This window comes from Mangrovibacillus sp. Mu-81 (genome assembly GCF_036867415.1).
Lineage (GTDB): Bacteria > Bacillota > Bacilli > Bacillales > Bacillaceae_B > Rossellomorea.
Genome location: NZ_JBAJHU010000010.1, coordinates 1 through 57,406 on the forward strand (window position 1 = coordinate 1; position 57,406 = coordinate 57,406).

Below are 57,406 nucleotides of genomic sequence, written 5' to 3' on the forward strand. Positions count from 1 at the left end.
AGTCTCACTTGTCTAGCTGCAGGAGTCTTCGTCTTGCACTCCAATCAACCGCTGGAAAAAGTTAAAAATTAAATTGGACATTTAAATTAAAATAAAAAACGAACTAATTTGAATCCTGGAATTCAAATTAGTTCGGGTTTACTTAGACTAGAACCTTTTGTCCCAGCCTCATATAATCTATACAGATTTATACATTCAAAAATTTCACACAAACCGGCTCTGGAACCTCTACGCCTGATTGCAGCAGTTCAAGCTTTCCGGTATTCTTATTCCTGCCGAACAAAGTTAACGTGTTCGATTTTTGGTTGGAGGCAACAAGGAATTCACCTGTCGGATCCAATACAAAGTCACGCGGCCAGTTGCCTTCTGTCGACGTCCATTCAATAAAGGTCAACAAACCGGAATCCTGATTCACCTTATAGACCGCAATGCTGTTATGACCGCGATTCCCGGCGTAAACAAATTGTCCATCTCCAGAAATGTGAATGGCACTTCCATCATTCACTTCCTTAAAGTCTTCTGGAAGAGTGGAAATGTATTGCTGCTCTGAAAAACGCCCATCCTTCTCATCATAATGCAGTACAAGGACTTCCGAGCTTAGTTCCGTCATCACATAGGCGAATTTACCGTTCGGATGAAACGTCAGATGCCTGGGACCGCTCCCCGGCTTCGTCTCCATTTTTCTCTCCTCACTTAACTCTCCATTCTCTGCTGAGTACGTATAAATCCGGTCACTTCCCAGATCGATGGCGATGACATACTTCCCGTCCGGTGTGAATCCTGCATAATGCATATGCGGCTTCTCCTGTCTCTCATGTGGCCCGGAGCCGGTGTGTTCAATATTGGAAACCAACGAGTGAAGCGATCCATCCCCTTCCGTTACGTAAGATTGAATCTCCGTCGTATGATAATTGGCCGTCACCACCGTCCGATTGTCAGGACCCACACTTACATGACATGGATTCGCGCCGGCAGTGCTGTGACTGTTCAGCTTGGTAAGCCCGCCGGTTTGTTCATCGAGTGAAAACGCAGTGATCCCGCCATTTTCTCCCTCTTTTGACACGGCGTACAGTTTCCTATTGTCCCCGCTCACTGCCACATATGTAGGATTGCCTACTTCAGCGGCCAGCTTCACATCCGTCAATTCTCTTTTCTCCGTATCAAGCGTGAACTGATAAACGCCTTTGCTGTCTTGTTTCGTATACGTTCCTACATATCCGATAAATTTCGTCATCATGAAACACTCCCTTATGTATTTATTAATAAATACCGTGATTACTCTTATACCACTATAACAAAAAAACCAGGCAGCATAAAAACAGCACCACCTGGTTTTTTTGTCTTTTATGAACATCCTGAGAGAATCAGCAATCCTTATTCTTATAGGACGTCCCTACTTCGGAATGACATCGATGTATAAGAACCGGTCATGTTCTGTCTGATAATCCGGTGTCACCCTTTCTTCCCCTAATTCATATTGGATCGGAAACTTGAAGTTCGGACCGTCGAATACAAACGAATGAAACTCCCCATTTTCCCCGCAGATATCACGGTTTTCTACTGGATAATCATCTACAAACGCCTCATCGTAGACTCTTCCGGCAAAAGAGCGGTCGATTTGATCAAGGTCCACACACGTAATCACGGTTTTAAACGATAGACCGATGAACGTCCGGCTCACCTCATCCACTGACCGGTTCCAAAGGGGAAAGAACGGGGTGATCCCCGTCCCCGACATCATCGTTTCCCTGTATTCCCGTACATCCTGCAGATGGATATCCCCGAAAACGATACGCTTGACGCCGTCATCCTTCATATCGGAGACCGCTTTCTGCATCCGCTCCTGATACACCTCATTCGTACATCCTTCAGGAATCCACACCTCCCGCAGCGGAATGCCCAGCGACTCTGACTGCTGCTGAAGCAGTTCATACCGGACTCCGTGAATCGATACCCGGCCGAACCCCTCGGTCAGTGTCACCAGCAATGAATCCACTTCGTATTCAGCATTTTGCTGTATTTCATATAATGCAAGCGTCGAATCCTTACCGCCGCTGAATCCAATCACTGTCTTCATAAAGACCTCCTGTGTGTTTACTAGATTGATAAGTAATCAAGGGGGACATAATTACTCCCCGCCAGAAAGATCAAGATCCCACCGTTCCTCGATCAATGTTGTTCCGGTCCATTCATCATTAGGTTTTTCTTCCGTCAGGGTGAAATGATACTTTTGATAAAGGTGACGCGCTGCATTCAGCGTGCTTACCGTCCATAGGAACAGATGCCCGTAGTTTTTTTCTTTACAAAAGTGAATCGCCTTCTCCATCAGACTTTTGCCAATCCCCAGCCCTTGAACCTTGTCGTTTAAAACAAACCATCTCAGTTGAGCAACGGTATCCGTCGATTTTGTGATCGCAATCGAACCTGCGATTTCACCGTTCACTTCGGCAACCCACAGCTCGCCTCCGTCGGTATTGATCATGAATTCCGTCAGACCTTTCATGACGTAGTATTCAAACATACTTCCAAACTGATAGGTTTGATCATATAGCTTCCCATGAAGGTGCGCGACAAAACCAAGGTCCCCCGGTTGAAATGGCCGGATGAGTACGTCCGGTCTGGAAGAATGATCTTCAGAATAAATGGATTCGATCGTCTCCATGGAGGCTACCAGCTTAGCGAGTTCATCCTTTGATAGATGTTGAATCATTTTTTCCACTCCGCGGGTTGCGTCCTCCACCAGCTCGTTGTAAATTCCTCTGCCGTATTCCGTGAGATACAGCGAATACTGGCGTTTATCTTCCGCTGACTGTTTCTTCATGATGATCTTCTCATTTTCAAAACGCTGCACAATCCGGCTCATATAGCCCCGGTCAATCCCCAGCTTTTCCCTGACCTCCGTTGCCGTACAGCCATTTCTTAAATGAATCTCGGTAATGACACGCGCCTCCGTTAATGGAAATGGATGATGATAGATTTCTTGATCGATTTTCCCCAGCACATTCGCGTAATACCGATTGAACTTCCGGATTTTTTCAACAGATTGATTCGTTTCCATCGTTAGCCCCCTACTTTTCTGAACATTTAGACTAACTGAAGCATACCTTAGTTAGTTGATTAAGTCAACTAACTACCGAACCCTGTGGAGTACACTACACCAGAATCCTTTGCTGCAACAGATGGAACCGCAGATAAGCCCGTCTCCCGCCACGCTGTAATGAGTACAGGCAATCCGAAGTAATGTAAATATATTAAACGCTGTAAACGCGACACTGAAACTTTATGAAATCCTATCTTCCCGGCGATGACGATAGGATCGAATGGCCGCCTCAATACCGGTAACCAGCCAAAAGAGCCCCAAGATCAACCAGGGTTCACGATCGTAATGATTAACGGCGAGAAAGAGGCCGATGACAATCAGCAAGATTTTCAATCCAAGAAATAATCTTTTTATCACGTTAAAACTCCTGACATCATTTCCGATTCTATCCAATTCTTATAAAAGTGCCTCCGCAATCAACGTATCAAACTTCCTCACATCGATCCCCTTCTTCAGCTTTACTTTAATGTGACCGGATTTGGTCCACAGCTCCACCTCTGCATTCACATCAAGGAAGCTCCCCGCATTCTCGGTCGACCACATTATAATAGAAGAATACGGAAGTGAATACATCTCCACCTTTTTCCCCGTCAGCCCCTGCGAATCCCTCACGATCAATCTTTTATTTGTAAAGATGGCACTATCGCGAAACGTCTTATACGCCGCCACCGCCTCTTCCCCATTGACCAACAGGGCATTCACATCATCCGGTATCGGACATTCCGATAACAGTGTCCATTCCAAAATACCTGCCGTTGCAGCCATTTCTCATCCCCCCTAAAAAAGTTCGTTCACTATATGCAGTTCTATATCGATGCTTTTAAACCCTTTTTTATTTAAGAAAGGGGAGCTCATCGATTCCGAGATGATATAATGAAACTATCAAAAACGAGCGAAACCATTCTTTATATTGAAAGGAGCTCCAACCCATGATCATACGAGAAACCCGTCATTCCTTCATCATGATCAAGCAGCACGACCATGCCTTCCTATCCGGGGAAATCACTAAGCATTTCGATCCTGCACTTCTGAACTCCGACCACCATTTCGGAGATGCGATCTATGCCGCCTATCAGCACGACCGCAGCTGGATCGGCTTGGATGAAACCCCGATTTGGAACGATGAATCCGGGATTCCCTTCACCTTCTCAGACTATCCCCTGCTGGTCAAAATCGCCTTTTACAAGATTGGACTGGATGAAATCGAGCAAGTGAATCCCTACTCGGCTCTCCTTTGCAGTCTGCACTTCTGTTCATTCTTCACTCAATCGAAAAACAAGAACTGTCTGGCTTTTTTAAAAGAAGAAGCTAACAGGCAAGAGAAGCTGAAGCAGCTCCTGCCTGACATAGACGAAGAACTCCTTCACCAGCATTTCCGTCTGCTTCAATTCTCCGATGATCTATCGTTATTTGTTTGCTTGAATGAACCGGGTGCGAGTAAAGAAGACGAACACCCCTGGTTTAAGAGCGGATTCAAAAATACGGAGATCTTTCATGAGGGAGATCAGTGGCTTGATGCCTGCTGGCTAACCGAAGAAGAAATTAAAATAGATTCGTTCACTTTCACTAGTGATTTCCCCCTGCCCCTAAAGTTTAAAGAGGTGCTGAAACGTTCTGTACAAGAAATGGGGATTGCACAGGCTTATGAAACAAGTGTATGGGAGGAGAAAGTGGTATTGGTTCGCCGATAAGAGCCCAGTGGCACCGCGGCTCTTAACCGGGCTATGTTCCCTTGGCTCACACGATTTAGTTCACATAAAAAGGAGTCTTCCACTTGAAGAAAATCATGATTGCTGCGTTTGTTGTAATATTGATCGGTGTTGTCACCGGCACTTTCTATTTTGAATCAGCGTCCACTCCGCCTGGCACGAACCGGCCAACGGAATACTCGGGCACACAAGAATCCGGCCAGTCACAGCCTGACCCGCTTCAGCCGATTTATGTACAGGAGATGATTGGGTACTCGCTTCAGCGCAATCAGCTGCAGATCACGTATTCCAATGGCAATGAGTGGACTGAGGTCCCGATAGAAAAAGGGACCTTATTCGAGGGTGAATATTCCGGGAATGAGCAGGAGCTGATTCAGAACAGCTTTATCCTCACACCAGAACGAGCTGCGTTCTTATATGCAGATGACAGCAGTACAGATTCCGGGTACGGTGCATACGGGAAAAGCATCAAGCTGATCTACTCACTGGATAAAGGGAAGACCTGGGAAGATGCGGTCATTACGGAGCAATATCCGCCCCTCCGCTTTCGGAAAGTTGAATTTACCAATAAGACATTTGGCTATGTCATTGTTTCAGGCGACCGCACCATGTCACAGGAATGGACGACCGTCTACCTGACAGATGACGGCGGAAGAACCTGGCGGGAAACCGCTCACCCCGGTGTCACCCGGTTACTTTATAATGGAGGATTTGTTGATGAACAAACTGGCTTCCTGTCTTTCGGAATCCTCAATCCTGAAGAACCCGATCTGCACGTCACGCTTGATCGTGGAAATTCTTGGAGCAAGGCCAAGATAGAAATTCCTGAAACCTATCATAAAATATTCGTCACAGCCGAAGTCCCTTTTAAAGAAGAAGATCATTTAGCTGTTTATCTCAACCAAGGTCCAAATGGTGACTATAAAGGCGGAGGTATAAAGGGGAAATTCCTTTCATCCGATAGTGGCCTGACATGGACATTTTCCGAGGAGGTACAGCCAGATGAAACCAATTGACACACGCTTCAAGAAATCAGGCGGCTGGCTGCTATTCCTTGCTGCGATTGGGCTTTTTTGCCTGCAGATGGGGTACCTGTTTCTGCATTCTCGATATGACATCGAATACACGGACACTCGTCTCTTTTATATACTAAATCTATTGATCATTGCTTGCATGACCGCTTCCATTCTACTTCTTTATTCGTTCTCAAAGAAGGTGAAATGGATCATCGCCAGTATCACCACGGTGCTCGTCCTTCTTCATGCAGGACTGCTGGTCCATCACATCGATCAAACTAATCAGGTCACCAGCCTTTCACCAGACTGGAAACATCTATTCGTCATCAAGGAAAATAGGGAAACAGGTGAGGCCGTGCATTATCGGACTTCTTATTGGCTGTTCGCCCGTCCAAAGGAAAGCCTGCCTTACATGACAAGTGGTGAGTTCAAAGTAAAGTGGCTCGAGAAAGACATCGCAGCCCTGACCTATAAAGCAGATGACGGAACGATCCATCAATACATCGGTACGTATGGCGACCGAGAAGGCGGGATCTCTTATTCTTATGTCGGTCCATCCATTCAAGGAACATGGGAAGGGAAAAATTCACGTGTGATCAGTACGACTGAAGGAATCACGATCGACAACAACGGCGAAATGAAACGATATGACTGGGATTCTGTTATTCAATTCGGCACACTTGCGGTTGTATTGCTGAGAAACAACCAGGCTCACTGGACCATCGCCTTGAATGAAGATTTCAAGAGCAACTCGAATGAACCAGCACCGCCATCCGGTACCATTACCCTGTATAAAGCAACCATGGATCACGTTGAATCCGTGACGCTGAAGTATGTTTCTTCCAATTAAATCAGCAGCCGGCATCCCGAGTTGGAGCCCGCTGCTGATTAATATGCGATTTCCCTGCTCTTCCGGCACGAAAATCGACCAATTATCACTTTTTCTTCTGACGATACAAATCCACCGATTTATACCCCTGAGATAAGATATCTACCATTTGTTCGCGGCGCTTCTCACGCGTTTTCTCCTGCTTGACCGAGAAGAGAAAGCGAGCCCAATCCCGTCGGTACCCTGGTGTCAGCTCTTTGAAAAAAGAGAGCTCCTCCGGGTGACCTTCAAGCAGTCCCTCGACATCCCCTACATTATCTTCATAATCTGCGACACATTGGCTGGCAGCAGATGACTTCTTCGTCTTCTTCTTTTCCCGCTTCAACCCCACGACCGTGAAGACGTCATCCATACTGACCATCCGCGAGAATTTCACATCGCTTCCTTCCACATAACCGCCTTCCCCGACCTTCATCGCCGGGAAGATCTCGTCCCTGTGAACATACGTCTCATACCGCTTGTTCCCCTTTTTCGGATAAGCAAAAAAGAGATATCCTTTCTCAAGCAGCTGTCCTCCCTCAATGATCATCCGGGTATAACCTGCCATCTCCTCAACCGTTTCCACAAAGATGAAAATGGCATCATGCTCTCCAGTCACCTCATTTTGGCAGCCGTCAAACACATCATAATCATCCGGTTGATTCATCACGGCAAGATTTTTATATTGATCAAGCTTCAATTTTGTAATGATCGTCATGGAATCCTCCTTTGATGTTTGTCATCTTTTAATCATCAATGCTTCACTCTCCAAATACGCTTTCAGCGCATCCAGATCCTTCGCACACGCTTTCTTGAACATCCCGGCCATCATCTTCGCAAACCATTTCGCGAGACCGGTCATTCCCCTGATTTCCCCGTTCAGCGTCACTTCCGTCTGCTCACCCGCTGAGGTGAGGACGTATGTAAAAATGAATTCCCCTTTGCCCGTCGTCCCTTTTGTACCGTCACATCGCAGCACGATCCTTTGGGGTTCAACGAGCTCCACCACTTCAAAATGTTCAGAAGCCTCTTTCCCAAACATCTTTCTCGTCTCTCTCCACTCGCTTCCCTCACGCAGCGGACCGTCATCCAACCGCTCCATCCTCACCAGCCCTTTCATCCAATGCCTCGCAGCATCAAGATCCAGCAGACCTTCGTACACTCTTTCTTTGGATGCCCCAATCGTTCTTTTCATCTCGAAATGAACACTCAAATGAAATCCCCCTTCTTTATTCCCTGTCTATCATTATGTTCCCTATGGGATTTTGATAGTCCTGCCCTTTAAGGTGGCTTTTTGCTAGAATTTGAATTCTTTCTGGATCATGTCAGCCACTTCCGCTGGACTCAGCTTCGAATTATTAATTCTAATATAATTCTTTTCTTTAATTTCCCCGTTAACTGAATTCATTCTATTATTCTCCATCGTGCTTACTAAATGCTGTTCCGATTGCTCAATATTCCGTTTCGTTGGTTTATGTTCAAGCCTGTGAGGCGTCTTATTCCTCACCAGTCTTTCTTCCACATCTGCTTCCAATTCTACAAAATACAGATCGACTCCTTTGGAACGGAAAATATCACACATCCCTTCAATCTGCTCCCAGTCCTCTTTACGATCAAAATACCATATTTTCGTGAAAATCAATCCATACTCATCACTCTCTGAAAATGAATGAAATATTTCGTTCCTGAATAGGTGCGCCAACCGCCACATTTCCTTGCTGAACCCATACAATGGTTGGAGTAAATCTATCGTCATATGGTTATGAAACAACTTCAAATCTGTTCTGCTGGCCAATTCCTGCCCAACAGTCATCTTCCCAACCGCCTGGGGGCCGAATAAAAACACAAACTTTTTCATGCTGCCTTCCTCCGCATCATTGATCGTGTAAATCCTCTTTAATAACTCACGAAAATCCAATAAAAATTGTAATATTATGCTAATATTAACACAGAAACTGCGATCCGGGCACAAGAATAAACTGCATGAAAAGGTGATTTTATTGAAGAAAATAATCCTAATTATGTTAGTACTGGCAGGATGTAACCACATCGAGGTTCAGCATAACAAAAATTTAGAGAAAGCCATCTATTCGATTGTGGAAGATAAAGATAATAGCGGCATTTCCATTGAGTCTGTAGCAGATTTCAGATGGGATCATGCCTTCTTGTTCGAGCCGTATACTCCACAAGAGCAAATGGAAGAAGCAATGGGTGCTGAATTCGAAGACCCAAGCAATATGAGGAGCCGGGATGATATCTATTTATTGGTTTTTCTTCATGAAGAGAACGTTGTTCAATATGCGGAAATAGACCGTCAAAAATCAGATTTCTCCATTGGGGAAAACGACCACCTTACCCCTTCCGATGATCTAATTGAGATTGAGAGATAATGATCGTTAAATTTTTCAGTCACTGTTAAATACCGCTTTTGATTTCCGTGCAAGACTTCGCTTTCCGCGGGCGGCCGGTGAGCCTCCTCGTCGCAACATGCTCCTGCGGGTTAGAAAAGCGGAGGGGCTTTGCTCAGAGGCGACAAGCATAAGACAAGCAAGCCGGAAAGGCGCTTTTTGCCTTTTTGGCTTGCTTGCCTTATGACCTCGAGCCTCTAGCCGCCGGAGCTGGACAGGTCTCACATAAGCTATTTTTCCGCAGGAGTCTACGTCTTGCACTCCAATAAAACGCTGGAACAAGCTATAATGAAAAAACAACCTTTAACAGTACCTTAAAAAATCCGAACTAATTCGAATTAAAGAATTCGATTTAAAGTTCGGATTTTCATTCGGCTAAAAAACATTTGTCCCAGCCTCTTATTTATTTTAGCTTTTATCCGATAAGAGCAGGATGCATCCCCTACAACTTCCCATCAACCTCAGAAGTATCTACATCATCCCCGAACCAATCGGTCAATTTCGCCTTGGCCTTTGCTTTTACGTCGTCATCGATATACATCGCCACCTGCAAGAGTGCCACTCCAAGCGCACCAAGATCATCGGTAAATCCGATCCCGACTGCTATATCCGGTATGAGATCCGTCGGAAGAATGAAATACCCGAGAGCCCCGATGATCACCATCTTCGCTTTTTTCGGAACATCCGGTTTCTGTAAAACAAAATATAGAAGCAAAGCGGTGTACACGACAGATTGCCCTGCCTTCGCCCCGAACTTTTTCAACTTGTCCCAAAACTTATCCTCTGAAAAGTGTTTTTCTGTGTTACTCATCTACTGGCACCTCCACTGTGAGCGGTGACCCGGCTCAACTCTAGTTACTTTTAATTGTAAAAGCATTTGTGGAAATACACAAACTTTGCGCGCAGTCGAAGGATGCATCCAGATTTCAGATTAAATGTCAGGCCAGCAATCATAACTGGTTGTTCGGTTGATTGAGTCTCACCCCTTGCTTGAGACTGCTCAATCTTTTTCAAATTCATGAATTATTTTATGGTAAAATAAGGATGGATCTTGAATCTATGCAGACAAAGGATAAATCAAAGGTAAGAATGGCTGTTGTCGATCAGCTCATTGATGAATATATCCTTCTTCGCCATATAAGTTTGGAAGAAACTACCAAAAAGGAGAAAAGATATGGGTATTGGTTTAATGCTTTTGGCAATTATTCTATTTATCATTGGGTTCTTAACCCCCATCAGTAACGTGCTCACCTTTCCGCTCTCACTATTAGTATTCGTCATAGGTATTGCACGAATTCTGCAAAAGAAAGAGAGATGATAAAGGCATTATTGCTTTTAGCGCCGATCTATAATAGTAGATACTCGTTCATATTAACGAGTAAAAAGCTGAAGTGATCTTCAGCTTTTTCTTCATTTCTATCTCATCAGCCATCGCTAAATCAAATAAAACCCCATCTGCCGCATCGCCATATATTCAACTTTACCATCGATCAACGCAACGGGTTCTTCCAAATAAATCGGCACTTCCTGCCCCCACTCAGGCACAAACTGCCGGATATTGAATTCCATTGCGTAGCACGTGTTGGCAGTCAGGGGAAGATCTCCTTTCACCGGAACGTCGCCCTGCTGATCATAAAGACCGATCAAGGCACCCGCTTCGTGACAATGCGGTCCGACCGGATGGGAATAGATCATCGCATCGATCTGTTCCTTTTTTGCAGCAGCCATGGCAGCATGGAATACGTTATTCCCCGTTCTCCCTTCCTTCATCTCAGCACTCAAAATATCCTCTAGTCTGAGGGCGGTGAAGAAAGCAGATTGAAGTCCTTCCGGTGCATCGGCTTCCCCGGGTTTCAACACATAGGCAAGCTGCTGCGTATCCGTCGCAAGCCCGAGATACCTGATGCCAAAGTCCAGATGGACAATATCACCCGGCCGGATGATTTCCCCTTCGATCCGGTCCATCCCGGATCCTTTCCGCTGAAGATCGACCGTCGGATAAAAGGACGTCTCGATCCCGAGATCCAACACCCGCTGGCGGATCCAATCCGCCACATCCTCCGTCGTCGTGATACCGGGGTGAATCACCTTCGCCGACAACGCCTCTTCCGCAATCTCCCTCGCCAGCTCAGCAATAGCAGGATACGACATCATTTCCTTCTCACTTCTGATGGAAAGCCAGTCAACCACGAGCTGCTGCGCACTCACAAACCGATCACTAAACTCATTCAACACCATATCCAAACGCTCGAAATAACAACGGCTGAGCCCGTCCCCGGCACCAAATGTATGGGAATAATTCAACCCGATCGTCTCCGGGCTGCACCTCTCCACAATCTTTCTCAAGCACTCCCACTGATCCCCCTCTTCCCGCTGCCAAACCCGCTCATAAAATGGCTCGAAACTCGGATTCGGGTGGATCACCCAGCGCTTCAACTGCTGTTCCTCATCCATCCAGAACACCAGAATCGTCAACCTCCTCGAACTGTCGATAGCGGACGGATACAGGGCTTTCAATACAGGGTCCTCATTATACTCCCTGCCGATCACCACCCACATCTCCAGCTCATGCTTCTCCATCAATGCCGGCAGCAACGTATTCAGCCGATGGAAGAGCCAGCGGTTTTGAATTTCTTCTCGTTTTTTGAGGGGCAGGATCAGGGAATCATTGTTTTTGGGCATCGTTTTTTCCTCCAGATTAAGACTTCCTATTATCTTTTATCCTTCGACATTTTTTTGAAAATTCCTTCCTTGTTATCAGGTCAGCTAAACAAAAATTTGGCGGTTTTCCAAGTATGCAAGGGACTTTGCACATATGGAAAACCGCCGCTATTACAAGTAAAAGCTTTGAATAGAGGTTGCTCTATTTATATTTCCAAGACGACTGAGGAATGGGTGTCACTTATGTTCCCTCAACCGCCAATGTTTTTCACCCAGAGCATAAATCAGCATCATGATGATCCCTGCCACAGCCGCGATTAGAAAGCCAATGAACCCCATCAACCCAACCCATCCGGCGGTTGTGACTTGAAAAAGAAAGGCATAGCAAATACCGCCCATAATCACTGTGAGCGGGACATTATGGGGAAATAACCACTTCCATCGCACAATCATCAGTGTGATCAAGACACCTAACATGCATGCGAAAATCGTATCCCCCTCTTCCCAATGAATGCTCAGACTCGATTGCCCTTCTCTTTCTTGTTCAGGCGTCAGACTCCTCAAGCTGCTAAAAGTACTCCCCGCGGAAACCAATGCAGCCAATGAAAACAACGTAAAAATCACCCAATTGATCGTTTGGACTTCTCGTTTTGCACCCACCCGATTCACCCCTTTACTCTTGACTTTCTATTCAGAGCATCTGTCTTCATTACTGGCGGCTGTCATGATCTTCTGCTCTCCATTCATAAAGGATATCCGGTAAATTCTCTTCATTTTCATTGCCTCTGCCAATGATATTAAATCCATGCTTCTCATAGAATCGCCGGGCTTTTGTATTAATCTCAAAAGTATATAATGTTAATCGGCCAGATGATTGGTCTTTTGCTTTATTAAGCAATCTTATTCCGATTCCATTACCTTGATAACCAATATGAATATATAGCTGGCTAATTTCCGATTCATTGTATGCAATCAGACCAACCACTTCTTCATCCATCAGAGCTACTTCAATATGAAATTCTTTAGGTAAAATATGATTTAAGTAGTATACTTGGTTTTGAAAACTATGGATTTCTTCTTGCCCAATAGCATCGTACTTACTATCTCGCCACATCTTCACTGTTTGTTCAGTATACGTTGGATCATAAGGTATAATCATTATGTTATTCCGTTCCATCCCATTAGCCCTTTCCTATCAACTTTTTTAGGAAATCAATTTTTTGGATATCTTTATTATTATTTTGATCTGCTCGGTAACTATCTTTAGATGAAGACTCATAAACAGCTAAGTATTGCTCGGGATTTAGTAAGTAATACATTACACCCCTCTTTTGATGTAACTCTAAATCCTCTAACTGTATTCCTGCGAAAGTCGGCAATGTGTCGATAATTCCAAATTCAACCGATACCCTCTCTTTTGAAAACTCATGTTCATGCAAATCAATCAGACTATACTCCATTGAAGTCATGATCTTTACGATATCCAGCCAATTATGTATAGACAATTCCGGAGGTACCTCCCACCCTCTTTTATCACCAGGTACGTGTACATCTAAGTCTTGAGCCTCCCAATTCTTTCCTGTAATGATCTCTAAACCAACTGAACCCATTAACAATGGGATAATTTCTATATCATTTAGTTTTTTTGCAATTTTAATAAACTCCTCAGACTTATGATTAACCATTTTCCCCTCCACTTTTTCTATTTTATATATCAGAACTCCGTACATTAACCTAATTCCAATTATTTCAATATCAAGCAGCATAATCAAGAATAATTTACTGAAAAAAGAACAGCCAATGGCTGCTCCCCTTTAGTAACATATCCTATACACTCCATGTTTAACTGGCCCTGCACCTAGCCAAACTCTCACTACCACTAAAATACCTGATCAAGCTCCATTTCCATAACACATATCGGGCAAAGACATCAAATGCCTATTTTAATAGAGTCACGGTACCTGTTAAGGTCTATCCCCACCAGACATACTACTCCAACTGCACCTGAGCTTCCTCTCTAGTAATCGTTCCCTGTCTCCCTGCTCCATGATATTCTGGACTTTCTCCAATGTTTCTTCATCCAGATCACCGAACATGTCTCCCGGGAATCCATTTTCCGGTCTCTCGCCGCCTGGCTGTCCCGTCGTGCCAGTACCGCCTCCCGTGTCCGGACCTTCTACCATTCCAGGTCCTCCACCACTTTTAGCTTCAGTGACCCCAGATTCATCCAGCCAAGTAACGGATTGAGATAATTCAAAATCGACCAAAGCAAGATCGAGGGAATCCGGTGGAGTCGGCTTGGGATTATCAATCGCCCGCTGGATCGCATCCACACACAATGGGTCCATCACAGCCACGAACAACCCTCAAAATGGAGCCACCAATAAGGTAAAACTGCCGAAATAAGAAATTACTGAAGTGTGGTCAACGGACTCTGTTTTGAAGTACATCACTCGAAAAGTTAAATCAATATAATCACAAAAAAACGGTCAGCTGCTAATGCCTCTGACCGTTCATATTAGAAGGGTTCTTACAGCTTCTCTCCATTTGTTGCAATGACATCTTTATACCAGAAGAAAGACTTCTTCTTTTTCCTTTCTAAGGTTCCACTACCGTCATCATGTTTATCGACATATATAAATCCATACCTTTTAGAAAATTCTCCTGAAGAGGCGCTTACTAAGTCAATGCAGCCCCAGCTTGTATACCCCATTAACTCTACACCATCTGCCACCGCTTCTCCCATGGCTTTGATGTGGTTGCGGAGAAAATCAATTCTATAGTCATCCTGAATGGAACCGTCTTTTTCAATTGTATCTTTGGCCCCCAGACCATTTTCCACGACAAAAAGAGGTTTTTGGTAACGATCATACAGCTGATTTAAACTGATCCGCAGTCCTGTTGGGTCGATTTCCCATCCCCAATCACTCGCCTTCAGGAAAGGATTCTTGACACCGCCAATCAGATTTTCGTCCATACCTTCTAATTCCGATTTCTCTTTCTTTTCTGTTCTGGACATATAATAACTAAATCCAATATAGTCTACTGTTCCTTCTTTTAATAACTCAAAGTCACCATCTTCAATGTCCAGCTTAATATTATGTTCCTTGAAATATCGGTGAATAAAAGAAGGATACTCTCCTCTCACTTGAACATCTGCACAGAAGTTATTAAATAAACGCTCTTCTTGAAGTGCATACATCACATTTTCCGGATTGGAATCATACGGGTAAACAGGGGCATAGAGAATCATACAGCCAATTTGAGAATTTGGAATGATTTCGTGACAAGCTTTTACTGCAATGCTGCTGGCGACAAATTGATGATGAAAGGCTTGAAACGTAGCTTGGTACTTGTCTTCTTCTTTTTGAATCGAGAACCCCAGCCCTTGAATCGGCATAATAAAACCACTATTGATCTCATTGAAAGTCATCCAGTACCTGACTTTGTTCTTGAACCGATTGAAGATTGCATGTACATACCGCTCAAAGAAAGCAACCACTTTCCGGTTTCTCCACCCACCATACTCTTTAACGAGATTCAACGGCATTTCATAATGTGAAATGGTCACAACCGGCTCTATTCCGAAGGAGCGCAGTTCATCAAACACACGGTCATAGAAAGCCAAACCCTCTTCGTTGGGTTCCAGCTCATCCCCATTGGGGAAAATTCGTGTCCAGGCAATAGACATGCGGAACACTTTGAAACCCATTTCAGCGAACAGTGCAATATCCTCTTTATACCGGTGATAGAAGTCAATCGCTTCATGATTAGGGTAGCTGTATGTTTCTTCATCGATTTCAAAATTAAAACCAGGTGACTGTAAAATATTCAGTCTCCCCTTCCCACCAGGAAGAACATCCGCAATATTTAATCCTTTATTCCCCTCATGAAATCCACCTTCAATTTGATTTGCCGCTGTAGCTCCTCCCCATAAAAAACCTTTCTGGAATTGATATTTTTCCATTTTATGGCCTCCTGCTTTTTACTTTCTTACATGTAACATTAACGACTTTCCCCAAGATTATAAATAGAGGCAGTAAATCTAGTTTGGTATTACACAGAAGGTCAACCGTTACACAAATGTAACATTATGTTTCATCCCGGCTGCTGTGTTACTATAAGTTAAAATCTAACTAACCCGTAGAAGATAGTAAGGAGCGTTCGACACTCATGTTTTCATATCACGTCATCACCTCTTTTAATGAATTGGAAACATCCCTGTATAACTACATCACTCAGAATATTGAAAAGGTTGTATATATGCGAATCCGCGAATTAGCTGATGAAACACACGTATCCACGGCTACGATCCTGCGTTTTTGCAGAAAAGTTGATTGCGAGGGTTTCTCTGAATTCAAAGTAAAGCTGAAGATGCACCTTGATGAAAAGAAACAAAGCACTATTAAAAGCCCTCTGCGATCAATGGAAGAGTTTTTTGAAAGAACGTTAAAAGGAAATCTTGAAGAAAAAATAAGAGAAGCTGCCCGTGCAGTCACTTATGCCGATCATGTTATTTTTACTGGAATAGGAAGCTCAGGTATCCTTGCTGAATATGGAGCAAGACATTTTTCCAGTCTTGGCAAATTTTCAATGTACATCAAAGATCCCCACTATCCCATTCACTCCAGTTTTATGGTTAACAGTGTCACCATCGCTTTATCAGTATCAGGTGAAAATCACTATACAGTCACTCACTTGAACAAACTTAAACAAGAGGGAAGTAAAATCATCAGCATCACAAACACGAAATCCTCTACTATTGCAAAAATTTCCGATATTAATATACCTTATTATGTAACCGAAGAATTTATCGAGGAATCAAATATCACCACTCAAGTCCCCGTGATCTATATTCTTGAATTAATGGCTCGTGAGATTTTCAAATTGAATCATAATTAGGTTTATACATTTGCCAAGACGGTTTGCTGAAAGATTTCCACGGTCCTTTCACTCCTTGAGATGAATGGTTAATCGTTTATGCTCCGTATAATCATTCTGCATTAGAAAAAGATGCCTGTCCCCGCTGCGTAAGTGGATGACAGGCATTTTTTTCTTATTTATATGAAAACTTCGCCAAGAACACCAACCATCCTACTTAGATTGGCCATTCGTAAACAACTCCTCCATCCGCTTCCGCAGCACAAACTTCTGGATCTTCCCGCTCGCATTGCGCGGCAGCTCCTCCACAAACACATACTTCCGCGGCCGTTTATAATTGGCCAGGCTATCACTATCCTTACACCACTCATCAAGCTCCTCTTCCGTCACTTGAGAATCTTTCTTCACCACAAACGCCGTCACACTCTCTCCCCAACGGTCATCCGGCTGCCCGACAATCGCGACGTCGAGTACTCTTTCATGCGCATGCAGCACATCCTCCACCTCGCGCGGATAAATATTTTCCCCGCCCGAAATAATCATATCGTCGACGCGGTCCTTCACCCACAGGTAGCCGTCTTCGTCGAGGTAGCCGATATCCCCGGAATGGTACCAGCCTTTGTACATCGCTTTTTCCGAAGCTTCTTCGCGGTTGAAGTAGCCTGTCATCATGCACGGCCCCTGGACGATGATTTCCCCGCTTTCGCCCGGCGGCATGATATCCTCAGGATCACTCGCGCCGTCTTCATTCGGTCTGACAATCCTGATTTCATGATTCAAGCATGCCTGTCCGGCTGCTCCTGCTTTCGAAAGCTGATCTTCTTCAGACAGGAAGGTGATGGCCGGACCCATTTCAGTCATGCCATATGCCTGGACAAGCTTGATTCCAAGTCTGTCATGACAGGCATGAACGAGTGACGGAGCCATCGGGGCTGCACCGTATAGTCCAAGCTTCAGGCTTTCAATGTTATAGTCTGATAGATTCTCCTGCAGGATCATATTCCACATCGTCGGAGCCGCGAAGAACTTCGTAATCTTTTCAGACCCGATCAGCTCGAGCACCTTTTTAGGATGGAATTGGTGAAGAATGACATTGCTCCCTCCTGCATGGATCCTCGGGAGGAAGGCACAGTGAAGCTCCGCACAATGGAACATCGGTGCGGTCACAAGCCCGATATCATCCGCTCCGAGCTTCGTCGCCCCGATCACGATGAGGCTCTGTTCGACCATATTCCGATGCTTATGCACCACTCCCTTTGGACGTCCGGTCGTCCCGCTTGTATACATGATTGCATAGTCATCATTCTCATCCACTTTTGACTCAATTGCTTTCGGAACTGCCGCTTTCACTTTTTCATGATAGCTTGCGGCATATTCTGGTGTTTCCTTGTCGATGAACCAGAAGGACGTATGCGGGAAACGGTTCTGGATTGCAGCAATAACAGGCTCGACAGCTTTTTCGAACAGGACGACTTTCGGATCGGCATCACTCAGGATATACGCCACTTCTTCCCCCTGCAGCCTGAAATTGATCGGATTGAACACAGCCCCGATTTTTGCGCACGCAAAGAAAGCCGTGCCGAGCTCCTCGGTATTGAACATGAAAGTCGAGACCCGGTCTCCCTTCTTGACGCCCTCCCCGGTCAAGGCATTCGCCAGCCGGTTCACCTCATCATTCCACTCACTGTAAGTGAGGCGGACATCTTTTCGCACATCATAAACCGCTTCCTTATTCGGGAATTTCTTCACAGTCAAGTCAAAAATCTTGCCAATTGTTGTGGTCATTTTCATTCCTCCTGCTATTCGTATTTCCAGTGATCATTTGGAAAAGGGTGTCTTCTGTCATCTGCCATTCCTTACTATTAGAACATTCTGCAAATTAAGCGCAAACCCTTTTTACACGAGTAAAAAATAAGGCGTGGATGGCTCAACATTCAGCCACAGTGAGCAGAAGAAAATGCCTGTGTACATTGATTGATATTGTTGATATTTTGAGGCGGGGAAAAAGGCGTGACCTCCCCAAAAGAAGTCACGCCCTCATTCTCTCCTCTTCAACCAGTACTTCCTCGTCCCCGTTCGTCCGCTTCTCCAGCTTATACACCAGCACCCCGCCAATCAGCAGCAGAATCCCAAGTATCTTCTCCCATGAGAGCGCCGATGCTTCAAATCCGAACCAGCCGCCGGTATTGATGACAAACGCAATGACGATCTGCGAGATGAGTGCGATCGAGATTGCATATGCGGGGCCAATCAGGGTGACGCCCCTCATCAGGAAGAACACGATCCCGACGCCGAATACGCCGCTGAATAAAAAGATTGGATTCACATTCCCCATATCAAACAAACTTCTCTGCTCGATCCCGTAAAAGACCGGCAAAGAACAGACAAGACCGAGTCCGAGGACAAGGGTCGTCGTTGCCCAAGGGCCCGTTTTTTCACTTACCCTTGCATTGAATACATTTTGCAGGCTGATCAGGATACCTGCGATCACTGCTAAAATCACACCAATCATCCGAGCACCTCCTCATTCATAGATGTTCCCTTTCGCCAAGATGCTGAGTGTTTTCAGATCCTTTATTTTAATTGATCCATTTTCCCGCTCGATGACGCCGTCCGCTGCCATCTTCTTCAGCACCCGGTTCAAGTGGCGGTAGCTGGTCCCGATCCATTACGCCAGCTCCATCAGGTTTGAGGTGCGCATCTCCTCGTGAAAGACCGTCCCTTCCCGGATTTCCGAAATGGATAACAGATAGCTCGCCAGCCGCACCTCGACCGGGTACAGCATGTGCATGCTCGTCGCATGCATCTCTGTGTAGAATTTATGGGCCATCGTCTCGAGCAGAAACCGGATGATGGCCGGATGATTTGTTTCAAGCTGCGCCAAATCGGTGAAGGGCACCGCCAGGAACATCCCGTCGGTTACGGCCTCGACCGAGTTGATGACCGCACTGCCTTTGATGTATTCCACATCACCGATCAGAGCGGGCGGCCGTTTGAAGCGGTTGATCAACAGCTTCCCTTCAGGCGTATGTGTGAAGATTTTGATTTTCCCTTCCACCAGGAAGTAGAGGTTACGAAGCGTTTCCCCCGTCGTGAACAACACGTCCCCTTTTTTAAAATGAAAGATGTGTACCTTCTTTCTGAACTCCGCCGGAAACAAATCATCCAGTTCAAATTTATTGATAAGAGCTTCTGATTCAACACCCTTTAATTCTTTCACAGCATAAACTCCTTCACTATAGTTGGAAAAGGACGACCCCGGCAAGCATCATCATGAGTCCGACACCCTGCCGCAGAGTGACGGGAATTTTCCTTTCCCCGAACCACCCCCGTGATTCAATGAGGAAGGCCGTTCCGATCTGTGCCACGAGCAGGATTGCAATCGCCGACGCCGGCCCGATCATATGAATCGCCGTCAGCTCTGAAAATACAACCACGACCCCGAACGACCCGCCGATCAAATAAAGGAACGACACCTGCCTGAAGCTCTTCCCTCTCCCATCTCTTACTTTCAAATAAATCGTCACCGCGATACTGAAGGCAACGATATGCACCATCGAAGTCGTATGCCAGCCGCCGATCGCATCACTCATCCTTGCGTTGAAAATGCCCTGCATGGTAATGCACAATCCGCCAAGCAGTGCAAACACAGCACCTCTCATCGTTCACCCTCCTATTCTGAATCTATTAAATAGCAGGGCGGGATTTTCCGAAAGGACATATGTCCTAACGGTTCTATCGTACGGTATTGAATCGCTTTTTTCCAGCCGTGCTGGTGCGATTTGAAAGGGTTCAATGGATACAGGTCCCTTCAGGTACGATTTTTTATCATAACTGCCCACTTTAATTAAAATTAGAGCATGGATCGGACCGATTGCACATACCGGACCCCATTCTTATCGTCCGTATCCAATGGAACAGGTGGCATGAAAGATAATTGCTCCTCATATTAGATAATTGCGCTGGATTCCGGATAATTGCTCTGCTTTTTAAATAATTGCGCCGGATTCAAATTCATTGCGCTTCAATCAACTTCATTGCGCCAGCTTTCAAATAATTGCGCTACTTGTCGAATTTTCTCCACGTACTTTCCCAACCCATTTCTTAATAAAGAATTTAACACCATATGATCCGTTTGCCCACTCATTCCGTATTCTATATGTCTAATAATCCCGCCCCTAATACCGATAAAAAATTCATCAACGCAAATGTTAAATGACAACACTTATTCACATTTTTCATCAGAAACCATATTGTACAAACCATCTTTCTTTTCTATGATGAAAATATAAATCGTTCACGGAGAAAGGATGATGAGAATGCTGCCCGTCGAGAGACAGCAACAAATTTTAACATGGATTGAAGAGGAAGGGACGCTCCGTGTGTCGGAGATCAGCTCCAGGCTGGGTGTATCGGAGATGACGGTGTATCGTGATTTGAAGCCTCTTCTTGAGAACAACAAAATCACAAAAACTTCCAACGGCATATCCTTCCCCACCCGTGAAGAGACGACATGGAACGATCGCTGCGTTTATTGCCTGAAACCAGCAACGAACAGGAAATCGGTCCAATTGATCAAGACTGACCACACGATCGAGCAGACTTGCTGTCCCCATTGCGGATTGCTGCGCTATCAGGATATCAGGGAAGATGTCGCGCAGATCATGTGCCGGGATTTCCTGACGGACGTGACGATCAGCGGGAAGACGGCCACTTACCTGATTGAAGCCGATTTGAATCTTAACTGCTGCCAGCCGCAGGTGATCTCATTTGATTCACGCAGGCAGGCAAGTCAGTTCCAGAAGGGCTTTGGAGGCACACTTCATACTTTCCAAGAAGCCATTGTGTTCATCTCGAAAGAAATGCAGGGGCCGGACTGCTGTAGACATTAAGAAAAGAGGTAACATTCGATGCGAAAAAAATCCACTGTTTCTCCCTATCAGACGATTTGGAGATGGCACTTCTATGCGGGTCTGATTTTTGCCCCGTTTCTGCTCATCCTGGCCGTAACGGGCTCGATCTACTTGTTCGCCCCACAGATCGAACAGCAGCTTTACACTAAATATTATGAAGTGGAAGCACAGGGTGAAAAGATCCCCGCTTCCGAACAAATCTCTGAAGTGAAACGGCTGCATCCGGATGCTGTCATCACCAAGTTCACGCCCGGTGACAGCCCTGAACGCTCAAGCGAAATCGGAATCAGCACCAATGCCGGCACATCTTCTGTCTTCATCGATCCGTATACGGGCAAATCACTTGGCGAGCTGAACAGCGAAGACCGGATCATGGACAAGGTCGAGGAATTTCATGGTGAATTGATGGCAGGGACAGTCGGCGACCGGATCGTGGAACTTGCCGCAAGCTGGGCGGTCGTGCTGATCGTGACCGGCCTGTTCCTCTGGTTCCCTCGCAAGAAGGACAAACTGTCTGGCGTTCTCTTTCCCCGTTTCGGAAAAGGAAAGAATACTCTTCGCCGCGACCTTCACGCAGTGCCAGCCTTCTGGATTACTGCAGGGATGCTGTTCCTGGTCATGACCGGCCTGCCATGGTCCGGCCTCTGGGGTACGAACTTCCAGAATATCTTTACCAATTCACGTGCCGGCTATCCTCCTTCCATCTGGACAGGAGAGGCACCTCAATCGGTACTCAAGACGAAAGAAATCGCCGAGGTCCCATGGGCAGCAGAGAACCTTGTCGTTCCCGAATCTGCACTGGAAGGATACACTCCCGTCTCCATCAATGATGTCGTGAACATCGCGGAAAGGGAAGGAATCGACCCGGGCTATACAGTCTATATCCCTCAGGACAAACAAGGGGTCTACACACTGTCGGCCTTTCCTGCCAAGGCACAGGATGAAGTGACGATGCATCTCGATCAATACTCCGGCGCAGTCCTGGCCGACTACCGATTTGACAACTACGGACCTGTCGGGAAAATGGTCGCACTCGGAATCACGCTCCATACAGGCACCCAATTTGGACTGATCAATCAATTGGTCTGCCTGTTCATCTGCCTCGGCATCATCCTGGTCGTCATGAGCGGATTCTATCTATGGCTCAAACGCAAGCCGAAAAAGGAAATGGGGGCACCAAAAGCGCCAAGCATCCTGAAGATGAAATTCTTCCTGCTGCTTATGATTGCACTCGGCATCCTCTTCCCGCTCGTCGGCTTATCCCTGATTGTTGTCGGACTCCTTGACCTGCTCGTCATCAAGCGCATTCCGTCAGCAAAAAAATTTCTTAGCGCGGAATAAGAAAGGATCTTGCCCCATGAAAAAAAAGTGGAACTATATAAATCTCATCATCCTCTCCCTGATGCTGGGAGCCTGTTCACCCAATGAGGATGCCGCAGAACTTTACCAGCAGGAATCGCCCCTTCAGGCCGATATCACCATGCCCCAAGCATTTTCCGGGGATGAACCTTTCAGGATTTCACTTACCCAGGAGGGTCAGAAAGTGGACGATGCGAACTTCGTCCATTTCGAAATCTGGAAAGCCGACGGCACCTTCCGCCTGCCAATGGAAGAAGCCGAACCTGCCGGGGACGGAACCTATACATTCAACCAGAAGTTAAACGAAGATGGTCTCTATTACGTCAAGATCCATGCCGGCAGTAACGGATCCATCATCATGCCGACCAAGCCATTCGCAGTCGGGGAACTGTCCAAGTCCGATGTCGAAGCACTGAACGGCATGGCGCCTGATGAGAGCAGTCATCACGAAGGCCATCATTGATTTTATTTGGAGGAGCAGATGAAAGTGTCTGTTCCTTTTTTTGGTGTCGGCGGTTACTTTAGAGAGACGTTTTCAAGGTGATTTGCATGCGTGGCTGAATGCTTGTCCAATGGTTCAAGTTCCTTTCTTCGTTCATCAGGTGATTAATTTTCATCCATTACGCCCCTGTTTTGACCATTTTTTTCAAAAAACATGGATTGTTATACTGAATCGAGAATTTGGCATCTGTGCCTATTGATTTTGACACCCCGCCACTGAATAATTGTGCCACTTTATAAATAATTGCGCCGGAATTCATATTATTGCGCTGCTTTAAGGATAATTGCGCCGGTTTCCAGATTATTGCTCCACTTTTCAAATAATTGCTCCGGATTCCTCATAATTGCGCTTCTTGTCGAATTTTCTTTACCTACTGATAAAAAAGAAGAACCCCTGCCGCTCCCGGCAAAGGTCCTCCCGCAACAATTCTATCGATCCAATTTCACCAAATCCTCATAACTCTCCCGCTCGATCACCATGCGGGACTCTCCGTTCTTTACAAACACGACGGCAGGACGCGGGATCCGGTTATAGTTATTCGCCATGGAATATCCATATGCGCCTGTACTGAACACGGCGAGAGTATCACCAAAGTTCACCGGCGGCAGTTTCAAATCCCAGATGAGCATATCGCCGGATTCGCAGCATTTTCCCGCAACGCTGACAAGTTCGGTGCATTCTTCATTCGGGCGGTTCGCCAGCACTGCATGATATTTCGCCCCGTATAATGCAGGACGCAGATTATCAGTCATGCCGCCGTCCACCGACACGTATGTGCGCACGTCCGGGATTATTTTCTTCGATCCTACTTTATACAGCGTTGTACCAGCTTCCGCCACGATGCTGCGGCCCGGTTCGATCCACACTTCAGGAAGCGGATACCCGTTCTCCCCGAAACTTTCCTTGACGCTTGCCGCGATCGCTTTCACATATTCAGAAACCGGCAGCGGCTTATCTTCTTCGGTGTAGCGGACCCCGAAGCCCCCGCCGATGTTCAGGACCGGCAGTGTCACGTCGCAATCGAGCCTCACACTTTGAAGGAAATCGGAAAGCACCTTGATTGCCTGCTGGAAGCCATCCAGTTCAAAGATCTGAGACCCGATATGGGAATGGATCCCGAGTACTGTATAATTCGGCTTGCATAAGGCGATCTGCATCGCACGGTCTGCCTGTCCGTTCGAAATGCCGAAACCGAACTTCGAATCATCCTGCCCGGTCATGATGTAGTCATGCGTATGCGCCTCCACACCAGGTGTCACTCTCAGCAGGATGTTGACTTGCTGCTCCCGCTCTTTTGCCAAATCATGCAAGAGCTCAAGCTCAAGGAAGCTGTCAACCACAAAGCAGCCGATTTCCGCATCTAATGCTTCAACGAGCTCCGCCTCCGACTTGTTGTTCCCGTGAAAATGGATCCGGTCTGCCGGGAATCCGGCTTGAAGCGCCGTATACAGCTCCCCGCCCGACACGACATCCAGCGACAGATTCTCCTCTTCAGCAAGTCGGACCATTTCCTTGCACATGAATGCCTTGCTCGCATACGCCACCTGGAACTCAAGGCCGCTCTCGATGAACGCCTCCCGGAACGAGCGCGCCTTCTCCCGGACCATCGCCTCATCATACACCATCAGCGGAGTACCATACGCAGCGGTAAGCTTATCCGTACTCATTCCCCCGATTTCCAAGTGTCCCTGTACATTCGTTTCCATCGTTTCCATATCACATTCTCCTCCTGAAACCCCTCCGAAAAAATACACAAAAAAACCGTATGAAGCGATGCTCATACGGTTTCCTGATCAAAACGAAGAACGTCCTGAAGAATTCTGTATTAACATCTCTTCAATAGTTCTCCACAACGTGACCATTGTGACAGTCTGACACTTGTTCAATGTCAGCCCAACAAGAAACCGAATGGCTGCTTCTCGTTTCGGCGATCTGCCTTTCACTTTCCATCCCCGGATCCTTCATCCTCAGGAAAGTTACTCCTCATTCTCGCGCCTCTATTATCAGAGAGTAAGTTTATCAATTTGTAAAATCACTATACATCGAGTTGGAAAAGTTGTCAATCAATTCTATGCAGAATTTAATTTGAATAGGGCGGGCAGGGGGCAGGTTCCTTGGTTCAGGTATGGGGAATGAGGCGTAACGGAAAATTATAGAACCTAAAACTTTAGTAGATTGGTGAATATAAAATTATTAAAAAGACACTTTAGTAGGGTCATTCTGTTATTTTTTTCTCTATTTTCGTGTAAAAATTATGGAAGGGGCTTGAAACACAGCCTCTTTCACACACTAGCCCTCCCTCTGTAAGTGGATTTGGACCCCTATTAAATAATTGCGCCGGTTTCAGAATTATTGAGCCCGATCTCAGATAATTGCGCCAGATCTCCAATTATTGCGCCTCTTTCACGATAATTGAGCTTCTTTTTAATTAATTGCGCGGCTTGTCGAATTTTCTTCAGAACCTACGCAGCAGAACCCTTAATGAAATTTTTGAAAATTCACTTTTCAACTCCCGGATTAAATCATACAATAAACATAACCAACAAAAAGGAGGCAGTTTACATGAGAAACATGAACGAGTTAACCGTACCAACATATAAGGGTGGAACGCCTTTTTAACGTTACGGTCTTCCCCCTTATATGTGTTTAGTGAAAAAACACAATAAAGGGGTACTTTATGCATTTTCCAGTTAAGAAATTTCTTTCGTATTATAAACCTTATTTCAGAGTGTTCATGGTGGTATTGGCCTGTGCGCTGATCACTTCTTCACTGACCCTTGTCTTTCCTTTGCTCGTCCGTTATGTGACGAAGGATGTGCTGGAAGGAGGTCTGGCGACAGCGATTGTTGACGTGTTATGGGTCGGGGGCTTGATGATCGTTCTGGTGATTGTGCAGAACATCGGAAATTATGTGGTCGATTATAAAGGGCACGAGATCGGGGCCCGCATGGAAAGCGATTTGCGCAGTGAGTTGTTTTCCCATATGCAGAAGCTTTCTTTCAGCTTTTATGATAAACAAAAGACGGGCCAGCTGATGACGCGGGTGACAAATGATCTATTATTGGTTTCCGAGCTTTATCATCACGGGCCGGAGGATTACGTAAAGTATCTTGTCCGGTTTCTTGGAGCGTTTGTGATCCTGCTTTTCATCAATGCGCCTCTTACGATACTCGTATTTTGCTTTTTTCCGATTCTCGGTTTCTTTTCACTGTATTTCAATAAGAGACTGAACCGGGCACTCACCGATAACAAAGAACGGATCGGGGACATCAATGCACAGGTAGAGGATACGTTGTCCGGGATCCGCGTCGTTCAATCGTTCGCCAATGAGCCGCTCGAAATCAACAAATTCAACAGGGAGAATGATCGTTTTCTCGAAAGCCGGAAAGACACGTATAAGGCAGAGGCCTATTTCTATAACGGCACGGAAGCCTTCATACAGATGATTACCATCACCGTCGTCATTGCCGGGGCTATTCAAATCGTGAATGCGTCGCTTGATTTGCCTGACCTTATCACATTCCTGCTCTATATCGGTTTCATGGTAGAGCCGATCCAGCGGCTCACTCACATGAGCACCCAATTCCAGGAAGGAATCACAGGTTTTCAACGGTTCATCGAAATCATGAATACAGAACCCGACATCGGGAATGCTCCTGATCCGAAAGCAATACCGCTGGTCAAGGGCCGCATTGAGTTCAGGAACGTCTCCTTTCATTACGACACGTCAACAAAGCCTGTATTTGAACATCTGTCACTTGACATCCAACCGGGAGAATACACAGCCATCGTCGGACCGTCCGGGGGTGGCAAGACTACCTTGAGCTCTTTGATCCCGCGTTTTTACGACACAACAACTGGCGGCATCTTTGTAGATGGGGAGAATGTGAAAGACCTGGATCTGAAATTCCTCAGAAACAACATAGGAATCGTTCATCAGGATGTCTACCTTTTTTCAGGAACCGTCATGGAAAACATCCGGTACGGGGATCCCGACGCAACCGATGAAGAAGTGATGACAGCAGCAAAACGGGCCAACGCCCACGAGTTCATCACCCGCCTGCCAAACGGGTACCATTCCGATATCGGCCAGCGCGGCGTCCGGCTGTCCGGCGGCCAGAAACAGCGGCTCAGCATCGCCCGCGTATTTCTGAAGAACCCGCCGATCCTCATTCTCGATGAAGCTACCAGTGCGCTGGACAATGAGAGTGAAAGCATCGTGAAGGAGTCACTCGATTCCCTGGCAAATGGAAGAACGACACTTGTGATCGCGCACCGCCTTTCCACCATACGGAATGCCGGCCGAATCGTCGTCATATCTGACGGAAGAATTGTAGAAGAGGGTACACATGAAGCACTGCTTGAAAGGGATGGTCCTTATTCACAATTATATTCCAGGCAGTTTGAGGTTTTGGGATAAAGAAGGGGCTCTCCGACTTTACTAGTTGGAGAGCCCTTCTTTTGGATTCCTAACGCCGTGACGGCCACGATCCCTGCATTTTTCTAACCTGAATGATCTGACCCGTGTGATAGGCGTCGTGAAGGAAGATATCCAGCAATTCAGCTTCAAGTGACTGTTGATCAAGTTCTTCGACGGTCATTTCACTCAACTTCTTCCTTAACCTCAGATGAACGGTTACGGCACGTTCAACGACTTTCCTCCACTCTTCATCCTCACCGGATTGTTCAGTCAACTGGAAATTTTCATCCCCGCTGAGATGCTGTGTCCATTCACGGCCATCCAGCTTCGCCACTAGCCTCTCTTTATAATATATGAGATGATTCACGTTTTCCCAGACTGATTTTACGTCTTCACCCGGAGGTTTCCATCTTGCCTGCTCCGCAGTGATTCCTTCCATGCCATCTTTCAAGGGAGCATACCAGCTCTCCTTATCAAACGTCGAATCCAGCACACTGGTCAGCAATTGTATCCGATCCACAGCAAACGCCTCCTTGATTTTAATAAAACATACCGATTACGATTATTCGTATAACCATTTCGCCAATCTGCATTGAAAATCCTGCACGTACATCTAAATGCCACTCCTGCACTACGGTTAAGCTTCACCGTAATGGTGACGGGATTCGATTATTGTAATTGGGTACTTCATCCTTCCGGCGGATCACAGCACCTCCCCTTCGAAGATCTATGCACTAACTAAACAGCGCCAATCGAATCTATCAAAATAATAAAATCTTCTTCCTTGACAAATTTTGCGCCTTATATAATAATAAATATCGAATTAGAATTATTATAAACTATTAATAATTCTCAATCACATTCTACTATCTACTAGGAGGAATTTACATTATGTCTTTAATCGGATCAGAAGTAAAACCATTCACAGCACAAGCATACAAGGACGGAGAGTTTATCACTGTCACGGACGAAAGCCTGAAAGGTCAATGGAGCATTTTCTGCTTCTACCCTGCAGATTTCACTTTCGTATGCCCAACTGAACTTGAAGACCTTCAAAATAACTACGAAGCTCTTAAAGCTCTTGGAGTTGAAGTATATTCTGTATCAACAGATACTCACTTTACACATAAAGGCTGGCACGACAGCTCTGAAAAAATCGGTAAAATTAAATATGGGATGATCGGTGATCCGTCTCAAACCATCTCACGCAACTTCGATGTGTTGAACGAAGAAGAAGGTCTTGCTGACCGCGGTACGTTCATCATCGATCCGGATGGTGTCATCCAAACAGTTGAAATCAATGCTGGCGGCATCGGCCGTGACGCAGATATCCTGATCAGCAAAATCAAGGCTGCACAATATGTGCGTAATAATCCAGGTGAAGTTTGCCCGGCTAAATGGCAGGAAGGTTCTGAAACACTTAAGCCAAGCCTTGATCTAGTTGGTAAATTATAAGGAGTGCAGTACATGATGCTGGAAGCAGATATTAAGGCACAATTAGAACAGTACCTGCAGATGATGGAAGGCGATATTGTCCTGAAAGTCTCGGCAGGTGAAGATGGCACTTCAAAGGACATGCTGGCTCTCGTCGAGGAGCTTTCATCCATGTCCTCCAACATCCGTGTCGAGAAAGCTGATTTACCCAGAACACCAAGCTTCAGCGTGAATCGTGCCGGAGAGGAAGATACCGGTGTCACGTTTGCCGGTATCCCGCTCGGACACGAGTTCACTTCATTGGTGCTTGCTCTTCTTCAAGTCAGCGGCAGAGCGCCAAAGGTGGATCAGAGCGTCATCGATCAAATCAAGAGCGTTAAAGGTGAACATCACTTTGAAACGTATGTCAGCCTGAGCTGCCATAACTGTCCTGATGTCGTCCAGGCCCTGAACATCATGAGTGTGCTCAATCCGAACATCACTCACACGATGATTGACGGTGCTGCATACAAAGAAGAGGCGGAATACAAGAACATCATGGCCGTGCCATCCGTTTACTTGAATGCTGAATTCTTCAGCGGCGGTCGTACGACACTGGAAGAAATCCTTGCGAAAATCGTTGAGGGACCGGATGCAGATGAACTTTCCAACAAGGATCCATACGACGTCCTTGTTGTCGGAGGCGGCCCGGCAGGTTCCAGTGCGGCGATTTATGCTGCACGTAAAGGAATCCGTACGGGTATCGTAGCCGAACGCTTCGGCGGACAGGTCCTTGACACGATGAGCATCGAGAACTTCATCAGTGTCAAGCAGACAGAAGGCCCTAAGCTTGTCGCTAGCCTTGAAGAACACGTGAAGGACTACGGCATCGATGTCATGAACCTTCAGCGTGCCAAGCGCCTTGAAAAGAAAGACATGATCGAACTTGAACTCGAAAACGGCGCCGTCCTTAAGAGTAAGAGCCTGATCATCTCGACAGGCGCCCGCTGGAGAAACATCGGCGTCCCCGGCGAGCAGGAATTCAAGAACAAGGGTGTGGCATACTGCCCTCACTGTGACGGACCATTATTCGAAGGAAAAGACGTGGCCGTTATCGGCGGCGGAAACTCCGGTGTCGAAGCAGCGATCGACCTTGCCGGTATCGTCAACCGTGTAACGGTTCTCGAGTTCAACTCTGAACTGAAAGCCGACGACGTCCTGCAAAAACGTCTTCACAGTCTTCCGAATGTGACGGTCATCACCAATGCACAGACACAGGAAATCACCGGAACCGACAAAGTGAATGGGATCACTTATACGGATCGCGATTCACATGAGGAACACCACATCGAACTGCAAGGTGTCTTTGTCCAGATCGGTCTTGTACCGAATACAGACTGGCTTGACGAATCAATCGAACGCACACGCTTCGGTGAAATTGTGGTCGATAAACATGGTGCTACAAGCCTTCCTGGTGTATTTGCAGCCGGAGACTGTACAGATAGTGCATACAACCAGATCATCATCTCAATGGGATCAGGAGCGACAGCCTCATTAGGCGCGTTTGACTACCTCATCCGCAATTAATATAAGCCGCTTTTCTACTAGTATTTTGTAGAAAAGCGGCTTTCTTTTTGCCATGAAGACAGGTCCCGCGGCTCATCAAGCCACGTTACCTGTCCCCATGGTTTCTCTAATCATCACCGCTTCACAATGAACCGGTTCGGTTTTTGTTAAACCACAACTCCAGCAGCTCCTTCTCCCTATCAGGAGAAATACCCGCTTTCAACTCCGTCTCCCCCCTTGCTTCCTCCCACTTATAAACTTCATGGATCGTATCTTCAAGAGGGCGGAAAGAAAGACCCGTGCGAACGGCCTTCTCAACACTTACAGAAGAAGCCCCTTTCCAAGGTTCAGTTTCTCCTTCCAGCGGAAAATGTTCAGGAACCCATAAAGGCATCTCTGTCCACGGCTGGACACCGTGATCGATCAGGAACTGTTCACTTGCCCACACGAATTCAGCATCGCTGTCCGTGACGGATTTGCATGTGTTCAATAGCTCTTCCATTGTCACTTCAGGAGCAGGGCCCGTTACATTATATGTGCCCGAGTTTCTTTGCTCGGCCATATCGAATATCCAGGATGCGGCATCTTTTACATCAATTAATTGAACAGGCCTGTCAGGACGCCCCGGCACCAGTGTTTTCCCACCGGCTGCGACGCGCTTGATCCAATACGGGAGCCGGTCGGAATAGTCGAATTCCCCAACAAGCAGCCCCGCCCGGACATGCAGGACACGTTCCCTCCACTGTTTCTCTGCTTCACTCTCACAATGGGCTTTCAGCTGGCCGTAATACTCATAAGGAGAAACATTTCCTTCTTCCACCTCATTCAATACCTCATCCGTAAGGCGGGAATGAAGTCGATAGTCCTCCGTCAGATGAGGAGGAATCCAGTCCTTGTATACCGAGATGCTTGAAATATACGTATAATGCTCGATCTGATCACCGATTGCAGCTGCCACTTTTGTGATTTGATGAGGTGCAAATCCGCATGTGTCCATGACCACATCCCATTTTCGGTTCTCAAGAACGGTCACATCTTTGTCCCTGTCACCAATCAACTGCTCCACTTCGGGAAATACTTCTTGATTGTTTCCGCGGTTGAACAAGGTGACGTCGTGCCCCCTCTTCAATGCTTCATCTGTCAACGCTCTTCCCAAAAAACGTGTACCTCCAATAATCAGGACCTTCATCGAATTCCCCCATTTCTATAAAAATTGCTTTCATTTTATATAACGGATTTCGTTTGAAAAAAGATACGGGGGTGGATGAATCATAGCCGTAAGGATGGCCATTTCACCTTACTCCCATTTAAACACCCAGCTGGCAATCGCAAATCCGCCAACAAGCCATGCACCTAATATAAGCGTCTCCGTCCCCAATGCAAAAAACGAAGTCCCGATATTCATCGTCTCCCGCAGTGCAGAAGTCAGATGAGCGATCGGCAGCACCTTCACAATCGGCTGGATGATGTCCGGCATATTGTTGATCGGAAAGAATACGCCGCCGAGGAATAGGAGCGGAAACGACACAAATCCTGCTATCGGCCCCGCACTTTCCGGATTCTTCGCCATTCCTGCAATGATAAAGCCGATTGCCATGAACGCAAGGGTTCCGAGCACAATGAAGAATATCAGGGCAAGCCATGATCCCGCGACATTGATGTCAAAGATAAGGTTGGCAATCAGTACAACCAGCAATGCCTGTGTCCCGTTCAGCAGGAGGCGGGCTGTGATCTGCGCTGCGATGAACGTCGACGCTTTCAGTCTCGTCCCCTGCATCCGGCGGAGGATCCCGCGTTCACGCCAGGCAGAGATCTGTCCTGCGACCCCGTTCATGTTGTTGCTCATGATCATCATCGCGACGATGCCCGGTACGAGGAAGTCGATATAGCGGATGTTCAGTGCCTCGATCCCCACTTTCTCAATCTTCACCAATGGCTGGTAATCAACCAGATCCTTGCTGTATTGATCGATGATCCCGTTCACAGCGGTGAGTCCAAGCTCTGCAGTGGTGAGGTTCTTCTCGTTATAATAAACGGGAACGGTGAATGCCCCGTCCCTATCCTTAAGACTCGACCCGTAGCCTTCCGGAATTTCGATGAGAAGCTGGATATCCCCGCCTTCAACGGCTTCCTTGCCAGCCTTCACTGTTTTATAATCTTCTGTTTCAATGCCTTCATTTTCATAAAATAATTTCTTCAATTCCTTCGATTCATCAGTTCCGTCACGATCGACGACCCCTGCCGTCAGTGAAAGGGAATCCCCGCCGCCGACGAAGGATCCGAGGGCAACCATCAGGATGACAGGGAAGAGCAGTGTGAAGAACAGGACCTGTTTGTTTCGTGCAAAAATTCGTAATTGAGCCAGCGTCAACTGCCAGTAAGCTCTCATGATTCGCGCAGCCTCCTTCCTGTCATATGGATGAATACATCCTCAAGCGTTGCCTGACGTGTCTGCAGGTCCCCGATTTTCAAGTCGTGTCCGGCCGACACCGCAATCAGCGAAGTCAATGCAAGCTGGAGGTCATCTGTATACAGTTGGACGAATGTATCCTTAATCGCCGCTTCCTCGACGCCGTCCATTTTCATGAACCATTCCTGCTCGGGCGGGTTTTCCAGATGAAATTCGACCGTACTTGTCGACTGCAGCGTCTTCACGAGATTCGCCGGGGTGTCGAGTGCGATCAGCTCCCCTTGATCCATGATGCCGATGCGGTCACAGAGCACATGGGCTTCGTCCATATAATGCGTCGAGAGAATCACCGTCTTCCCCCGATCCTTCAATCGCAGAACGATATCCCACAATGTCCTCCTTGCCTGCGGATCCAGTCCGGTCGTAGGCTCATCGAGAAACACAATCGCAGGGTCATGAATCAGCGCAAGCGCAATCGCCAGCCGCTGCTTCTGCCCGCCTGAGAGCCCTTTGATCCGGTCGTTCCGCTTCTCGCTCAACAGCATATCCTCGATCAGCCGATCGATATCCACATGACTGGGATAAAAACTCGCATACAGATGAAGGATCTCTTCCACCTTCAATAATTCAAAGAGAGAAGTCGACTGAAGCTGAACTCCGATCACTTCCTTCACTTTATTCACATGTTTCCGGACATCGTGACCGGCTAAACTCGCCGTGCCTTCATCAGGCTTCCGGAGACCGACAAGCATCTCGATCGTCGTCGTCTTCCCCGCGCCGTTTGGACCAAGCAAGCCAAAGATTTCCCCTTTCTCCACCTGAAATTCAACGCCATTCACCGCGGTAAATGAGCCATATTTCTTCATCAATCCTTTTACATCAACCATTACTTCACTGTGCATAACAATCCTCCTGTCAGAAAAAAAAGGTACCGCCCATGCGTTGAGCGGTCCGTTCACAGTTGTCTATACGCGATGATGATCCTCACGCCAATTTTGTACAGCTTGCTTAATCTCATCCGGTGATAAATTCTCGGACAATGTCCGGTCCACCAATCCAGGAAACTCTTCATCCGGAGCGAAACGAAGCGCAACCACCTGCTTTACAGTCAGATCGGGATCAAGCACATTCCCCGTCAAACGATAATACCGGAAATTTTCCTCCCCGCGGATCGTTCTGTCCTGAACCTGAAGCGCATATAATCTCAACTTCACCATGATGAGCAGAAATGTGATAGTCGTAAACAGCACGATGAAACTAAGCAGCAACTCCGTGGTCACGTTTTTCACAAAGAACACAATCGATAGAATCAGTGTCACAACCGTCAGCAGTGTAATCCAATGATGATAAATCGGATCGACCTTACTGTGATTTTCATAGTTTTGCTGTTTCATATGTACCTCCTGTGCGTGATAGGTTCATTATATACCAGTTGACGAGTGGTTGGAGAAATGTGACAAAAAAGGATACTGAAAAATGTTTTTACGTATCCAGAGGGACAGGTATCCCGGCTCACAGATCACGAGCGGGTTACCCTGGTTCAAAACATCTACATCGTAAACGGCGGAATATACCGCCCATCCACATCCGTGAACTCATACTCTTTCGCCAAGTCCCCCGCCTTCAACACCTTGCCGCTTTTCTCCATTACATCCTGATCCTTTGCCAAAGCCGCAATCGCACGTCCGATATAAAAAGGAGTTTCGGTTTTCTTCAGATCTTCCGATTCCTCCCAATTCTCCTCCTCTGCCCCGTGATGTTCCAACACAAGCTCGGTCCTCATGAATCCTGGCGAAACAGCCATAACGGCAATATTGTCCGGCTTTAACTCGACGGAAAGTCCGTACGCCATCCGAACAAGTGCATTTTTTGCTAAATCATAATAAAACTGTCCGGTGTAACTGCCATCGTCCCAGAAAGTCGTGTGGATGATGAGGCCTTCCCCATTCTCCCGAAGCAGCGGGATGGCATAATGATTCGTCGCCAGCTGAGCACGCACACCAGCCGTGAACATTGTATCCCAATGCGCAAGCGGCAGCTCCCAGAACAAACCGGATTCAACGCCGAGATCATGCGCTCCCCACACATTATTGACGAGGATATCCAACTTCCCCTGTTCTTCGCGAATTTGGCGGATGACGGCTTCCGTTTCCGCATCGATCGTGTGATTACAACGCACCGCGATCCCTTTTCCGCCCGCAGCATTGATTTCAGCAGCCGTATCATCGACCGTACCCGGCCAATCATTCGTCGAGTTCCCTTTCGTACTGCGGCCCGTCACGTATACCGTCGCACCTGCCTTCCCCAACTCAATGGCAATCCCGCGACCGGCCCCCCTGCTCCCGCCTGTCACCAATGCAACCTTTCCAGCTAATGATTTCATGACACCTTCATTCCTTTCTGGTTAAGATACTCTTATTATAAGGTTATCACTATGTAGTAAGTTGCTTCTAAGCTGTCTTCTTAATTGCACTACTTAATTGAGCCAAATCTCAAATAATCGTGCAGTATTCATTTTATTATGCCGATTGTCGAATCCCCTATTTTCAACAAGCGATTCTTCTCTTGTCAAAAATAAAAGATTTCAAATCAATGTCTGCAAGCTTCCTGGTCCACCCAGCCTATGTCAAAAACACCAATAGCACTGGCCGCAACCACGTCCCCGCTCAATCTATCCACCCTTTCCTCTTCGCAATCATGACCGCGTCGATCCGATTCTTCGCTTCCACCTTTTGGATGATCTCAGATATATAATTCCGGATGGTGGGAGGAGAAAGAAAGAGCGTCCCGCTTATATCGGAAACGGAGTCCCCTTTTTCCAAGTGGCGGAGGACTTCCTGTTCCCTGATCGTCAGAGGATTGACTTCTTCAAACATCGTATGCGAGAGCTGGGGACTGAATACTTTATTTCCCTTGAGGATCGAACGCAGATTGTCAGCAAGTTTCGTAACCGGGGCGTCCTTTAATAAATATCCCCTGACACCTGCCTGGATCGCCCGCTGAAGATAACCGCTCCGTGCAAATGTCGTCACGATCGCAACGCGGCACGGATGGTCTTCATTCTGCAGGGTCTTCGCGACGTCCAGTCCGTTCAGCACGGGCATCTCGATATCGAGGAGGGCGATATCCGGCGAACAGCTCCGGATCAGAACCAGCGCCTGTTCTCCGTTTTCGGCTTCCCCGATGACTTCGATGTCATCCTCCATCGACAGCAATCTGCCCATTGCCCCTCTCAGCATTCCTTGATCTTCTGCTATGATCACTCTCATTCCTGCGCCTCCTTCACTGGAACATCCACCTTTGGTACGGTGATGGTCACTTTTACTCCCTGTTCCATACTTGCCTCGAAGTCCAACCGTCCTTCAATCATGGAAAGCCGCTCTTTCATGCCGAATAAACCGCTCCCGCTCTGCCTATCCATCTTCTCCGGCCCCTGTCCGTCGTCCTCGACCTGAAGGGTATACGATCCGTTCGTTTCGTTAATCCGGATCCAGCACCGGTCCGCCCGGCTGTGCTTCACGACATTCGTGGCACATTCCCTGAGACACAAACCGAGTATTTTCCCGATGACCGGCGGGATCTCATCCACCCGGTCCACCACCTCTACATGCAAACCGGCAGACCTCAGCATCCCAGTCGCTTGAAGAATCTCATCAGACAGACTCACCGATTGCAAATCACTGACCAGCTTCCGTGTCTGCACCAAAGTATTCCTGATGATATCCTGAAGTTCCTTCGCCTCTTCGACCGCTTCATCCGGCTCACCTGGAATCAGCCGTTCGATCAATTCCCCTTTCAACGTCAAAAGGGACAAAGTGTGTCCGAGCGTATCATGCAGATCCCTGGAGATCCGTCCCCTTTCCTCGAGCTTCACGAGCCTGATGATTTCCTCATTCGCCCCTTGAAGCTCAGCCTTCATTTCATAGTGCAGCTGCTGCACCCGAAGAAAATAGGGTACACCCAGCAGAAAAACAAGAACGGTCACCCATGCCCAATCCTCTTCCCCTAAGCGCGCCCCTCCGTAATACAAAGCCGTCAACGTATACACGATCAAAAGGAATCCATTGAGCACCGTTATCCGGAAGAACGATGACAATTGCCCCGTCACAATGACCGGATAGATTCCATACCAGCAATTCCAAGGGGAAAAGAACACCATCAACAGACATACACACAGATGCTGAATGACGATCAGCATCTCACGGTGAACCGTCTGTGCCATGCTCCGCCAGAAAGCCAACGCCAGCACAATAAACAGTACATACCCGTACCAATCATCGCCAAAGGGAAGAAACACCATACTCAAAGAAGGAATGATCAGCAATGTCATCCAATTGAATTTGATTGGAGTCTTCACGCCTTCTCCTCCTTCCTCTTCAAAAATGCTATACCTATTGTTTTAACAAAACACGTCTGAAGTCCTCTTTATTTTCCAGAAGAATTCGCTTTGCGCATCCAGATCGGGATCCACGCAATAGAGAGTGTGGCCACGAGCGCATGTATCGTGTTCGCCACGCCTGCAATGCCGGGTTCTGCAGGATAAGCCCAATCATACAAAGAAAGCAGGATACCGACAGCGGCCGTGATCACCCCGTAATACAGCCTTGGTCTCTTCGTTTCACCTGCCAATTTGGAATAAATGTATGCACCGATCACATTGACCACTACACACATCACAATAATTGACACAGGCGTCATCTTTTCAAAACTTACATCCAGCCAAAAACACAGCACCTGATACAATATAATCGCAGCCGCCCCCGAAACCAGACCGACCGCCGAACCAACCTTCAACACTTTCTTCATCACTGCACCAACTTTCTCATAACTTGATTCCGGTTTCATCCTATCACGCAAAGGTTTGGGCAAATAGTGATGAATATCATTGCTTGAAGGAAAGAAAGGTCCCTTGCCCTGTTCGGGATAAATATCTATATTTTTCCATATCATATGGTAAGATTGTGACAGAAGCTGTTACCTCACGATTGGTGTTCACCTGCCTTTACCAAAGCTGGTTCTAAAAAAGGAGGTTTCGCAATGGTATGGTTATTTGTTCTGATCCCACTATCCTTTATGGCTGGCGTCGTCATCATCGGCAGCATCAAGGAACACTATTTTTCTCAGGGCTATCTTACGGGTGACTGCTACGACACTCATAAGCCTGAAGGGTATGACGCATTTTGCCGCGCAAAGTGCACCCTTTGAGGGGTAGGACAGGCGGCCATTAATGAGGATACTGCTCAATTGTTATGACAGGGTTGTCTGTTTTTGAAAGGGTTTCCGGTATGCATCGCTGGTTGTGATGCATTTTTTTCACCCTTCTATATCAAAGTAAAAAATTGAGCTTGCCAGGGGGGGGGGAAAGGGTTGGGGTTATTATTCATGCTTCCATTCGTCTTAGGGATGTTCGGTTTGTTCTGTATCACGATTGGACTGTGGGAATTAAGAGTGGGGATTGATCGTAAAAAGTATGCGACTTATATGTTTTCGGGCTTTGTACTTCTTTTTATTGTAAAATTTATATTAGGATAAATCAGATCCATTAAAGGAGCGATTGACATGACATACGAAGAAATCATGGGTATGCTTGAGGAGCTCGGGACGGAGCAGACGAAGCGGATCTTCATGAATCATGGGGTGAAGGAGCCGTATTTCGGTGTGAAAATCGGGGATATGAAGAAGCTGGTCAAATACGTGAAAAAGGATCATGAACTGGCTCTCCGCCTTTATGATTCCGGCAATCACGATGCGATGTATTTGGCGGGGCTGTCGATCAATCCGAAGCTTGTGACGAAGGAAACGCTTGAGGAGTGGGTCCGGAAAGCGTATTGGTATATGGCGGCGGAATATACGGTTGCCGGTGTTGCAGCAGAGAGTGAGTATGCACTGGAGCTTGCCCGGGAATGGATCGACTCCGATGAAGAGATGATCGCGGTTTGCGGCTGGAGTACTTATGCAAACTATTTATCGATTACGCCTGACGGGGAGCTTGACCTGGATGAGATCACTGCGCTGCTTGAACGTGTGAGGAATTCTGTCCATGATGAACGGAACCGCGTTCGCTATGTGATGAACGGGTTTGTCTTGTCGGTCGGGAGCTATGTCCCAGCGCTGCATGAAGCGGCCATGGATGTCGCGGAATCGATTGGAAAGGTGCATGTCGATGTAGGGAATACAGCATGCAAGGTCCCTCTTGCTTCAGAATATATCAAGAAGGTGGCAGCGAAGGATCGCGTCGGGGTGAAGCGGAAGACATGCATATGCTGAGCAACTTGGCTGACTGGGTTAAATAAACGGAAAAACACCCCCGCAATGGAGGTGTTTTTTCAGTCTGTATTACATTTTAAAATCAAACTCATCCGGATCCGGGCCGCTGCGCTTGTTTTCATTCAATTCATCAAGCTGCTTCATCTGTTCTTCTGACAATTCGAAGTCGAAGAGGCTGATGTTTTCTTTCATCCGCGACTCGGTCATGGATTTCGGAATCGTGATGATCCCGTGCTGAAGATCCCAGCGCAGGATGATTTGTGCTGCAGATTTGCCAACAGACTTCGCCATTTCCTGAACCGTGTCGTTCTTCAGTAGTTCCGCATTCATCAATGGTGACCACGCCTCGACTCTGATGTTGTGTTCTTCACAGAACGTGCGCACTTCCTTCTGGGTCAGTTTCGGATGAAATTCAATCTGATTCACGACCGGCTTTATTTCAGCTTCATTCAGCAGTGTTTCGAGATGGTGGACTTCGAAGTTGCTGACACCGATGGATTTGATTCTTCCATCTTTGTAAAGTGCTTGGAGAGCCTTCCATGATTCCATGTATTTGTCTTTCCCCGGCCAATGAATGAGATAAAGGTCAAGATAATCCAGTCCCATTTTCTCCAGGCTTTCCTCGTATGCAGCGATCGTCTCATCATAAGAAAGACCGTCATTCCACACTTTGGATGTAATGAACAGCTCCTCCCTCGTCACAAGTCCTGCATCGATTGCGTTTCGTACACCGTTTCCTACGCTCTTCTCATTTCCGTAAATCGCGGCAGTGTCGATACTTCTGTATCCCATGCGGATCGCAGTCTCAACCGCTTTCTCCAATTCCGTTCCTTCTTCGACACGGAAAACACCGTATCCAAGCTGCGGCATGTCAATGCCATTATTTAAAGTAAGCGATGGTACACTCATCATCAATTCCTCCTTGTTCATTGTTGGACGAACCAGCCTCAGCACATCCTACGTATCAGTATGAACCTTCTCGGAGAATGATGGAAGTAGGCACTTTATTGTGCGATAGGTACTTTTGGGTAATATTTGGATGGCAGAGCAGCAGCTTGATGCGTTATTTTATAGATGGAAACAAGTCATCCCAACTCATTAATCTCCCTCGTCAACTCTAAAAAACGCTTATCCAACTCCGGATAGGCTTCATCCCCCGGGGTCAAAAAACTGAGCCTGCCGAGCACTTCCTGCCTCTCTGTCTCAAGCTTCAGCCGCAATTCCTCCACATCGTCCCGCTCAGGTACCGGATCATTCAACTGCTTGCGGACCTCTCCGCTCTCAATCACGAACTTCACATTTGTCGTCTTTTCAAGAAAATACCGGTCATGCGACACGACGATCATTGTGCCATTGTACTGCGATAAAGTCTCCTCCAACTGCTCACGCGAGGGCAAATCAAGATGGTTCGTCGGCTCATCCAGGATCAGCACGTCCCGTTCGTCGAGCATATACTTCATCAGCTTGCACTTCACGCGCTCACTCATGCTCATATTCCGGATCGGTTCCCGCCAGGAAGCCGCCTGGAATCCAAGTTGCCTCATCAGTGTCTGGACCTTCCCTCTCTCTTCGAACGTTTCCCTGCGGAAAAGCTGCTCCGGCGTTTCCTCAAGCGGCAGGTCGAACACTTCCTGTGTCAGATAACCGATCTCTGCAGAAGGCGATAACCACACATCCCCCTCAGCCTTTTCATCTCCCATGAAAATCTTCAATAATGTCGTCTTCCCACTGCCATTCGGTCCGATGATTGATACCTTCTCGCCATGCTGGATCGTGAAATTGACTCCCCTGAACAGCGTCCGGCCGTCGAAAGCTTTCGTCAGATCTTTCACTTCCAGGAACCGCCTTCCTTTTTTGTGACCCGACTGCAGCGAGAATCGAACCGTATGATCCTCCTCGACTGCTTCAACCTTCGCCTTTTCAAGCTCCCTTTCAAGCCGCTTTTGCTTTGACTTCACCTGGCTGTCGGTACGCTTTGCTTTCACCCGGTAGTATTCCTTGAACCCTTCTTTCTTAGTCGACTGTGCGTGTGCCTTTTGCGACCATGAGTTGAGCTCGCTGATCTGGCTATCAATCCGTTCCACCATCTTCTGCTGCTTCTCATATTCACGCTGCTGAGTCAGACGTTTCTGTCTCCGTGCTTCCATATAGCTTGAATAATTCCCTTTATGCTCAGTCAGTTTCTTGCCTTCAAGCGACCAGATCTTCGTCACTGCTTCATCTAGGAAATAACGGTCATGCGACACGAGGATGATCGTTCCTTTATAATCCCTGATCTGTTTCGTCAAAAGCGCCAGACTTTCCTGATCCAAATGGTTCGTCGGTTCATCCAGCAGCAACAGATCCGCATTCTGCGCAAACCCCTTGGCAAGCCTCGCCTTCAATTTCTCCCCGCCGCTCAGCTGTCGGAAATCATGCAGGGGCACATGCCACTTTTCCAACAGGCCGGCTTCAGAAGAAGTTGTGTCACCGAAGAAATGCGACTCCGTTTCCTGCTCGACCATCGCCATGCTTATGCCCTGCTGCATCCATTGGACACGGCCCCCTGAAGGCGACAGATCTTGATGAATCACCTGCAGAAGCGTCGATTTCCCCGCACCGTTCGGCCCGATGATTCCGATTACATCCCCTTCCTGAACTCTCGCATTCACTCCTTCGAACAAATTCCAGTCCATCACTTCAACGCTTATATCCACTAATTTCATGATTTCTCTCATACACTCTTCCCCTCTCTGTAAAAGGGAGGACAAAAAAATCCTCCCAGATCATCTGATCATCTGGAAGGATTAGCCGTACCTGTGCCTGAAATGCACTCAAAGAAAGCAGATCTCATTCGATTGCTCAGGCAGCGTATTAATAAATGGGCAGACTAATCCTATTTATGTTGATTTGAAATATAAAATTTCAATCGTCGAAAATAAGATTAGTTCTTCATCGTCCACCCATCACTCCTGTCATTTATTAGTTAATTTACTATACCACGGATTCATTAGACCTTGCAAAAGAAAATAATAAATGGTATTGATTGAGCCTGCCATTTTTTCAATACCGGACTGGATTTTAAATAAGAGGTTCTGTTTTGAAGTACAAAATATGAATGAACATTGCTTTTCGTATAGTAATTCGCACCAAAATCAAGAAGCAATTTGGCAAGAAAATCAGAAGAAAAATGCTTGGAGACAGATGCTCCAAGCATTTTTTATCCCAAGATAAGCAGTGGTTAGTGATTTTCTAATATACACTAATTCCCATAAAACAAACCACCAAAATAAGGGGAGAAATTCCTCTTATTGAGGAATTAGCACGAAGTATTGAGTAAATAGAGGGATACATTCCCCCTATTTACTCCTAAAGCATGAAAATGGACCATTTTACCTTGCCTTAAACGGGAAAAGCTCCCCTTATATCCCCAGAACCTAGCCCGGTTCTGCAGGATAACAGGAAAAACTCCCCTTATTAAAACAATCAAAGGTTATTCACAATTAAGGATGAAAAAAATGCCTGTTTCATTTATCAGCCTCCAAAAATCAACACCCACCCCATGTTAAAAAGGGTTCGAAATTCAGAGCGGATTTACCGTTTATTTTATTAACCCCTATATATATGAAGCAGTCTAATTCAGTTACGAATAGGACTGCTAATTGGTGTGTTAATTTAGTTTTTGTTTTCGAAATCCGAACCCGCTACTATTAAATCCAAGCGTTTTTTATGCTATTTTTTCTGTTATTTGTGATGCTAAAGTGACTGCGATTTAGTATGATCATTAATCCGTTATTTAAACATTTTCTCCAAGGTATTGGAACTACTTACCCTAAGGACCGTCCCCATTATATAAAAATGAATAATTCCCCAAATCTGATCAGCACCCGTTAAACCCGATGAACAATCCTCCTCTGACGGTGACGATCTGCCGGCCGCAAGCATCGGTGATGACTTGTGGCGCAAACGCAAAGCCGCCAATCGTATCAAAGCAGGTTTCCTGGCAGGTATCCGTTTGGCAGACTGATTGTATCACTTGATTGACAGGTACCGCTACATCGCTGCAAAGCGTGCATGTCCGTTGTCCAATCCGGGTTCCCGCTTCAATCGGCGTCAAATCTCCCACATTTATGTGAAATCTGGCGGTCCCGATAAGTCGGACAGCATCGATTAAAACAGGACACGTCAGCGTGCCGCCGCATGGATTCTCAACCGTTCCTTCTGCTTCCTGCTCTTCCAGCGCACAAACGAGTTCACTTATATCAGAGCATGCACTGAAGTTATCGAACGTAGTGAACCTGAACGTAAAACCATCCGGAACGATTGCCGTCGCACAATATTCAATTGTACGGTCGCAGACTTCCTGCTGGATATCCAGCTTGTCTACCATTTTACCTTCAGCATCAAAATAAACGACATTATTTAATATAGTAATCCCTCCCTTCTACTACTATCATTTATATGTATTTTTGCTGAATTTGATAGGGACAGGCACTTGATTTACTAGAATAAAGGATAAAAAATCCGCAAGACACCCGGCAGCCTAAACAAAAGCCCCATACCGGTATCTTTTCGTCTTTCCCTGCTTGTCCAATCACTCCAGCGTCCCCCTGAATATCCTTTATCATGGAGGTGAAAAACTATGTCTAGCAAGGAAGAAGCGAATGCGGCGGACCAGAGTGCGGATCCGGATAAATTATCGACAAAGGAAGTCGAACAGTATCACAGGGACCTTCAAGATCTGAATGATGCAGCCACTGCCCTCTTCAGGGTGCCTGTCTTTTTCAGCCATCAGGGCGTTTATTCACTCGGACCAATCCCACCGGTGCCGCCATTTACGAAGCAGCAGCAATTCATCATCCGCTTGTTCAAGGAGATCAAGAAAGTTCTTCTGTTTCCACGGGCATTGCCGACAACCGACCTGTATCCCGACACGACACTTGAAAACATCCGCACCATGATTAATTCCAGCTATGGAATGGCAGCAGCCCTGCTGGAGCCCGCCAGACCCACCGATAAAGGTGAATCGTATTCACCATTCCTTCAGATTGAACCATCCATGGCCTATCAACGCGGCCTTCCTCTCCTGATGGTCATTGAAAATAGTATGCTGCACAAGGTCAACGGCATCTGGACCGGCCAGCTTGCCCCTTTCACACCGATCATCTGGAGATCGGAAGCGTCAAATTCAGTCGATCAATTCTTCAAAAGCGTCCAATGGCGGGAAGCCCTTCACAACTGGGCAGGCCAGGTGCGCAGCGGATACTTCGCGAAGACCGCTCCCGAATTTCAATATAAATTCAACAGCAACAATTGACGGCATCATCCTGTCTTTTCCCATTAGAGCCTCTCACTCAGAAAGGCTCTTCTTTGTTTCGTCAAAAAATATTCATGAAAAATCACATTCACAGATGAATCCGGAGCACACTAAGTGGTAAGATAAACACTGGAGACGAACTTTCAAAAGGCAAGTTCAAGAATCGGGATGAGATCGACACAAGTTACACTTATCCCCGTAATCGGCATGATGTGATAAACTGCTTATCCGGTTATATATGAAAGGAGAAATCATATTGGAATCAATTTGGTTGGAATACGGTTGGACGCTCTTGATCCTAATCGGTCTGGAAGGCTTGTTATCCGCTGATAACGCGCTCGTCCTCGCCGTCATCGCTAAACATTTGCCTGATGATCAGAAAAAGAAAGCCATCAGTTATGGGATCTTTCTGGCATTTGCTTTCCGCTTTGGAGCACTATTCGCCATTTCCTTTATCGCAAACGTCTGGCAGATACAGGCCATCGGAGCAGCATACCTGCTTTATTTAGGCTTAAAACATATCATCAAAGCACGGTTTGGGAAGGAAAATGAAAATATCCGTGAAGATACGGAAGAAGAGGCGAAGGGGAAAGGCTTCTGGCCGACAGTCAGCAAGATCGCCCTGGCAGACCTCGCGTTTGCAATCGATTCAATCCTTGCTGCCGTGGCCCTCGCATTGGGACTGCCGGATTCACCGCTTCCTGATTTCGGAGGTATGGACGGAGGGAAATTCCTGATCGTCGTCCTCGGAGGGATTGCCGGACTGATCCTGATCAAGTATGCCGCTACATGGTTTGTGAAGCTTCTCGAAACACGTCCGGCACTCGAAACAACCGCTTATGCCATCGTTGCATGGGTTGGCGTCAAGCTTGCAGTCATCACACTTGCTCATAAAGACATCCACGTCCTGGATCACGATTTTCCGCACAGCACTGTCTGGACCCTGATCTTCTACGGCGTGCTCGTTGCCATCGCGTTGATCGGCTGGTTCGCACCAGGCAAGAAAGAATCAGAACGCGGTACTCTGCAATAAAGAAAGGCGCTAGCGCCTTGATCACCCCAGACAAGCGATGGATTCCCGTCCATGTCACGAGGTGCAAAGCGCTGGAGATCAACCATAAGCAAATGCCCTGTGACTCAGTCACAGGGCATTTTACTTCTATTCTCACTTGTTCAGGCTGCCGGTATACATGCTTCCCCTGCTCTAATCCGCTGCTTACTTCGCATTAGCATCCGGCTGATGAATCCCGAACACATTTCCTTCCGTATCTACATAATATCCCTGCCATGCCATTCCAGGCAGAGCATATTTAGGCATGGCCACCTTGCCGCCTTTCTCAAGGATCTTCGCTTCAATCGAATCGTAATCCTCCACACCCATCGTGCAGGCATATCCGTTCATTGCCTGACCAGGTTCAGGCGGAGCACTCTGACGCTGCATCAAAGCACCATTGATTCCCGGTTCGTCCTCTTCGCCAGTCACCGCACCAAAGTAAGGCATCCCCGCAAAATCACTCCAATCCTGAAATGACCAGCCGAATACCTCCCCATAAAACGTCTTTGCACGCTCCATGTCATCCACATGAATTTCGAAATGCACTAATCTCCCCATAATATCCTCCTATATTTTCAATAGTTTAATTCTTATGTATCCGTTTACATGATGTACTTTCATTATAACGGGCAAGGGAATAAATTCAATCAAAAAAAAATGGTGACTAACCTCAAATTCATCACGCTATCGACGCCTCTGAGGTCACTCACCATTTCTAACTATTTATTAAAATAAAATTGCATCCAATGCATATTGTCCGGGACCGATCAATGCGATACCGATGGCCACTGCGAGAAGCGTCAAGTTATATTCATAGCCATTAGATGTTGCCCATATTCCGTTCTGCCCATGCACCTTGATGATCGCCATGAACATAGTCGCTGCAATCAAGATGGCTGCAAGCGGAGTTAAAAGTCCAAACGCAAACAATATTCCTCCAATCAACTCTGCCAATCCTGCAACAAGTGCAATCGTCACACCAGGCTTCATCCCGATCGACTCAAACCAGCCACCGGTGCCTTTCAAACCATGCCCGCCAAACCAGCCTAACAACTTCTGTGCCCCATGCCCAATGAACAACACACCAATAACTAAACGTATGACCAATAAACCAAGACTTACCATATCATATTCCTCCTAATTATTCTCCTGTTTTTTATCTCGAATTTGAGATATTTATTCAAAAAAAATCTTTCTTACCGTGACTTAGAATTTCGTTGTTACTATTTATTCAATGAACCAAAAATGAGTACCTCCGGTTTATTTCCGCCCTGCATATAGCTCCGCATCTATCTCAAATTCAAATATCTTGAATATGAGATAATAATAAATCATAGCTGTTATTATGTCAATGGGTTTTAACCTTTTTTTTGCGAGGTATATGAGAAGCTCTGTAACTCAGCGTGAAATAAAATAAGCAGCTTCCTGTCACGGCAAGCTCCTAAATTGCTGTTTATGAATCTCCCTTCGAATGGTGCCTGGCTCAAATCAAACTGTTAGTGCCTTGGACCACCACTTGCACTTTCCAGCAACCTTTTTTTTGCAGTACCTTCGTTCAATATCAAATAAGCCGCTCAGTCAATCCGAGCGGCTTTATCATTTCAACTTTTCACTTTCAAAAGACGCAGGGCATTCAAAATGACAATAATGGCTGCACCTGTATCGCTCAAGACTGCCAGCCAAAGCGTGAGCCAACCCGGAAAGATCAGGGCTAATGCCACGAATTTCACAATTAATGAGAACCAGATGTTCTGTTTGATGATCTTGAGGGCTCTTCTGCTTAAATTGATCGTGTGCGGCAGTTTTTCAAGGTTATCCGCCATTAAGACGACATCCGCCGTTTCCATGGCGGTATCAGTTCCTGCTCCGCCCATCGCGATGCCTATATCGGCTGTTGCAAGTGCAGGGGCGTCGTTAATACCGTCCCCGACCATCGCTACTTTATGACCTTCACTTTGTAATTTCTTGATGACATCCACTTTGTCTTCCGGCAGAAGCCCGGCGAAATATCGATCCACACTCGCTTCCGCTGATATCATTCTGGCCGTGCCCTCATTATCACCGGTCAACATGACAACCTCTCCGACGCCGACTCCCTTCAAGCCATCCAGCGCATGTACGGTCGTTGTCCGGATCGTGTCAGCAGCAGAAATCACTCCGAGGATTTCTTGTTCCGTACCGATGATCACGACGGTCTTCCCTCTGTTTTGAAGATCGTGAACGACTGCTTCAGCCTCCCCCAAAGGGATGTTCATTTCTTCAAAAAGCCTTGCGTTCCCTGCATAGTAAATGCCTCCAGCGATCGTTGCCTGGACGCCTCTGCCTACGATGCTTTTAAAATATTCCCCATCCTTCGGCCCGATTCCTTTTTCATTTGCGAATTCAACGATGGTTTGTGCAATCGGGTGCGTCGAATAATCCTCCAATGTGAGAGCGATGGATAACAATTCATTCTCCGACGTGGTTAAAGCCTTGATTTCAGAGACCTTCGGCTTTCCTTCCGTCAATGTACCCGTTTTATCAAATGCAATGGCCGTGATTCCCCCCGCCTTTTCGAGGAACGTACCGCCTTTGATCAAGACCCCGTTCTTAGCGGCATTCCCGATTGCAGAAACAATCGCAACAGGAGTGGAAATGACCAGCGCACACGGACAGGCAACGACTAATAATTCAAGCCCTTTATAAAACCATTCCCCCCATGTACCAAAGCCAATCAGAGGCGGGAACACCATGACTGCAAGCGCCAGCACGAACACGATCGGCGTATACACTGCCGCAAATTTATCGATGAACGCCTGTGTCGGCGCCTTCTGCTCCTGTGCTTCCTCCACCAGGTGGATGATCTTCGCAATGGTTGTATCTTCAGCTATCTTCGTGACTTTGATTTCAAGAGACCCGTTTTCATTGATCGTCCCTGCATAGACCGTATCCCCGGCTGTTTTATCCACCGGGATGGACTCTCCTGTAATCGGAGCTTGATTGACGCTCGATTCACCAAGTATGATTTCCCCATCCAGCGGAATCCTGTCTCCGGGTTTTACGATTAATATGTCACCCGTGTTCACTTCTTCAACGGGCTTTTTTGTCAACTGCGGACCCGCTTTGATCCAAGCCTCTGATGGTGCCAGGTTCATCAGATTCCGGATGGAACTTCTCGTCTTCTCGATCGACATCGTTTGAAGCGCGGTTCCAAGCGCAAACAGCCAGACGACCGTTGCCCCTTCCAGCCATTCACCGATCAAGGCAGCCCCGAAGGCCGCAGCTGACATCAGTACATTCATGTCCAATGACCGGCTTTTGATGGAATAATACGCGCTCTTAACCGGCTTATACCCGTTGATGAACATGGCTGCAGCGTACAGAAACGTGGAAATAAAAGGGGAAATGTCTGTTAAAGAGCCGGCGAAACCCAGTGCAATCAGAATGCCTGAAGTGATGATTCCTCCATAGCCTTCTTTTCGTGCTACTTCTGATGCCGGTTTATTTTTCAAAAGCAAAGAAGCTTTAAAACCGATTTTAGATACTTCAGAAACGATTTCTTCCACACTGTTCTCATGCTCGACCTTCATCTTCCCAGTCGAAAAATTGACGCTTACACTCTGGACTGCAGGAATCGTATTCAAGTGATTCTCAATACTCTTCGCACAGCTGCCGCAATCCATCCCTTCGACCGTATATACCTTCAAATTCCTGTTTTGATTCAGCGGTTCGATCTTAAATCCAAGCTTCTGAACCTCAGCTTCCACTCGTTCAAAATGGTTCCCCGCTACTTTTAGTTTTCCAGAGTTGTAATGTATCTTTGCTTCTTCTATATACTCTAACTTGCTAAGCCCTTTTTCGATTGAAAGGGCACATGAAGGGCAATCCATTCCGTATATCCGGTATTCTGCCCTCCCGGCTGTTGGGGAAGCACTTTGACTGCTGCAGCAGCTGTTCGATTCGACTGTTTCAGTCTGCGCTTCTGCATTGGTTATCCCAGCGCAGCATCCCTGTGAAACCAAAGTTTCAGCCCGAACTTCAACGCTGCCGCTGCAGCAGCTTGATTTCCCTTTAATCTGTTCTCCTTCTTTAGGACTGCAGCATGAATCCGACATCTATTCCGCCCCCTGAACAATATGGTCCTTGCAGCATGCAACTTCATTCTGCACCTCGTCCAGGACAACATCGAACATCTTTAACAAATCCCGGACGTGCTGATTACTCACACTATAAAACGTATACTTCCCTTCCTGCCTTCCGACTATCAGACCGCAGCCCCTCAAACAGGCTAAATGCTGGGAAATATTTGATTGGTTCCCAGCAAGATCCTCGACGATCTGCGAAACCGTTTTTTCCTCTTCTCTTATACATTCCAAGATTTGAATTCTTATTTTATGTGCAAACCCTTGTAAAAACTTAACCTTAGTATCTATATCGATCGTTTCAGTCATTTTTTACCCTCCATCATATTAGGAATTTCTAATACGTCTATGATTAACATATTAGCAATTTCTAATATGTGTGTCAAAACTAGACAAATCGAAAAGAAAAATCCACGCTAAACACAAAAAAAGGCCCTATCCACGGTACACTAATTCCTTAGCATGCCGGGATCAGACCCCACTGTCATCATTACCTGAACAAATCCAAAAACAACTCCCAGAACCCTTTCTCTTCCTCGGGTTCGGATTTCTTCACTTTCTTTTCTTCCTTCTCTATGCCCTCCGTCTTGATCACGAATTGAACCGAAGACACCTTCTTATTCTGAGGAGACACAAACGACACCGGCCGGAAATCGGACTTATCATATTCATCCATCATTTTATTGATCTCCGCCTGCATCTTTTCAGGCAAACTTTTCGTTTCCTGATGCAATTCAGACGTGCCGTCATGCAGTTCGCTGACTCCGCCTGCTAATTCGCCTGTGCCGCCGGCAAGTTCAGAGATACCTGAATGCAGTTTCCCGTAAGATGAGGATAACTGGCCGACGCCTTCTGTATAGCCCACCAGTCCGGAGTGAAAGTCACCATAATTGGCTGACAGCTGGCTCAGCCCTTTTTGCAGCTCTGTCAGTCCGCTCATATCCGTTTCCTTCAGTGCAGCAGACAGATTATCCGAGATAGATGTCAACTGTCCGCTGATTTCCTTCACTGCTCCGCTCATTTGATTCAATGACGGTTCCACAGCCGCGAACGCCTGGTTCACGCTGTCATACGTCGCTTTCACTTTTTGCGCAGCGGCATGTGACGCAGCCAGTCTATCCACGACTTCAGGATTCGCCGCACTCTCACGCAAAGCAGCAATTTCCTCCTTCGTCAACTGACTCTCAGGGATTTCCTTAATTGCCCCGTCAAGTGCTGCATAAGCCTGCGAATAATGATCCTTCAGCATCGTCATACCGGCTGCCGTTTCATTCAGTCCGCCGGCCAATTCATTCAGACCTGCAGGCAATTCATTCAGACTCGACAGATCCACTTCAGCCGACTGCCCTGAAAGGGACTGATTGATGGTCCCGAGAGCATCACGGATCTGACTTGATGCGCTCACAAGTTCAGGGGATGAACCACTCAGTTCATTCACACCTTTTTTATACTGAGCAGAACCATCGCGCAGCTCACCGGCTCCGCTATTCAATTCAGACACGCCGTTTTCAAGATCCGCAACGCCTTCATTCAACTTTCCGATGGCATCCGAAAGCTCGGCCATGTCTCCGGTGAACCCTTCTGTCCCCGTCGTATCGATCGGAAGTGTGGACGGGACGGCAGCAATTTCGACTCCTTTAAATTCAAAGTCCTTCACATCTGCTTCCGCTGTCAGCTTCTTCTCTTTTCCAGGCATGACGGTGAACGTGATCTGCTTATTCTTTCCGGCATTCGCGACCATCCCGTCAGCTGCCTCTATATTCTCATACGTATTTGGCAGGCTCATTGAAACCTGCAGCAAGTAATTTTCATAGAAAACGGAATGTGCAGACTCATTCTCAGCAGTATCCACCTGAATTTGTAGATGTCCACTTTTTCCCGCAAGTTCGGATGGATTTACTTTTTTCCCATCCAGCACATACGATACCTCTACGTTCCAAGGCAATTTCGTCTCTTCACTCATATTCCCCTGATAGGTGAACTTGCCTTCGGGGGCTTCCATCTCGATCTTCTGCCCTTCCTTGTCAAGCTCCTTTAAATCCGTCAGGTTCTTCACACTGCTGTACTGCCCGTAATCCAGGATTTCCCCTGCACGCGCTACATCGAATGTATTCACGACGTAAATATGAGCGAGATTCCCCTCTGCATTCAACGTCGCATACACCACTTCATCTTTTGACGACACTTTCCCTTCCGTCTCAGCCTGGGCAGGAGCACTCAGAAATGAAGGCAGGAACAGCATCAATGCAAGTGCGCTATATGTCAGTCGTTTTTTCCCCATCATCAATTCTCCTCATAATAATTTGCTTTGTATGTTGTTTTCTTGATCAGTTTATCGAACACCAGGAGCATCGCCGGCAGGACAAACAAGACCATGATAAAGGCAAGCAATGCCCCTCTTCCCATCAACAGGCCGATCGATCCGACAATCGGATTCGACGATGTGATCCACAGGATGAATCCGACACTCGAAAGGATCGCTGCCGAAATTGAAATCGAGAACGTCTTTTCATCGAGCGTCCTCACAATTGCCTCTTTAGCCGGCATCTCCTTTCGGTAGTGGGTGTACGCCTCTGTGAAAAGAATTCCGTAATCGACCGTCGCGGCCAGCTGCACCGTACTGATGATCAAATAGCCGACAAACACGAGCGGCGTATTCGTAAAGTAGGGAATCGACAAGTTGATCCAGACTGCCGCTTCGATTGTGATGAGCAGCACAATCGGAATCGTCACCGATTTGAAACTGAATAAGAGCACAAGGGCGATCGTCACGACCGTCAGCACATTCACGACCACATTATCCTTCGTGACCGTATTTTTGATGTCATACAGTGTCACGCTTTCCCCGAGCGCCATCGCTTCATCCCCATAGTATTCCGAAGCCGCCTTCTCCACCTTCTCTACGATTGCAAAAGGGACCTCGCCTTCCGTACCCTGATTCGTGTTAATAACAATCCTGCTGTAGTTTTCCGAATAAAATTCATCTGTGATCGATTTGTCCAGATATTGTGGCGGAATCTCAGCCCCGACCTGGTTCACATACGCGATGACCCCAGTCACATAATCAAGGCCCTCAATCTCTTCCACAAGTTCCTCTTCTTTCGCCACATCCCCTTTAGGGACGAGCAGGACGATCGGCGTCGTTTCACCGAATGCTTCTTCGACTTTCTTGAAGTCGCTTCCGACTCGGGTGTTCTCAGGCTGCTCCCCCGTCCCGTATATGAAGGAAGTATTCGTTTGTCCAAGGAATGCCGGAACAAGTATCGCAAACACGAAAATCAGGCTCGGCACCTTCCATTTCAGTACCTTTTTCCCGATCCCCGTGAAGCTCGGAACAAAGCTCTTATGCTTCGTCTTATCCATCCATTTATAGAAGACAAGGGTCAGCGCAGGCAGGAACACCATCACGCTGATGAAGCTCAGGACGATCCCTTTCACCAGGTTCAACCCGAGATCCGACCCTATCTGAAATTCCATGAATGTCAGCGCGATGAACCCGAAGAACGTCGTCGCCGCACTCGCCGTGATGGCAGGGAACGACTTCTTCATCGCAAGCTTCATTGCTTCACCGGGATCTTCGGTCGTTTTCCGGTAATCGGAAAAGCTGTGAAGCAGGAAGACCGCATAATCGAGTGACACCGCAAGCTGCAGGATCGGCGCCACCGACTGCGTCACGAACGAAACCTCCCCAAGGAAGATATTCGTACCCAAGTTAATCAGCACCGACACTCCGATTGCCGTCAGGAAAAACAGCGGCTCGACCCACGAAGTCGTCGAAATGACCAGAATCAAAATAATGAGGGGCACCAGCAGCATCCCTGCATACATCGACTCACTTCCTGCCATCTTCTGAGAACTCGCCGTATTGGCTGCCTCTCCCGCAATTGCACCTTCCTCACCGATCAGCTCATAAATCTCATCTGTAATCCGGACCTCATCGCCGGTACGGACACTGATCGAAAACAGCGCATTCTCATCTTTATAGTAATTATCGACCGTTTCCTTGTCCTCCACTTCTAGAGGAGTTTTCAGATCGACCATATCATCCAGCCACATCACATCCGAAACCCCGTCAATGGCTTCCAGCTTTTCTTTATACTCAAGTGCCTCCTGTATGGTCACACCGGTCACCATGACCCTCGTATCCGGAACCGCACCGGTAAACTCCTTCTCCATGACCTCCATCGCCTGTGTCGCCTGAGCATCATCCGGCAAATAATCGACCATATTATAATTGACCTTCACAAAGAACTGCGCCGCCGTCGACAAGATCGTCACCAGCATAAACGCGATTAACACAGTCTTCTTATGCTTTATGATCCATGCTGCTATATTTATCATTTTTCAACCTCACTTGTATCTATCACATTTTCACATTATCATTATAATAAACACTGTGTTGGATATTCAACGGACAGTTGCATAGTGAATGTATGATACACAACATATCAACCTGTACCGTTGGATAACTCCAGGCTGAAAGAAAGGAAAGTTGAATATGACCTCAAAAATGGACAGGCGCAAAAAATACACACGAATGGTGTTAAAAGAAAGCCTCCTTAAACTGCTCCGGGAAAAATCGATCTCGAGCATCACCATCAAGGAAATCTGCGAAACGGCAGACATCAACCGCTCCACCTTCTATGCACATTACGCAAACCAATACGAGCTGCTCGAGTCGATCGAAGAAGAATTCATCGAAGACCTCGTCGCCACTCTCGGCAGATACAACTTCTCTAAAGAAGACGAAGCTCTGCAAATGACCGAAAAACTATTCGAATACATAGCCGAAAAAAACGCCATATGTCAAACGCTCCTGAGCGAAAACACCGATATGTACTTCCTGAAAAAAGGCATGATGATCACCCATGAATTCATCTTCAAAAACTGGATCACCGACAGCGGGATCGACCAGGAAACGTATGAATATATCAATATATTCATGGTCAGCGGAAGTATTCACGTCATCAAGAACTGGGTGGAAAACGGAATGGAAAAGACGCCAGGTGAGATGGCGGGGATTTTGCATAATTTTATTAATCGGGGTTTGTCGGGGGTGAGGTAGGTCATGGTGCCAATACCATGAAGAATGTTTGGAGCAAACCGTATCATTGTAATTCAGAGAAATCATGATTCTTAAGCAAAGCACAAAATAGAGATTCACAAAAAATGTGGCTATGTGGACTCCATTTCAACCCGTGCAGGAATGTTCACGTGGAAAACTACATATACTATTTCCCTTTTAAATGAATCTTCTATTTTCAGTTGGGCAACTTAAAGAAGTAAAAATACATCCAAAGGGAGTGGTCATTATGTTTTTCCATGTAAAAGAACTTCAATATCGTGCCAAACCTGATCGTCCTGATCCTGTTTATGCGAAGAAGCTGCAGGAAGTATTAGGCGGTCAGTATGGTGAGATTTCCGTGATGATGCAATATCTGTTCCAGGGGTGGAACTGCAGAGGAGAACAGAAATACAGAGATATGCTCCTTGATATCGGGACGGAAGAAATCGCCCATGTTGAGATGCTCGCAACCATGATTGCCCAGTTGCTCGATAAGGCACCTGTAGAAGAACAGGAGCAAGCAGCCCAGGACCCTGTCATCAAAAGCATCATGGGCGGGATGAATCCACAGCATGCCATCGTCAATGGATTAGGTGCCAGCCCGAACGATAGTGCGGGATATCCCTGGAATGCCAGATACACCATCGCGAGCGGGAATTTGCTTGCAGACTTCAGGGCGAATCTGAACGCCGAGTCTCAAGGCAGACTACAAGTCGTGCGTCTCTACGAAATGACAGATGACGCAGGGGTAAGAGACATGCTGTCTTTCCTGATCGCCAGAGATACGATGCATCAGAATCAATGGGCAGCTGCCATTACAGAACTGCAGGAAAAAGAAGGCCTCGTCGTACCTTCCACTTTCAACAGGGAATATGAAAAACAAGACGTCGCACTCCAGTTCATTAATTGCTCCCAAGGTGATGAAAGCAAATTGGGACGCTGGGCAAGCGGGCCATCCTTGGATGGACAAGGTCAATTCACATACGTGGAAAACCCCGAACCTGTCGGGCAGGCACCGAAATTGAATCCGGCACCGGGTTACATTCATGGTACACCTGCTCAGCCTTAGCTGTAATCGAGAATCAGGACCTGTTCCCGTTTGGAGGGCAGGTCCTGATTTTTATAAAGGGAATGCCAAGGATTCTTGTCTCAGTATTCTATATATTCATCTCCCGACTCCCGGCATTCCTTACATCTCTTCGGAAGAGAAAATCTTCTCTGCTTGTAAAACTGCTGCTCGCCGATTGTAAACAAAAATCGTTCCCCGCACTCCCGGCATTTCAGCAGCAAGTCCTCCGGTGCCGAACCATCCAATGCTTCATAGAGTCGTTCTTCTCGTATTGATTTAGCTTGCCCGTCGATTTCTTCCTGTTGATCCCATACACGTATTACCTCTCGAATCTCATCTCGCACCTTCTTATAATCTACTTTCTCCCAGGCTTCTAAATAAGGAATGAACGCTCGATCTCCAAATTCCTTGATCTTTTCAAGCATCAAAAGAATCATTCCACGGTCCCGGTCTTTAAGATACGTCATATCCGGTGCAGGTTTCCCCTCCTTCACCCACTCTCTCCATTCATCGATCAGTTCATCAGTGTACTGATCCGATTCAATCTGCCAGCCCCGTTCTGTATAAACAATCATCGGCAGCTTCCCGAAATACTCGACTGCAAGGAAGTCATGATCAATCACCCAGTCCACCTTCTTGACGATGTTATCAAGCGTTTCCGACCTGTAATACCCGTACATCGGACAAGTATCCAATTCAAGCTCCAATACTTTCTTATCCTTTGAACCTTTCAAAATCTTGGATAGAAGGGCCCTTCCTCCCTGAGCAATAATCGGATCTGCGGCCCTGAGGATGGCTTTTATCTCTTGGTTTGATAATTTATCGATAGAATTACTCATTAAAACGGCAGCTCCTCATCTGAAATATCCTTAAACGCTGCAACAGTGTCCATTGCTTTTCCCTTTTATCTTCAGTTAGCGCAGGCTTGTTATCAATGACCCGTCCAAACTTATCTTCATATAATTTCCCGACCCAGACCTTCACCGGTGCTTTCCACTGCTGACTCTTTGAAGGAATACTCTTGATCAAACTCTTCGGAGACATCCCCAGCTCCCTCGCCACTTGAATATCAACCGCTTTCAATATGCACCGCTTCTTCGCCTCTGCCCAGACATCAGCGTTCTTCTTTTTTGCCATTTTGAATCCTCCTCACTTGCTGAAGGGAAAGCCTCCTTACATCCTGATTCGCTGTTCCCTCTTTTGTTATCTATTATAAACATCCTAAATGAATAAAAAACGGATACTGCAACAATCTTAGCGCGGTAATTAAAGAAGGATTGCAGCTCAGATTCACACTTTTATGCTATA

At 46.8% G+C, this 57,406-nt stretch carries 62 protein-coding genes and 1 riboswitch; of the genes, 20 read left to right on the forward strand and 42 right to left on the reverse strand.

Annotated features, from left to right (window positions below; translation table 11 throughout):
- Positions 1–187: 187 nt before the first annotated feature.
- From V6B33_RS17105 to V6B33_RS17125, 5 genes are all read right to left on the reverse strand, one after another.
- Positions 188–1,234, reverse strand: a complete 1,047-nt coding sequence (locus tag V6B33_RS17105) for a lactonase family protein (RefSeq protein WP_334219056.1) — start codon at positions 1,232–1,234, stop codon at positions 188–190.
- A gap of 159 nt (positions 1,235–1,393) precedes the next feature.
- The gene (locus tag V6B33_RS17110; RefSeq protein WP_334218899.1) at positions 1,394–2,077 is read right to left on the reverse strand and encodes a diphthine--ammonia ligase; all 684 of its coding nucleotides are present in this window, start codon (positions 2,075–2,077) and stop codon (positions 1,394–1,396) included.
- Positions 2,078–2,128: 51 nt separating this feature from the next.
- Positions 2,129–3,058 (reverse strand): bifunctional helix-turn-helix transcriptional regulator/GNAT family N-acetyltransferase, encoded by a 930-nt coding sequence (locus V6B33_RS17115; RefSeq protein ID WP_334218900.1) that lies wholly within the window; start codon positions 3,056–3,058, stop codon positions 2,129–2,131.
- Positions 3,059–3,280: 222 nt separating this feature from the next.
- Positions 3,281–3,493 (reverse strand): hypothetical protein, encoded by a 213-nt coding sequence (locus V6B33_RS17120; RefSeq protein WP_334218901.1) that lies wholly within the window; start codon positions 3,491–3,493, stop codon positions 3,281–3,283.
- A gap of 3 nt (positions 3,494–3,496) precedes the next feature.
- On the reverse strand, positions 3,497–3,865 hold the full coding sequence (locus tag V6B33_RS17125) for a PH domain-containing protein (RefSeq protein WP_334218902.1): 369 nt from the start codon (positions 3,863–3,865) through the stop codon (positions 3,497–3,499).
- Positions 3,866–4,029: 164 nt separating this feature from the next.
- Here V6B33_RS17125 and V6B33_RS17130 point away from each other — a divergent pair, with 164 nt between their 5' ends.
- The 3 genes from V6B33_RS17130 to V6B33_RS17140 all read left to right on the forward strand — a co-directional run bounded on the left by V6B33_RS17130 (position 4,030) and on the right by V6B33_RS17140 (position 6,675).
- Positions 4,030–4,791, forward strand: a complete 762-nt coding sequence (locus tag V6B33_RS17130; RefSeq protein WP_334218903.1) for a DUF3891 family protein — start codon at positions 4,030–4,032, stop codon at positions 4,789–4,791.
- Positions 4,792–4,874: 83 nt separating this feature from the next.
- Complete coding sequence (locus V6B33_RS17135) at positions 4,875–5,825, forward strand: WD40/YVTN/BNR-like repeat-containing protein (protein WP_334218904.1); 951 nt, start codon at positions 4,875–4,877, stop codon at positions 5,823–5,825.
- A complete protein-coding gene (locus V6B33_RS17140) occupies positions 5,812–6,675 on the forward strand; it encodes a hypothetical protein (protein ID WP_334218905.1) in 864 nt (287 codons plus the stop codon). The genes V6B33_RS17135 and V6B33_RS17140 overlap by 14 nt, the downstream gene beginning before the upstream one ends.
- An 85-nt stretch (positions 6,676–6,760) precedes the next feature.
- Here V6B33_RS17140 and V6B33_RS17145 read toward each other — a convergent pair whose 3' ends face one another.
- The 3 genes from V6B33_RS17145 to V6B33_RS17155 all read right to left on the reverse strand — a co-directional run bounded on the left by V6B33_RS17145 (position 6,761) and on the right by V6B33_RS17155 (position 8,551).
- Positions 6,761–7,411, reverse strand: coding sequence for a YdeI/OmpD-associated family protein (locus V6B33_RS17145; protein WP_334218906.1), 651 nt, complete (start codon positions 7,409–7,411; stop codon positions 6,761–6,763).
- A 21-nt stretch (positions 7,412–7,432) separates the two neighbouring features.
- Positions 7,433–7,906, reverse strand: a complete 474-nt coding sequence (locus tag V6B33_RS17150; RefSeq protein ID WP_334218907.1) for an SRPBCC family protein — start codon at positions 7,904–7,906, stop codon at positions 7,433–7,435.
- 84 nt (positions 7,907–7,990) lie between these two features.
- Positions 7,991–8,551 (reverse strand): AAA family ATPase, encoded by a 561-nt coding sequence (locus V6B33_RS17155; protein ID WP_334218908.1) that lies wholly within the window; start codon positions 8,549–8,551, stop codon positions 7,991–7,993.
- Between the two features lie 133 nt (positions 8,552–8,684).
- Between V6B33_RS17155 and V6B33_RS17160 the strand changes: the two genes are divergently transcribed.
- The gene (locus tag V6B33_RS17160; protein WP_334219057.1) at positions 8,685–9,083 is read left to right on the forward strand and encodes a hypothetical protein; all 399 of its coding nucleotides are present in this window, start codon (positions 8,685–8,687) and stop codon (positions 9,081–9,083) included.
- 460 nt (positions 9,084–9,543) lie between these two features.
- On the opposite strand, the gene V6B33_RS17165 is transcribed toward V6B33_RS17160, so the two are convergent.
- Positions 9,544–9,912 carry a YkvA family protein gene (locus V6B33_RS17165; protein ID WP_334218909.1) on the reverse strand — a complete coding sequence of 123 codons (369 nt, stop codon included), beginning with the start codon at positions 9,910–9,912 and terminating at the stop codon, positions 9,544–9,546.
- 363 nt (positions 9,913–10,275) lie between these two features.
- Between V6B33_RS17165 and V6B33_RS17170 the strand changes: the two genes are divergently transcribed.
- Positions 10,276–10,419, forward strand: a complete 144-nt coding sequence (locus V6B33_RS17170; protein ID WP_334218910.1) for a hypothetical protein — start codon at positions 10,276–10,278, stop codon at positions 10,417–10,419.
- Between the two features lie 116 nt (positions 10,420–10,535).
- On the opposite strand, the gene V6B33_RS17175 is transcribed toward V6B33_RS17170, so the two are convergent.
- From V6B33_RS17175 to V6B33_RS17195, 5 genes are all read right to left on the reverse strand, one after another.
- A complete protein-coding gene (locus tag V6B33_RS17175) occupies positions 10,536–11,783 on the reverse strand; it encodes a M24 family metallopeptidase (RefSeq protein WP_334218911.1) in 1,248 nt (415 codons plus the stop codon).
- A 216-nt stretch (positions 11,784–11,999) separates the two neighbouring features.
- Positions 12,000–12,422, reverse strand: coding sequence for a hypothetical protein (locus V6B33_RS17180; RefSeq protein ID WP_334218912.1), 423 nt, complete (start codon positions 12,420–12,422; stop codon positions 12,000–12,002).
- 49 nt (positions 12,423–12,471) lie between these two features.
- A complete protein-coding gene (locus V6B33_RS17185; RefSeq protein WP_334218913.1) occupies positions 12,472–12,939 on the reverse strand; it encodes a GNAT family N-acetyltransferase in 468 nt (155 codons plus the stop codon).
- 4 nt (positions 12,940–12,943) lie between these two features.
- Positions 12,944–13,447 (reverse strand): phosphoribosylanthranilate isomerase, encoded by a 504-nt coding sequence (locus V6B33_RS17190; protein WP_334218914.1) that lies wholly within the window; start codon positions 13,445–13,447, stop codon positions 12,944–12,946.
- Positions 13,448–13,726: 279 nt separating this feature from the next.
- Entirely contained in the window at positions 13,727–13,945 is a 219-nt protein-coding gene (locus tag V6B33_RS17195; protein ID WP_334218915.1) for a hypothetical protein, read from the reverse strand.
- A gap of 115 nt (positions 13,946–14,060) precedes the next feature.
- On the opposite strand from V6B33_RS17195, the gene V6B33_RS17200 reads away from it, so the two are divergent.
- The gene (locus V6B33_RS17200) at positions 14,061–14,168 is read left to right on the forward strand and encodes a hypothetical protein (protein ID WP_334218916.1); all 108 of its coding nucleotides are present in this window, start codon (positions 14,061–14,063) and stop codon (positions 14,166–14,168) included.
- A gap of 124 nt (positions 14,169–14,292) precedes the next feature.
- On the opposite strand, the gene V6B33_RS17205 is transcribed toward V6B33_RS17200, so the two are convergent.
- A complete protein-coding gene (locus V6B33_RS17205; RefSeq protein WP_334218917.1) occupies positions 14,293–15,729 on the reverse strand; it encodes a glycoside hydrolase family 1 protein in 1,437 nt (478 codons plus the stop codon).
- Positions 15,730–15,935: 206 nt separating this feature from the next.
- On the opposite strand from V6B33_RS17205, the gene V6B33_RS17210 reads away from it, so the two are divergent.
- Complete coding sequence (locus tag V6B33_RS17210) at positions 15,936–16,664, forward strand: MurR/RpiR family transcriptional regulator (protein WP_334218918.1); 729 nt, start codon at positions 15,936–15,938, stop codon at positions 16,662–16,664.
- A 192-nt stretch (positions 16,665–16,856) separates the two neighbouring features.
- On the opposite strand, the gene V6B33_RS17215 is transcribed toward V6B33_RS17210, so the two are convergent.
- From V6B33_RS17215 to V6B33_RS17230, 5 genes are all read right to left on the reverse strand, one after another.
- Complete coding sequence (locus V6B33_RS17215) at positions 16,857–18,428, reverse strand: fatty acid--CoA ligase (protein ID WP_334218919.1); 1,572 nt, start codon at positions 18,426–18,428, stop codon at positions 16,857–16,859.
- A gap of 244 nt (positions 18,429–18,672) precedes the next feature.
- Positions 18,673–19,155 carry a DMT family transporter gene (locus tag V6B33_RS17220; protein ID WP_334218920.1) on the reverse strand — a complete coding sequence of 161 codons (483 nt, stop codon included), beginning with the start codon at positions 19,153–19,155 and terminating at the stop codon, positions 18,673–18,675.
- Positions 19,156–19,167: 12 nt separating this feature from the next.
- Positions 19,168–19,266, reverse strand: a complete 99-nt coding sequence (locus tag V6B33_RS22120) for a hypothetical protein (protein ID WP_442915554.1) — start codon at positions 19,264–19,266, stop codon at positions 19,168–19,170.
- Positions 19,267–19,311: 45 nt separating this feature from the next.
- A complete protein-coding gene (locus tag V6B33_RS17225; protein ID WP_334218921.1) occupies positions 19,312–19,863 on the reverse strand; it encodes a Crp/Fnr family transcriptional regulator in 552 nt (183 codons plus the stop codon).
- 16 nt (positions 19,864–19,879) lie between these two features.
- Positions 19,880–20,305: a DMT family transporter gene (locus V6B33_RS17230; RefSeq protein ID WP_334218922.1), complete on the reverse strand. Its 426-nt coding sequence runs from the start codon at positions 20,303–20,305 to the stop codon at positions 19,880–19,882.
- 648 nt (positions 20,306–20,953) lie between these two features.
- Here V6B33_RS17230 and V6B33_RS17235 point away from each other — a divergent pair.
- The 3 genes from V6B33_RS17235 to V6B33_RS17245 are packed head-to-tail and all read left to right on the forward strand — an operon-like array spanning position 20,954 to position 23,378.
- Positions 20,954–21,535, forward strand: coding sequence for a DeoR family transcriptional regulator (locus tag V6B33_RS17235; RefSeq protein WP_334218923.1), 582 nt, complete (start codon positions 20,954–20,956; stop codon positions 21,533–21,535).
- Positions 21,536–21,553: 18 nt separating this feature from the next.
- Positions 21,554–22,897, forward strand: a complete 1,344-nt coding sequence (locus tag V6B33_RS17240; RefSeq protein ID WP_334218924.1) for a PepSY-associated TM helix domain-containing protein — start codon at positions 21,554–21,556, stop codon at positions 22,895–22,897.
- Positions 22,898–22,913: 16 nt separating this feature from the next.
- Positions 22,914–23,378, forward strand: coding sequence for a FixH family protein (locus V6B33_RS17245; RefSeq protein ID WP_334218925.1), 465 nt, complete (start codon positions 22,914–22,916; stop codon positions 23,376–23,378).
- Between the two features lie 467 nt (positions 23,379–23,845).
- Here the strand turns inward: V6B33_RS17245 and lysA are convergent, their stop codons facing one another.
- Complete coding sequence (gene lysA / locus V6B33_RS17250; RefSeq protein WP_334218926.1) at positions 23,846–25,132, reverse strand: diaminopimelate decarboxylase; 1,287 nt, start codon at positions 25,130–25,132, stop codon at positions 23,846–23,848.
- Positions 25,133–25,249: 117 nt separating this feature from the next.
- Positions 25,250–25,425: riboswitch (Lysine riboswitch) on the reverse strand.
- Between the two features lie 669 nt (positions 25,426–26,094).
- On the opposite strand from lysA, the gene V6B33_RS17255 reads away from it, so the two are divergent.
- Positions 26,095–27,837, forward strand: a complete 1,743-nt coding sequence (locus V6B33_RS17255) for an ABC transporter ATP-binding protein (protein ID WP_334218927.1) — start codon at positions 26,095–26,097, stop codon at positions 27,835–27,837.
- A gap of 49 nt (positions 27,838–27,886) precedes the next feature.
- Here V6B33_RS17255 and V6B33_RS17260 read toward each other — a convergent pair whose 3' ends face one another.
- Positions 27,887–28,357, reverse strand: a complete 471-nt coding sequence (locus V6B33_RS17260; protein WP_334218928.1) for a DinB family protein — start codon at positions 28,355–28,357, stop codon at positions 27,887–27,889.
- 371 nt (positions 28,358–28,728) lie between these two features.
- Here V6B33_RS17260 and ahpC point away from each other — a divergent pair, with 371 nt between their 5' ends.
- Both ahpC and ahpF read left to right on the forward strand, forming a co-directional pair.
- Complete coding sequence (ahpC, locus tag V6B33_RS17265; protein ID WP_334218929.1) at positions 28,729–29,292, forward strand: alkyl hydroperoxide reductase subunit C; 564 nt, start codon at positions 28,729–28,731, stop codon at positions 29,290–29,292.
- Positions 29,293–29,304: 12 nt separating this feature from the next.
- Positions 29,305–30,837, forward strand: coding sequence for an alkyl hydroperoxide reductase subunit F (gene ahpF / locus V6B33_RS17270; RefSeq protein ID WP_334218930.1), 1,533 nt, complete (start codon positions 29,305–29,307; stop codon positions 30,835–30,837).
- Positions 30,838–30,958: 121 nt separating this feature from the next.
- Here ahpF and V6B33_RS17275 read toward each other — a convergent pair whose 3' ends face one another.
- The 8 genes from V6B33_RS17275 to V6B33_RS17310 all read right to left on the reverse strand — a co-directional run bounded on the left by V6B33_RS17275 (position 30,959) and on the right by V6B33_RS17310 (position 38,035).
- A complete protein-coding gene (locus tag V6B33_RS17275) occupies positions 30,959–32,005 on the reverse strand; it encodes an NAD-dependent epimerase/dehydratase family protein (RefSeq protein WP_334218931.1) in 1,047 nt (348 codons plus the stop codon).
- A gap of 108 nt (positions 32,006–32,113) precedes the next feature.
- Positions 32,114–33,205 carry an ABC transporter permease gene (locus tag V6B33_RS17280; protein ID WP_334218932.1) on the reverse strand — a complete coding sequence of 364 codons (1,092 nt, stop codon included), beginning with the start codon at positions 33,203–33,205 and terminating at the stop codon, positions 32,114–32,116.
- Positions 33,202–34,128 (reverse strand): ABC transporter ATP-binding protein, encoded by a 927-nt coding sequence (locus tag V6B33_RS17285; protein ID WP_334218933.1) that lies wholly within the window; start codon positions 34,126–34,128, stop codon positions 33,202–33,204. The genes V6B33_RS17280 and V6B33_RS17285 overlap by 4 nt, the downstream gene beginning before the upstream one ends.
- Before the next feature lie 63 nt (positions 34,129–34,191).
- Positions 34,192–34,620, reverse strand: a complete 429-nt coding sequence (locus V6B33_RS17290; protein WP_334218934.1) for a DUF6526 family protein — start codon at positions 34,618–34,620, stop codon at positions 34,192–34,194.
- A gap of 155 nt (positions 34,621–34,775) precedes the next feature.
- On the reverse strand, positions 34,776–35,609 hold the full coding sequence (locus V6B33_RS17295) for an SDR family oxidoreductase (protein ID WP_334218935.1): 834 nt from the start codon (positions 35,607–35,609) through the stop codon (positions 34,776–34,778).
- 283 nt (positions 35,610–35,892) lie between these two features.
- Entirely contained in the window at positions 35,893–36,495 is a 603-nt protein-coding gene (locus V6B33_RS17300) for a response regulator transcription factor (RefSeq protein WP_334218936.1), read from the reverse strand.
- On the reverse strand, positions 36,492–37,583 hold the full coding sequence (locus V6B33_RS17305) for a sensor histidine kinase (RefSeq protein ID WP_334218937.1): 1,092 nt from the start codon (positions 37,581–37,583) through the stop codon (positions 36,492–36,494). Before V6B33_RS17305 ends, V6B33_RS17300 begins: the two co-directional genes overlap by 4 nt.
- Before the next feature lie 68 nt (positions 37,584–37,651).
- Positions 37,652–38,035: a hypothetical protein gene (locus tag V6B33_RS17310; protein WP_334218938.1), complete on the reverse strand. Its 384-nt coding sequence runs from the start codon at positions 38,033–38,035 to the stop codon at positions 37,652–37,654.
- A 228-nt stretch (positions 38,036–38,263) separates the two neighbouring features.
- On the opposite strand from V6B33_RS17310, the gene V6B33_RS17315 reads away from it, so the two are divergent.
- The 3 genes from V6B33_RS17315 (at position 38,264) to V6B33_RS17325 (ending at position 39,493) form a co-directional block, all read left to right on the forward strand.
- The gene (locus tag V6B33_RS17315) at positions 38,264–38,431 is read left to right on the forward strand and encodes a hypothetical protein (RefSeq protein WP_334218939.1); all 168 of its coding nucleotides are present in this window, start codon (positions 38,264–38,266) and stop codon (positions 38,429–38,431) included.
- Between the two features lie 162 nt (positions 38,432–38,593).
- Entirely contained in the window at positions 38,594–38,758 is a 165-nt protein-coding gene (locus V6B33_RS17320) for a hypothetical protein (protein WP_334218940.1), read from the forward strand.
- 27 nt (positions 38,759–38,785) lie between these two features.
- Complete coding sequence (locus V6B33_RS17325; protein WP_334218941.1) at positions 38,786–39,493, forward strand: DNA alkylation repair protein; 708 nt, start codon at positions 38,786–38,788, stop codon at positions 39,491–39,493.
- 69 nt (positions 39,494–39,562) lie between these two features.
- On the opposite strand, the gene V6B33_RS17330 is transcribed toward V6B33_RS17325, so the two are convergent.
- The 4 genes from V6B33_RS17330 to V6B33_RS17345 all read right to left on the reverse strand — a co-directional run bounded on the left by V6B33_RS17330 (position 39,563) and on the right by V6B33_RS17345 (position 44,070).
- A complete protein-coding gene (locus V6B33_RS17330; protein WP_334218942.1) occupies positions 39,563–40,405 on the reverse strand; it encodes an aldo/keto reductase in 843 nt (280 codons plus the stop codon).
- Between the two features lie 173 nt (positions 40,406–40,578).
- Positions 40,579–42,210 (reverse strand): ribosomal protection-like ABC-F family protein, encoded by a 1,632-nt coding sequence (gene abc-f / locus V6B33_RS17335; RefSeq protein WP_334218943.1) that lies wholly within the window; start codon positions 42,208–42,210, stop codon positions 40,579–40,581.
- Between the two features lie 1,142 nt (positions 42,211–43,352).
- Entirely contained in the window at positions 43,353–43,862 is a 510-nt protein-coding gene (locus V6B33_RS17340; protein ID WP_334218944.1) for a hypothetical protein, read from the reverse strand.
- Between the two features lie 67 nt (positions 43,863–43,929).
- Positions 43,930–44,070, reverse strand: coding sequence for a hypothetical protein (locus tag V6B33_RS17345; protein WP_334218945.1), 141 nt, complete (start codon positions 44,068–44,070; stop codon positions 43,930–43,932).
- A 44-nt stretch (positions 44,071–44,114) separates the two neighbouring features.
- On the opposite strand from V6B33_RS17345, the gene V6B33_RS17350 reads away from it, so the two are divergent.
- Positions 44,115–44,789 carry a hypothetical protein gene (locus V6B33_RS17350; RefSeq protein ID WP_334218946.1) on the forward strand — a complete coding sequence of 225 codons (675 nt, stop codon included), beginning with the start codon at positions 44,115–44,117 and terminating at the stop codon, positions 44,787–44,789.
- Positions 44,790–45,045: 256 nt separating this feature from the next.
- Complete coding sequence (locus V6B33_RS17355) at positions 45,046–45,822, forward strand: TerC family protein (protein ID WP_334218947.1); 777 nt, start codon at positions 45,046–45,048, stop codon at positions 45,820–45,822.
- Between the two features lie 183 nt (positions 45,823–46,005).
- Here V6B33_RS17355 and V6B33_RS17360 read toward each other — a convergent pair whose 3' ends face one another.
- The 6 genes from V6B33_RS17360 to V6B33_RS17385 form a co-directional block, all read right to left on the reverse strand.
- Positions 46,006–46,401 carry a VOC family protein gene (locus V6B33_RS17360; RefSeq protein WP_334218948.1) on the reverse strand — a complete coding sequence of 132 codons (396 nt, stop codon included), beginning with the start codon at positions 46,399–46,401 and terminating at the stop codon, positions 46,006–46,008.
- A gap of 168 nt (positions 46,402–46,569) precedes the next feature.
- Positions 46,570–46,968, reverse strand: coding sequence for a DoxX family protein (locus V6B33_RS17365; RefSeq protein WP_334218949.1), 399 nt, complete (start codon positions 46,966–46,968; stop codon positions 46,570–46,572).
- Positions 46,969–47,444: 476 nt separating this feature from the next.
- Positions 47,445–49,937: a heavy metal translocating P-type ATPase gene (locus V6B33_RS17370; RefSeq protein ID WP_334218950.1), complete on the reverse strand. Its 2,493-nt coding sequence runs from the start codon at positions 49,935–49,937 to the stop codon at positions 47,445–47,447.
- Positions 49,938–50,273 (reverse strand): ArsR/SmtB family transcription factor, encoded by a 336-nt coding sequence (locus tag V6B33_RS17375; RefSeq protein WP_334218951.1) that lies wholly within the window; start codon positions 50,271–50,273, stop codon positions 49,938–49,940.
- Positions 50,274–50,454: 181 nt separating this feature from the next.
- Positions 50,455–52,245, reverse strand: coding sequence for a YhgE/Pip domain-containing protein (locus V6B33_RS17380; RefSeq protein ID WP_334218952.1), 1,791 nt, complete (start codon positions 52,243–52,245; stop codon positions 50,455–50,457).
- Between the two features lie 2 nt (positions 52,246–52,247).
- Complete coding sequence (locus tag V6B33_RS17385; protein WP_334218953.1) at positions 52,248–54,305, reverse strand: efflux RND transporter permease subunit; 2,058 nt, start codon at positions 54,303–54,305, stop codon at positions 52,248–52,250.
- 157 nt (positions 54,306–54,462) lie between these two features.
- On the opposite strand from V6B33_RS17385, the gene V6B33_RS17390 reads away from it, so the two are divergent.
- On the forward strand, positions 54,463–55,029 hold the full coding sequence (locus V6B33_RS17390) for a TetR/AcrR family transcriptional regulator (RefSeq protein WP_334218954.1): 567 nt from the start codon (positions 54,463–54,465) through the stop codon (positions 55,027–55,029).
- A 247-nt stretch (positions 55,030–55,276) separates the two neighbouring features.
- Positions 55,277–56,098 (forward strand): manganese catalase family protein, encoded by an 822-nt coding sequence (locus V6B33_RS17395; RefSeq protein WP_334218955.1) that lies wholly within the window; start codon positions 55,277–55,279, stop codon positions 56,096–56,098.
- A gap of 80 nt (positions 56,099–56,178) precedes the next feature.
- Here the strand turns inward: V6B33_RS17395 and V6B33_RS17400 are convergent, their stop codons facing one another.
- Positions 56,179–56,937, reverse strand: a complete 759-nt coding sequence (locus V6B33_RS17400) for an RQC-minor-1 family DNA-binding protein (protein WP_334218956.1) — start codon at positions 56,935–56,937, stop codon at positions 56,179–56,181.
- Complete coding sequence (locus tag V6B33_RS17405) at positions 56,930–57,235, reverse strand: hypothetical protein (RefSeq protein ID WP_334218957.1); 306 nt, start codon at positions 57,233–57,235, stop codon at positions 56,930–56,932. The genes V6B33_RS17400 and V6B33_RS17405 overlap by 8 nt, the downstream gene beginning before the upstream one ends.
- Positions 57,236–57,406: the final 171 nt, after the last annotated feature.

Excerpts from the sequence above, each read along its gene's own strand:
- V6B33_RS17105 (WP_334219056.1), bottom strand. The coding sequence starts at position 1,234 with ATGACGAAATTTATCGGATATGTAGGAACGTATACGAAACAAGACAGC.
- V6B33_RS17110 (WP_334218899.1), bottom strand. The coding sequence starts at position 2,077 with ATGAAGACAGTGATTGGATTCAGCGGCGGTAAGGATTCGACGCTTGCA.
- V6B33_RS17115 (WP_334218900.1), bottom strand. The coding sequence starts at position 3,058 with ATGGAAACGAATCAATCTGTTGAAAAAATCCGGAAGTTCAATCGGTAT.
- V6B33_RS17125 (WP_334218902.1), bottom strand. The coding sequence starts at position 3,865 with ATGGCTGCAACGGCAGGTATTTTGGAATGGACACTGTTATCGGAATGT.
- V6B33_RS17130 (WP_334218903.1), top strand. The coding sequence starts at position 4,030 with ATGATCATACGAGAAACCCGTCATTCCTTCATCATGATCAAGCAGCAC.
- V6B33_RS17140 (WP_334218905.1), top strand. The coding sequence starts at position 5,812 with ATGAAACCAATTGACACACGCTTCAAGAAATCAGGCGGCTGGCTGCTA.
- V6B33_RS17145 (WP_334218906.1), bottom strand. The coding sequence starts at position 7,411 with ATGACGATCATTACAAAATTGAAGCTTGATCAATATAAAAATCTTGCC.
- V6B33_RS17155 (WP_334218908.1), bottom strand. The coding sequence starts at position 8,551 with ATGAAAAAGTTTGTGTTTTTATTCGGCCCCCAGGCGGTTGGGAAGATG.
- V6B33_RS17165 (WP_334218909.1), bottom strand. The coding sequence starts at position 9,912 with ATGAGTAACACAGAAAAACACTTTTCAGAGGATAAGTTTTGGGACAAG.
- V6B33_RS17170 (WP_334218910.1), top strand. The coding sequence starts at position 10,276 with ATGGGTATTGGTTTAATGCTTTTGGCAATTATTCTATTTATCATTGGG.
- V6B33_RS17175 (WP_334218911.1), bottom strand. The coding sequence starts at position 11,783 with ATGCCCAAAAACAATGATTCCCTGATCCTGCCCCTCAAAAAACGAGAA.
- V6B33_RS17185 (WP_334218913.1), bottom strand. The coding sequence starts at position 12,939 with ATGGAACGGAATAACATAATGATTATACCTTATGATCCAACGTATACT.
- V6B33_RS17190 (WP_334218914.1), bottom strand. The coding sequence starts at position 13,447 with ATGGTTAATCATAAGTCTGAGGAGTTTATTAAAATTGCAAAAAAACTA.
- V6B33_RS17195 (WP_334218915.1), bottom strand. The coding sequence starts at position 13,945 with ATGGTAGAAGGTCCGGACACGGGAGGCGGTACTGGCACGACGGGACAG.
- V6B33_RS17205 (WP_334218917.1), bottom strand. The coding sequence starts at position 15,729 with ATGGAAAAATATCAATTCCAGAAAGGTTTTTTATGGGGAGGAGCTACA.
- V6B33_RS17210 (WP_334218918.1), top strand. The coding sequence starts at position 15,936 with ATGTTTTCATATCACGTCATCACCTCTTTTAATGAATTGGAAACATCC.
- V6B33_RS17215 (WP_334218919.1), bottom strand. The coding sequence starts at position 18,428 with ATGACCACAACAATTGGCAAGATTTTTGACTTGACTGTGAAGAAATTC.
- V6B33_RS17220 (WP_334218920.1), bottom strand. The coding sequence starts at position 19,155 with ATGATTGGTGTGATTTTAGCAGTGATCGCAGGTATCCTGATCAGCCTG.
- V6B33_RS22120 (WP_442915554.1), bottom strand. The coding sequence starts at position 19,266 with ATGGCAGCGGACGGCGTCATCGAGCGGGAAAATGGATCAATTAAAATA.
- V6B33_RS17230 (WP_334218922.1), bottom strand. The coding sequence starts at position 20,305 with ATGAGAGGTGCTGTGTTTGCACTGCTTGGCGGATTGTGCATTACCATG.
- V6B33_RS17235 (WP_334218923.1), top strand. The coding sequence starts at position 20,954 with ATGATGAGAATGCTGCCCGTCGAGAGACAGCAACAAATTTTAACATGG.
- V6B33_RS17240 (WP_334218924.1), top strand. The coding sequence starts at position 21,554 with ATGCGAAAAAAATCCACTGTTTCTCCCTATCAGACGATTTGGAGATGG.
- V6B33_RS17245 (WP_334218925.1), top strand. The coding sequence starts at position 22,914 with ATGAAAAAAAAGTGGAACTATATAAATCTCATCATCCTCTCCCTGATG.
- lysA (WP_334218926.1), bottom strand. The coding sequence starts at position 25,132 with ATGGAAACGATGGAAACGAATGTACAGGGACACTTGGAAATCGGGGGA.
- V6B33_RS17255 (WP_334218927.1), top strand. The coding sequence starts at position 26,095 with ATGCATTTTCCAGTTAAGAAATTTCTTTCGTATTATAAACCTTATTTC.
- ahpC (WP_334218929.1), top strand. The coding sequence starts at position 28,729 with ATGTCTTTAATCGGATCAGAAGTAAAACCATTCACAGCACAAGCATAC.
- ahpF (WP_334218930.1), top strand. The coding sequence starts at position 29,305 with ATGATGCTGGAAGCAGATATTAAGGCACAATTAGAACAGTACCTGCAG.
- V6B33_RS17275 (WP_334218931.1), bottom strand. The coding sequence starts at position 32,005 with ATGAAGGTCCTGATTATTGGAGGTACACGTTTTTTGGGAAGAGCGTTG.
- V6B33_RS17280 (WP_334218932.1), bottom strand. The coding sequence starts at position 33,205 with ATGAGAGCTTACTGGCAGTTGACGCTGGCTCAATTACGAATTTTTGCA.
- V6B33_RS17285 (WP_334218933.1), bottom strand. The coding sequence starts at position 34,128 with ATGCACAGTGAAGTAATGGTTGATGTAAAAGGATTGATGAAGAAATAT.
- V6B33_RS17290 (WP_334218934.1), bottom strand. The coding sequence starts at position 34,620 with ATGAAACAGCAAAACTATGAAAATCACAGTAAGGTCGATCCGATTTAT.
- V6B33_RS17295 (WP_334218935.1), bottom strand. The coding sequence starts at position 35,609 with ATGAAATCATTAGCTGGAAAGGTTGCATTGGTGACAGGCGGGAGCAGG.
- V6B33_RS17300 (WP_334218936.1), bottom strand. The coding sequence starts at position 36,495 with ATGAGAGTGATCATAGCAGAAGATCAAGGAATGCTGAGAGGGGCAATG.
- V6B33_RS17315 (WP_334218939.1), top strand. The coding sequence starts at position 38,264 with ATGGTATGGTTATTTGTTCTGATCCCACTATCCTTTATGGCTGGCGTC.
- V6B33_RS17325 (WP_334218941.1), top strand. The coding sequence starts at position 38,786 with ATGACATACGAAGAAATCATGGGTATGCTTGAGGAGCTCGGGACGGAG.
- V6B33_RS17330 (WP_334218942.1), bottom strand. The coding sequence starts at position 40,405 with ATGATGAGTGTACCATCGCTTACTTTAAATAATGGCATTGACATGCCG.
- abc-f (WP_334218943.1), bottom strand. The coding sequence starts at position 42,210 with ATGAGAGAAATCATGAAATTAGTGGATATAAGCGTTGAAGTGATGGAC.
- V6B33_RS17340 (WP_334218944.1), bottom strand. The coding sequence starts at position 43,862 with ATGGTAGACAAGCTGGATATCCAGCAGGAAGTCTGCGACCGTACAATT.
- V6B33_RS17350 (WP_334218946.1), top strand. The coding sequence starts at position 44,115 with ATGTCTAGCAAGGAAGAAGCGAATGCGGCGGACCAGAGTGCGGATCCG.
- V6B33_RS17360 (WP_334218948.1), bottom strand. The coding sequence starts at position 46,401 with ATGGGGAGATTAGTGCATTTCGAAATTCATGTGGATGACATGGAGCGT.
- V6B33_RS17365 (WP_334218949.1), bottom strand. The coding sequence starts at position 46,968 with ATGGTAAGTCTTGGTTTATTGGTCATACGTTTAGTTATTGGTGTGTTG.
- V6B33_RS17370 (WP_334218950.1), bottom strand. The coding sequence starts at position 49,937 with ATGTCGGATTCATGCTGCAGTCCTAAAGAAGGAGAACAGATTAAAGGG.
- V6B33_RS17375 (WP_334218951.1), bottom strand. The coding sequence starts at position 50,273 with ATGACTGAAACGATCGATATAGATACTAAGGTTAAGTTTTTACAAGGG.
- V6B33_RS17380 (WP_334218952.1), bottom strand. The coding sequence starts at position 52,245 with ATGGGGAAAAAACGACTGACATATAGCGCACTTGCATTGATGCTGTTC.
- V6B33_RS17385 (WP_334218953.1), bottom strand. The coding sequence starts at position 54,305 with ATGATAAATATAGCAGCATGGATCATAAAGCATAAGAAGACTGTGTTA.
- V6B33_RS17390 (WP_334218954.1), top strand. The coding sequence starts at position 54,463 with ATGACCTCAAAAATGGACAGGCGCAAAAAATACACACGAATGGTGTTA.
- V6B33_RS17395 (WP_334218955.1), top strand. The coding sequence starts at position 55,277 with ATGTTTTTCCATGTAAAAGAACTTCAATATCGTGCCAAACCTGATCGT.
- V6B33_RS17400 (WP_334218956.1), bottom strand. The coding sequence starts at position 56,937 with ATGAGTAATTCTATCGATAAATTATCAAACCAAGAGATAAAAGCCATC.
- V6B33_RS17405 (WP_334218957.1), bottom strand. The coding sequence starts at position 57,235 with ATGGCAAAAAAGAAGAACGCTGATGTCTGGGCAGAGGCGAAGAAGCGG.